Source organism: Nocardiopsis sp. NPDC055824 (genome assembly GCF_053616335.1).
Genome location: NZ_JBSHDN010000009.1, coordinates 1 through 56,909, shown reverse-complemented (window position 1 = coordinate 56,909; position 56,909 = coordinate 1). Strand labels below are relative to the sequence as shown.

Annotated in this window: 55 protein-coding genes (1 of these 55 running past the window's edge); 39 read left to right on the top strand and 16 right to left on the bottom strand. The window is 70.1% G+C overall.

From position 1 onward, the window contains the following. The 3 genes from ACWGL3_RS04365 to ACWGL3_RS04355 form a co-directional block, all read left to right on the top strand. Positions 1–1,378 carry the 3' portion of a hypothetical protein gene (locus ACWGL3_RS04365; RefSeq protein ID WP_452460863.1) on the top strand. It extends 623 nt beyond the left edge of the window, so 1,378 of the gene's 2,001 nt are visible here — the last part of the coding sequence; the start codon falls outside the window, past its left edge; its stop codon occupies positions 1,376–1,378. A 492-nt stretch (positions 1,379–1,870) separates the two neighbouring features. Next, positions 1,871–2,419 (top strand): hypothetical protein, encoded by a 549-nt coding sequence (locus ACWGL3_RS04360; protein ID WP_452460862.1) that lies wholly within the window; start codon positions 1,871–1,873, stop codon positions 2,417–2,419. Further along, on the top strand, positions 2,416–2,856 hold the full coding sequence (locus tag ACWGL3_RS04355; protein WP_452460861.1) for a hypothetical protein: 441 nt from the start codon (positions 2,416–2,418) through the stop codon (positions 2,854–2,856). Before ACWGL3_RS04360 ends, ACWGL3_RS04355 begins: the two co-directional genes overlap by 4 nt. Before the next feature lie 266 nt (positions 2,857–3,122). On the opposite strand, the gene ACWGL3_RS04350 is transcribed toward ACWGL3_RS04355, so the two are convergent. Beyond that, positions 3,123–4,352, bottom strand: coding sequence for a hypothetical protein (locus ACWGL3_RS04350; protein WP_452460860.1), 1,230 nt, complete (start codon positions 4,350–4,352; stop codon positions 3,123–3,125). A 186-nt stretch (positions 4,353–4,538) separates the two neighbouring features. Between ACWGL3_RS04350 and ACWGL3_RS04345 the strand changes: the two genes are divergently transcribed. From ACWGL3_RS04345 to ACWGL3_RS04285, 13 genes are all read left to right on the top strand, one after another. Beyond that, entirely contained in the window at positions 4,539–5,093 is a 555-nt protein-coding gene (locus tag ACWGL3_RS04345; RefSeq protein ID WP_452460859.1) for a hypothetical protein, read from the top strand. 11 nt (positions 5,094–5,104) lie between these two features. After that, on the top strand, positions 5,105–5,476 hold the full coding sequence (locus tag ACWGL3_RS04340; protein WP_452460858.1) for a hypothetical protein: 372 nt from the start codon (positions 5,105–5,107) through the stop codon (positions 5,474–5,476). Further along, positions 5,476–6,252 carry a hypothetical protein gene (locus tag ACWGL3_RS04335; RefSeq protein ID WP_452460857.1) on the top strand — a complete coding sequence of 259 codons (777 nt, stop codon included), beginning with the start codon at positions 5,476–5,478 and terminating at the stop codon, positions 6,250–6,252. Before ACWGL3_RS04340 ends, ACWGL3_RS04335 begins: the two co-directional genes overlap by 1 nt. After that, on the top strand, positions 6,249–8,348 hold the full coding sequence (locus ACWGL3_RS04330) for a hypothetical protein (RefSeq protein WP_452460856.1): 2,100 nt from the start codon (positions 6,249–6,251) through the stop codon (positions 8,346–8,348). Before ACWGL3_RS04335 ends, ACWGL3_RS04330 begins: the two co-directional genes overlap by 4 nt. Beyond that, positions 8,345–9,775 carry an SCO6880 family protein gene (locus ACWGL3_RS04325; RefSeq protein ID WP_452460855.1) on the top strand — a complete coding sequence of 477 codons (1,431 nt, stop codon included), beginning with the start codon at positions 8,345–8,347 and terminating at the stop codon, positions 9,773–9,775. The genes ACWGL3_RS04330 and ACWGL3_RS04325 overlap by 4 nt, the downstream gene beginning before the upstream one ends. Continuing rightward, positions 9,775–11,274, top strand: a complete 1,500-nt coding sequence (locus ACWGL3_RS04320) for an ATP-binding protein (RefSeq protein ID WP_452460854.1) — start codon at positions 9,775–9,777, stop codon at positions 11,272–11,274. Before ACWGL3_RS04325 ends, ACWGL3_RS04320 begins: the two co-directional genes overlap by 1 nt. A gap of 3 nt (positions 11,275–11,277) precedes the next feature. Continuing rightward, complete coding sequence (locus ACWGL3_RS04315) at positions 11,278–13,062, top strand: type IV secretory system conjugative DNA transfer family protein (protein WP_452460853.1); 1,785 nt, start codon at positions 11,278–11,280, stop codon at positions 13,060–13,062. After that, positions 13,059–13,505 carry a DUF4913 domain-containing protein gene (locus ACWGL3_RS04310; protein WP_452460852.1) on the top strand — a complete coding sequence of 149 codons (447 nt, stop codon included), beginning with the start codon at positions 13,059–13,061 and terminating at the stop codon, positions 13,503–13,505. Before ACWGL3_RS04315 ends, ACWGL3_RS04310 begins: the two co-directional genes overlap by 4 nt. A gap of 9 nt (positions 13,506–13,514) precedes the next feature. After that, the gene (locus ACWGL3_RS04305) at positions 13,515–18,074 is read left to right on the top strand and encodes a zeta toxin family protein (RefSeq protein WP_452460851.1); all 4,560 of its coding nucleotides are present in this window, start codon (positions 13,515–13,517) and stop codon (positions 18,072–18,074) included. Between the two features lie 519 nt (positions 18,075–18,593). Next, positions 18,594–18,845, top strand: a complete 252-nt coding sequence (locus ACWGL3_RS04300; protein ID WP_452460850.1) for a hypothetical protein — start codon at positions 18,594–18,596, stop codon at positions 18,843–18,845. An 85-nt stretch (positions 18,846–18,930) separates the two neighbouring features. Further along, positions 18,931–20,577, top strand: a complete 1,647-nt coding sequence (locus ACWGL3_RS04295; RefSeq protein ID WP_452460849.1) for a hypothetical protein — start codon at positions 18,931–18,933, stop codon at positions 20,575–20,577. 90 nt (positions 20,578–20,667) lie between these two features. Further along, positions 20,668–21,669, top strand: a complete 1,002-nt coding sequence (locus tag ACWGL3_RS04290; RefSeq protein ID WP_452460848.1) for a hypothetical protein — start codon at positions 20,668–20,670, stop codon at positions 21,667–21,669. Between the two features lie 80 nt (positions 21,670–21,749). Beyond that, on the top strand, positions 21,750–21,947 hold the full coding sequence (locus tag ACWGL3_RS04285; RefSeq protein WP_452460847.1) for a hypothetical protein: 198 nt from the start codon (positions 21,750–21,752) through the stop codon (positions 21,945–21,947). Positions 21,948–21,971: 24 nt separating this feature from the next. Here the strand turns inward: ACWGL3_RS04285 and ACWGL3_RS04280 are convergent, their stop codons facing one another. Next, positions 21,972–22,160 (bottom strand): hypothetical protein, encoded by a 189-nt coding sequence (locus ACWGL3_RS04280; protein ID WP_452460846.1) that lies wholly within the window; start codon positions 22,158–22,160, stop codon positions 21,972–21,974. A gap of 81 nt (positions 22,161–22,241) precedes the next feature. On the opposite strand from ACWGL3_RS04280, the gene ACWGL3_RS04275 reads away from it, so the two are divergent. The 6 genes from ACWGL3_RS04275 (at position 22,242) to ACWGL3_RS04250 (ending at position 25,042) form a co-directional block, all read left to right on the top strand. Next, complete coding sequence (locus ACWGL3_RS04275) at positions 22,242–22,574, top strand: hypothetical protein (RefSeq protein WP_452460845.1); 333 nt, start codon at positions 22,242–22,244, stop codon at positions 22,572–22,574. Positions 22,575–22,666: 92 nt separating this feature from the next. Beyond that, positions 22,667–23,500, top strand: coding sequence for a phosphoadenosine phosphosulfate reductase domain-containing protein (locus ACWGL3_RS04270; protein ID WP_452460844.1), 834 nt, complete (start codon positions 22,667–22,669; stop codon positions 23,498–23,500). Positions 23,501–23,643: 143 nt separating this feature from the next. Further along, the gene (locus tag ACWGL3_RS04265) at positions 23,644–24,270 is read left to right on the top strand and encodes a hypothetical protein (RefSeq protein ID WP_452460843.1); all 627 of its coding nucleotides are present in this window, start codon (positions 23,644–23,646) and stop codon (positions 24,268–24,270) included. A gap of 40 nt (positions 24,271–24,310) precedes the next feature. Continuing rightward, on the top strand, positions 24,311–24,610 hold the full coding sequence (locus ACWGL3_RS04260; protein ID WP_452460842.1) for a hypothetical protein: 300 nt from the start codon (positions 24,311–24,313) through the stop codon (positions 24,608–24,610). Positions 24,611–24,623: 13 nt separating this feature from the next. Continuing rightward, complete coding sequence (locus ACWGL3_RS04255; protein ID WP_452460841.1) at positions 24,624–24,797, top strand: hypothetical protein; 174 nt, start codon at positions 24,624–24,626, stop codon at positions 24,795–24,797. Further along, positions 24,794–25,042, top strand: coding sequence for a hypothetical protein (locus tag ACWGL3_RS04250; protein ID WP_452460840.1), 249 nt, complete (start codon positions 24,794–24,796; stop codon positions 25,040–25,042). Before ACWGL3_RS04255 ends, ACWGL3_RS04250 begins: the two co-directional genes overlap by 4 nt. Before the next feature lie 77 nt (positions 25,043–25,119). Here the strand turns inward: ACWGL3_RS04250 and ACWGL3_RS04245 are convergent, their stop codons facing one another. After that, positions 25,120–25,644 carry a hypothetical protein gene (locus tag ACWGL3_RS04245; RefSeq protein WP_452460839.1) on the bottom strand — a complete coding sequence of 175 codons (525 nt, stop codon included), beginning with the start codon at positions 25,642–25,644 and terminating at the stop codon, positions 25,120–25,122. A 287-nt stretch (positions 25,645–25,931) separates the two neighbouring features. Between ACWGL3_RS04245 and ACWGL3_RS04240 the strand changes: the two genes are divergently transcribed. Continuing rightward, positions 25,932–26,219 (top strand): hypothetical protein, encoded by a 288-nt coding sequence (locus ACWGL3_RS04240; protein ID WP_452460838.1) that lies wholly within the window; start codon positions 25,932–25,934, stop codon positions 26,217–26,219. 84 nt (positions 26,220–26,303) lie between these two features. Here ACWGL3_RS04240 and ACWGL3_RS04235 read toward each other — a convergent pair whose 3' ends face one another. The 3 genes from ACWGL3_RS04235 to ACWGL3_RS04225 form a co-directional block, all read right to left on the bottom strand. Further along, positions 26,304–27,278: a hypothetical protein gene (locus tag ACWGL3_RS04235; RefSeq protein ID WP_452460837.1), complete on the bottom strand. Its 975-nt coding sequence runs from the start codon at positions 27,276–27,278 to the stop codon at positions 26,304–26,306. Positions 27,279–27,440: 162 nt separating this feature from the next. Then, entirely contained in the window at positions 27,441–27,758 is a 318-nt protein-coding gene (locus ACWGL3_RS04230; RefSeq protein ID WP_452460836.1) for a hypothetical protein, read from the bottom strand. Between the two features lie 162 nt (positions 27,759–27,920). After that, positions 27,921–29,120 carry a DGQHR domain-containing protein gene (locus ACWGL3_RS04225; RefSeq protein ID WP_452460835.1) on the bottom strand — a complete coding sequence of 400 codons (1,200 nt, stop codon included), beginning with the start codon at positions 29,118–29,120 and terminating at the stop codon, positions 27,921–27,923. Between the two features lie 294 nt (positions 29,121–29,414). Here ACWGL3_RS04225 and ACWGL3_RS04220 point away from each other — a divergent pair, with 294 nt between their 5' ends. From ACWGL3_RS04220 to ACWGL3_RS04185, 8 genes are all read left to right on the top strand, one after another. Further along, positions 29,415–30,068 (top strand): recombinase family protein, encoded by a 654-nt coding sequence (locus tag ACWGL3_RS04220; protein WP_452460834.1) that lies wholly within the window; start codon positions 29,415–29,417, stop codon positions 30,066–30,068. Positions 30,069–30,427: 359 nt separating this feature from the next. Further along, on the top strand, positions 30,428–30,730 hold the full coding sequence (locus tag ACWGL3_RS04215) for a hypothetical protein (RefSeq protein WP_452460833.1): 303 nt from the start codon (positions 30,428–30,430) through the stop codon (positions 30,728–30,730). 257 nt (positions 30,731–30,987) lie between these two features. Further along, on the top strand, positions 30,988–31,317 hold the full coding sequence (locus ACWGL3_RS04210; RefSeq protein WP_452460832.1) for a hypothetical protein: 330 nt from the start codon (positions 30,988–30,990) through the stop codon (positions 31,315–31,317). A 642-nt stretch (positions 31,318–31,959) separates the two neighbouring features. Then, positions 31,960–32,262: a hypothetical protein gene (locus tag ACWGL3_RS04205; RefSeq protein ID WP_452460831.1), complete on the top strand. Its 303-nt coding sequence runs from the start codon at positions 31,960–31,962 to the stop codon at positions 32,260–32,262. Then, a complete protein-coding gene (locus ACWGL3_RS04200) occupies positions 32,259–32,990 on the top strand; it encodes a helix-turn-helix domain-containing protein (protein WP_452460830.1) in 732 nt (243 codons plus the stop codon). The genes ACWGL3_RS04205 and ACWGL3_RS04200 overlap by 4 nt, the downstream gene beginning before the upstream one ends. A 191-nt stretch (positions 32,991–33,181) precedes the next feature. After that, a complete protein-coding gene (locus tag ACWGL3_RS04195) occupies positions 33,182–36,646 on the top strand; it encodes an AAA family ATPase (RefSeq protein WP_452460829.1) in 3,465 nt (1,154 codons plus the stop codon). Between the two features lie 63 nt (positions 36,647–36,709). After that, complete coding sequence (locus ACWGL3_RS04190) at positions 36,710–37,477, top strand: hypothetical protein (protein WP_452460828.1); 768 nt, start codon at positions 36,710–36,712, stop codon at positions 37,475–37,477. A gap of 62 nt (positions 37,478–37,539) precedes the next feature. Beyond that, positions 37,540–37,923, top strand: coding sequence for a hypothetical protein (locus tag ACWGL3_RS04185; protein WP_452460827.1), 384 nt, complete (start codon positions 37,540–37,542; stop codon positions 37,921–37,923). 85 nt (positions 37,924–38,008) lie between these two features. On the opposite strand, the gene ACWGL3_RS04180 is transcribed toward ACWGL3_RS04185, so the two are convergent. The 6 genes from ACWGL3_RS04180 to ACWGL3_RS04155 form a co-directional block, all read right to left on the bottom strand. Further along, complete coding sequence (locus tag ACWGL3_RS04180; RefSeq protein ID WP_452460826.1) at positions 38,009–38,893, bottom strand: hypothetical protein; 885 nt, start codon at positions 38,891–38,893, stop codon at positions 38,009–38,011. A gap of 108 nt (positions 38,894–39,001) precedes the next feature. After that, the gene (locus ACWGL3_RS04175) at positions 39,002–40,150 is read right to left on the bottom strand and encodes a zeta toxin family protein (RefSeq protein ID WP_452460825.1); all 1,149 of its coding nucleotides are present in this window, start codon (positions 40,148–40,150) and stop codon (positions 39,002–39,004) included. After that, complete coding sequence (locus tag ACWGL3_RS04170) at positions 40,150–40,389, bottom strand: hypothetical protein (RefSeq protein ID WP_452460824.1); 240 nt, start codon at positions 40,387–40,389, stop codon at positions 40,150–40,152. Before ACWGL3_RS04170 ends, ACWGL3_RS04175 begins: the two co-directional genes overlap by 1 nt. Positions 40,390–40,429: 40 nt before the next feature. Next, the gene (locus ACWGL3_RS04165; RefSeq protein ID WP_452460823.1) at positions 40,430–41,350 is read right to left on the bottom strand and encodes a hypothetical protein; all 921 of its coding nucleotides are present in this window, start codon (positions 41,348–41,350) and stop codon (positions 40,430–40,432) included. Between the two features lie 207 nt (positions 41,351–41,557). Then, complete coding sequence (locus ACWGL3_RS04160) at positions 41,558–42,034, bottom strand: hypothetical protein (protein ID WP_452460822.1); 477 nt, start codon at positions 42,032–42,034, stop codon at positions 41,558–41,560. Between the two features lie 71 nt (positions 42,035–42,105). Then, positions 42,106–43,128, bottom strand: coding sequence for a tyrosine-type recombinase/integrase (locus ACWGL3_RS04155; protein WP_452460821.1), 1,023 nt, complete (start codon positions 43,126–43,128; stop codon positions 42,106–42,108). Positions 43,129–43,687: 559 nt separating this feature from the next. Here ACWGL3_RS04155 and ACWGL3_RS04150 point away from each other — a divergent pair. From ACWGL3_RS04150 to ACWGL3_RS04140, 3 genes are all read left to right on the top strand, one after another. Beyond that, the gene (locus ACWGL3_RS04150) at positions 43,688–44,599 is read left to right on the top strand and encodes a ParA family protein (protein WP_452460820.1); all 912 of its coding nucleotides are present in this window, start codon (positions 43,688–43,690) and stop codon (positions 44,597–44,599) included. Continuing rightward, a complete protein-coding gene (locus tag ACWGL3_RS04145) occupies positions 44,596–45,183 on the top strand; it encodes a hypothetical protein (protein ID WP_452460819.1) in 588 nt (195 codons plus the stop codon). The genes ACWGL3_RS04150 and ACWGL3_RS04145 overlap by 4 nt, the downstream gene beginning before the upstream one ends. A gap of 151 nt (positions 45,184–45,334) precedes the next feature. Beyond that, the gene (locus tag ACWGL3_RS04140) at positions 45,335–46,456 is read left to right on the top strand and encodes a tetratricopeptide repeat protein (protein ID WP_452460818.1); all 1,122 of its coding nucleotides are present in this window, start codon (positions 45,335–45,337) and stop codon (positions 46,454–46,456) included. A 62-nt stretch (positions 46,457–46,518) separates the two neighbouring features. Here the strand turns inward: ACWGL3_RS04140 and ACWGL3_RS04135 are convergent, their stop codons facing one another. Together ACWGL3_RS04135 and ACWGL3_RS04130 are read right to left on the bottom strand one after the other, a co-directional pair. Continuing rightward, on the bottom strand, positions 46,519–47,289 hold the full coding sequence (locus ACWGL3_RS04135; protein WP_452460817.1) for an SAM-dependent methyltransferase: 771 nt from the start codon (positions 47,287–47,289) through the stop codon (positions 46,519–46,521). After that, complete coding sequence (locus tag ACWGL3_RS04130) at positions 47,286–47,525, bottom strand: hypothetical protein (RefSeq protein ID WP_452460816.1); 240 nt, start codon at positions 47,523–47,525, stop codon at positions 47,286–47,288. The genes ACWGL3_RS04135 and ACWGL3_RS04130 overlap by 4 nt, the downstream gene beginning before the upstream one ends. Positions 47,526–47,698: 173 nt before the next feature. Between ACWGL3_RS04130 and ACWGL3_RS04125 the strand changes: the two genes are divergently transcribed. Both ACWGL3_RS04125 and ACWGL3_RS04120 read left to right on the top strand, forming a co-directional pair. Continuing rightward, positions 47,699–48,433 carry a helix-turn-helix domain-containing protein gene (locus ACWGL3_RS04125; protein WP_452460815.1) on the top strand — a complete coding sequence of 245 codons (735 nt, stop codon included), beginning with the start codon at positions 47,699–47,701 and terminating at the stop codon, positions 48,431–48,433. Then, complete coding sequence (locus ACWGL3_RS04120) at positions 48,430–48,924, top strand: NUDIX domain-containing protein (protein ID WP_452460814.1); 495 nt, start codon at positions 48,430–48,432, stop codon at positions 48,922–48,924. Before ACWGL3_RS04125 ends, ACWGL3_RS04120 begins: the two co-directional genes overlap by 4 nt. 164 nt (positions 48,925–49,088) lie before the next feature. On the opposite strand, the gene ACWGL3_RS04115 is transcribed toward ACWGL3_RS04120, so the two are convergent. Next, positions 49,089–51,524, bottom strand: coding sequence for a helix-turn-helix domain-containing protein (locus tag ACWGL3_RS04115; protein ID WP_452460813.1), 2,436 nt, complete (start codon positions 51,522–51,524; stop codon positions 49,089–49,091). A 496-nt stretch (positions 51,525–52,020) separates the two neighbouring features. On the opposite strand from ACWGL3_RS04115, the gene ACWGL3_RS04110 reads away from it, so the two are divergent. Then, positions 52,021–52,803 (top strand): hypothetical protein, encoded by a 783-nt coding sequence (locus ACWGL3_RS04110; protein WP_452460812.1) that lies wholly within the window; start codon positions 52,021–52,023, stop codon positions 52,801–52,803. 228 nt (positions 52,804–53,031) lie between these two features. Here the strand turns inward: ACWGL3_RS04110 and ACWGL3_RS04105 are convergent, their stop codons facing one another. Further along, complete coding sequence (locus tag ACWGL3_RS04105; protein WP_452460811.1) at positions 53,032–53,991, bottom strand: tyrosine-type recombinase/integrase; 960 nt, start codon at positions 53,989–53,991, stop codon at positions 53,032–53,034. Positions 53,992–54,316: 325 nt separating this feature from the next. On the opposite strand from ACWGL3_RS04105, the gene ACWGL3_RS04100 reads away from it, so the two are divergent. Together ACWGL3_RS04100 and ACWGL3_RS04095 are read left to right on the top strand one after the other, a co-directional pair. Next, entirely contained in the window at positions 54,317–54,682 is a 366-nt protein-coding gene (locus tag ACWGL3_RS04100; protein WP_452460810.1) for a hypothetical protein, read from the top strand. Beyond that, positions 54,679–56,909: tetratricopeptide repeat protein (locus ACWGL3_RS04095; protein ID WP_452460809.1), on the top strand; the 2,231-nt coding region annotated here is incomplete at its 3' end. The genes ACWGL3_RS04100 and ACWGL3_RS04095, both read left to right, overlap by 4 nt.

Below are 56,909 nucleotides of genomic sequence, written 5' to 3'. Positions count from 1 at the left end.
CACCATCGGCCTGATCGAGCTGGGCGTGTACGTCTTCCTTGCCGCCCACACCAGCCTGGCCGACGGAGCGATGTCCACCGGCGAGGACCTGTACCGCAACGCGATCGGACGCCGCTTTGGCTGGTCCGACAACCACGTCAGCAAGATCACCAAAACCCTGGAGGACCGCAAGCTCATCGCCAAGAACGGGCTCGTACAGGGGTCGGAGCACCGCTTCGGCCACACCAGCGAACCCACGTCCTACGTGGTCCGGGTGATGCCGCCCGCCGGCCTGATGCACCCCGGACCCCTCGGGGCCGGGGAGCAGCGCGACGCGGACCTCATCACCCAGCGCCAGGAAGCCGTGCGGTCCGTCCCCGAAGCAAGCCTCCGATTTCCTCGGGTGCCCTCTGACCTGCGAATTGTGGGTAACTCGGGTTTTCCACAGGAGGGCACCCGCGCAAATGAGGGGCTGTGGACGGGGAAATCGGAGGCTGTGGACGGGGAAATCGGAGACCTAAATACACACCCCACTACACACCCTCAGACACACCCCTCTCCGTCCGCGCAGCAGCCTCAGCCACAGGGCGGGGTGCCGCATCCGCGCGGTGCGGCCACGGATGGAGAAGAGTTCTCTCAGGGAGGGTCGAGGTCCGGCGCGGAGCCGCCTGCGGCGGCCCCGGCCGTTCCCGACCCGGTGCTGGTCCTGGTCGAGCGGTACGTGCCGTCGGGGATGTGCCTGAAGGGTCAGGACGACCAGCGGTCGCTCGTCCGGCGCCTGCGGACCCTGCTGGAGGCGGGTCACCTGTCCGAAGGCGAGCTCGGTGACGTCTTCGACGGGCTGGAACAGGTGGTCAAGCCGTTCCCCGTGGTGGCGAACCGGCTCAGCTCGGTCTCGCGGCTGACCGCGCACCTGGAGGTCGTGCGCCGGCGCCGGGCCGAGGAGGCGGCAGCGGTCGCCTCTTCCACCCGTGTGCCGGGTGAGGGGCACTGCCTCGAGCACAACCTCGCCTGCATGCCCGAGCTGTACCTGAAGTACAACGCCCCGATGTGCGTGGAGTGCGAGAAGGCCCTCCAGGGCAAGCCCCGGGCCGCAGTGGGCCAGGGTGGCACGGACGGAGAAAACCAGGGGTGGTCAGAGGAGGAGGTCGCGGAGAAGTTTCGCCAGAGCCTGGACAACGCCCGCACCGGTGCTCGTTCTCCGAGGCGTGAGCAGCAGCCAGCTGCCGCCCCAGGCCCCCTGGAGGCGTTCCTGAAGGCCATGGAACCCCAGCCGGAGCCCGCGTACTGCGGATCCTGCAACCAGGAGTTCCGCACCATCACCGTCCAGGTGAGCGCGACGCACGTGGAAAGGCGACGCTGTCCTCGATGCCATTGGAGCGTGGCCAAGGCGGGGTGAAGCAGACATGTCACCTTTACTTTGTATAGGTGGGGTACGGATGCACCAGCCTCAGATGACATCAGCCCACGTGACTGGTCCGGCCGGGGTTCTGGCGCGAGCCTCCGGTGGGTGCGCACATCGGATGCGCGCCAGGTTCCCGGTCGGCTCGGGGGGTCCCGGGGGCGCGAGCCCCCGGGTACCACCAGTCGTTCGCCAGGGACGCTTTGAGGGGTGTGTCCTGTGCCATGAGGCACCACACTCCTCCTTTGTAAGAGAGAACCCGGCACTCTGGTGCTGTGATCAGGCAAAACGTCGTAGTGAAGGTGTGCTGGAACACGCCTTCGCGACAGTGGAGGCGTGTTCGGGCCCCACACTCGCCAGGAGCGGTTCGACGAAGGCGTGTTCCAGCACAACAAAATGACGCAGTTAGATAGAGTTTCTGTACCCCCACCTCTGTTCGATGTGCCGGGGGTGCATCACACAGACCCACACGATCGACCGGGAGAGTACGTGGCGACACCAGCGAGGAAGCCGACGCTGCGCAGCCTGCCCGGGCTCAAACCACCGGAGCCGCCGCCGGTGGAGGAGGTGACCAAGAACCACACCATCAAACTGGCCCACGGCGACGAGCTGCACGTCACCCGCCAGGCCCGGACCCAGTACGACTTCGTCGGCGGTAGCTACTACCAGATGTCCCTGCCCCTGTCCTTCGAACTCGGGCGGCTCCGGCTCAGCGGCGCCGAGTTCTCCCTGCTGCACCTCCTCATGGGGTCGCAGGAACGGGGCGGCATCATCAAGCTCAAACAGACCGAGATGGCTGAGGAGATGCGTTCGGAGCGCGGTGAGGTCAACAAGCTGCTGAAGAGGCTGCGCTCTTGGGGGCTGGTCATCCCCGTGAGCCGCGGCGTGTACCGGGTCAACCCCCGGGTCGCCTTCTACGGCACCAGCAGCGAACAGGCCGAGGTCATCGCCCAGCTCCCCGACGGCGCCCCCGAGATCACGTTGCCCCAGCCCCGGGACGCCCGCGGCCGGACCACGAAGAAGGCGGACGGATCATGAACGAGGCTCGAGAGTCGGTGGGCGAGTACGGGTACTTCACCAGCAGTGAACTCACCCTGGTGATGCCCATGTACCGCCTCAGCTCGACCCAGCGTGACGTGTGGGACACCATCCTGGGCTGGATGGAGCCCGGCGGTCTTGTGCGCCGTGGCCGCCAGGACATCGCTGACCGGCTGGGCATCCACCCCAACACGGTCAGCAGCGCGTTGTCCCGGCTGATCGAGCTGCGGTTGCTCTGGCGCAAGGGTCAGCGTCTGTTCCAGGTCAACCCCCACGCGGCCTACAAGTCCAAGACCGGTGACCCGGAGGAGTGGCTGCGAGCCGTGGCGGACCTCTCCGGAGAGGCGCCCTCCCTGTTCGCTCCCACCTACACACGCCGGCCCCCACGGCGTCGGGACGACGGCCGAGCGAAGAACCGACACCTCAGGTCGGTCTAGGGGGCGAACCAAGTACGCCGGAAAGCGGCAATGGGCCATCGTTCCCGCAGGTCAGAAGGTAGACCAATCAGCATCGGTCCTTCCTGAGCTGGACTTCATCAGACGAAGGAATCCTTCATCAGATGAAGCGCGTTGCCCCTTCCGGCCGTACTTGGTTCGCTCCCCGTCTAGGGGTGGGGCCAGACCGGCCTCGAACCCGAAGGGGGCCGCAGCCGCCGGCTGCGGCCCCCTTCGGGCGTAAAGCGCATCTGATGCAATACGCACGCTTAGCGCACGTAGCTGATGTGGACGTGATCCTGGTGATTTTCCGTGAGGCTGCCCCTGTCTTCCATCCCGCACCACTTGCCGCCGGGCACGTCAGGGACGTCGTTGTACCAGTGCGGGGTGCGGTCCGAGCGTGTGCACGCGGTCCAGCCGGGGTTCCAGATGCTCTGCTTCCAGATCACGTACTTCACGCCCAGGCGCTCGAAGTTGCTGACGTACCAGAGCGCGAGCTGGTCGCCGGCCGCGTCTTCGGCGGCCGACCCGGCGGTGCCGATGCCGGTGGTCATCAGGTCGCAGGCCTGCCCCAGGCCGTGGTCGTCGGCGGTGGAACGCAGGCAGTACGCCGATCCCGGCCGCGTCCACTGGGCGTCCGGGAACGCGGCGATGGCGGCGTCGCGGCTCGCGCACGAGAGCGGGGTCGCCGACGTGGGGGTGGAGGTGTCCTCGCACGATCCGATCGGGCCTGAGCCGATGCCGGTCAGGTCGGGTGCGTCGCCGCCGCCGGCTGCGGCCCCCGGGCCGACGGGGATGGCGTTGTACTCCTCGGCCTTGGCGATCACCGTGTCCACGTACCGCTGGCTCTGGTTGTAGGCCCGGACGCGCGCCTCGAGCGTGGCGGGGTCGGTCAGGTCGGTCTCGCCGGGGCCGCACAGGTAGGCCACCGCGGCGCGGGCGGCGTGGAAGATGTTCTGGGGGTCGGGGTCGCTCACCCCGGGGTTGGCGTCGGGCGCCCAGGCCGTCCAGGTGCCGGGGATGAACTGCATCGGTCCCACCGCTCGGTCCCATGCGCTGTCGCGGTCGTAGCGGCCGCCGTCGGTGTCGGGGATCGCCTGGACCCGGTCCCCGCGGTCGTTGATGATGCCCCCGTTCAAGGCGACGCCGACGATCGGCGGGCTCACCGTTCCGTCCGCGCCGACGGTGCCGCCGTAGTACAGCCCGTGCTGAGATTCTTCGTGGCCGATACCGGCCAAAAGTCCCCAGGTCATACCGGTGCAATCCGGGGCGATCTCCTCGGCTGCGGCCGCGGCCTGCCCGTAGGCCTGCAGGACCACGTCGGGAATGCCGTCCACGTGGGCCGGAGTTCCATTTTCGCTGGTGGGGGAGCCGAAGCCCGAGCACGCGGTGGTCGAGACCAGGAGCAGCGCCAGGGCCGCGGCCTGCGTGCGGCGGGTGGGGTACCAGCAGCTCAAGGGGTTTTTCCACTTCTCGTGATTAATGGCTTGCACGTGCATGTCGTGGGGCGATGGTATAAATGCGCACGCTGAGCATAAAAGCACGATCAGGACATAAGGGGTGGAATGTCCGAAGAGGGACCAATGTCATTTCCCATGGTCACGCCACGTGCTATGGAATCGGCCGGTGGTACTCCCATCCACCCGGCCCCGCCGGGGCCGGTCGCTGCCCACGAGGTTCTCCTCGTGCCAGCGTCCCGAGAACACGAGCACGCCGCCCTCACCGCCGCGGCGCTGCTGACCGCCGTCGCCGACCCGGGCGAGGGCCTACTCGTGCGCGCCGTCCTGCCCCAGGACGACCTCGTGCCCGAGCGGCACCTGGTCGTGGTCGCGCCGTCCACCGCACGCGGCCTGGCCGACGCCACCGCGCTGATCTCGACCTGGCGGCCAGCCCTGGCCCAGCCCGGGCTGCTCGTCGTGCGCGACGTCCCGCTGCCCCCGCCTCGCATCGTGGTCCAGCGCACCCGAGCCCTGGCCGACCGGGTCGAGATCAGCGTGGAGATCCCCTACCTGCACCGGTTGCGCCTGGTCGACGAACCCGCCCACGCCCTCCAGGGCAAGGGCCGCGACGTGGCGCGTACCCGCCGCCGGCTGCGCGACATCCGTCGGCGCCTGTACACGGCGACCTTCCTGGCGGCCGGAGGAGGGCCGGGGGAGCCCGTGCCCTCCCTCACCCTGGACCCCGCCGCACCCCACCCCGTCGACCAGCGTGCCCACCTGCGTGTGAGCACCCGACTCTGAAACGAACCCCTATGGACATGCTCTCCCTGGTCGTCGAAGCCGCGTCGGCGGCGCCCCTCCTGGACTCCGCCCCCCACCTGAGCGCAGCCGCCCCGGTGCCCATGGAGCCCTCGCCCACGGGCTACCCCAACTGGGACGCCCCGCCAGCGGCTCCGCCGGGCTTGGCCACCTACGGCGAGATGTGGATCGGCTGGGGGTACTGGGTCGCGGGCCTGGTGGCTTTCTTCGGCCTGGTCGCCGCCGGGGTCATGATGATGATCGGAAAGCTGGGCTCCCGCTCGGCCGTCTCCGCCGACGGGCTGCGCCACGGTGTCGCCGTCATCTTCGGCGTGTGCCTGGTCATCATGGCCACGAGCATCCTGACCGGATTGTTCGCGACCTGATGTCCACGCCAGCGCAGATCGCGCGCAACGCCGCCCGCTCCCGCCGCCGCCTCTACGTGGCTCTGGGAGCCCTGCTGCTCGTGGCCGCGGTGGCCGCGACCTGGTTCGTGACCCGCACCAACAGCGGGCAGATCCCGCCGCCCGAGCCCACCGCCGCCCCGAGCGCCGCCCCGCCCTCCCCGGGCGAGGAGGACTTCGTGCCGGTCGCCGGCCAGGACATGGCCCACGACCGGTTCCCGGTGGGCTTCCCCCACAGCCCCGAGGGCGCCGCGTCCATGGCCGTCGTCTACCTGCAGGCCCTGTCCACGAACGACGCCGAAGCCCTGGCCTTCGCCTTCGACGCCTACGCCGACACCACCGACCCCGACGCCGACGTCGACGAGTGGCTCTTCCCCCTGCGCGCCGACGACATCGAGGACCACCTGCCGCCCGGCGGGAGCTTCGACCGCGAAGCCTTCCCCTCGCCCAGCTCCTACTACTACATCGCCCCCGTCGGCGTGACGTGGGACGAGGTCGACGCCGACACCATCGACGTGTGGGTGCTGGCGAACGAGGAGGTCAGCGACGGCAGCACCGCGGCCTTCACCCGGTCCTACATCCACGGGATGCGCCTGGAGTGGGATGCGTCGGTGCGCTCGGGGGACTGGGTGATCACCGACATCGAGGACCCCAGTAGGTCCGCGGCCTTCGACCTGGGCGAGGAGTACTACAGCCTGGAGCACGAGCTGTGGCAGCCCATCTTCTTCCCCGAGGGGGACGCGGGAGACGGGGAATGAAGCGCGCGTGGATGGTGGTGCTGTACGCCCTGTGCCTGGTGTTCCTGGTGCCCGCGGCGGCCTTCGCCGACGAGTACGACAAGGACTCCGCCGACGCGCTGGAGGCCGCCGGCTGGCAGGGCATGACCGGCACGGACATGGGCGACACCGGCCAGGGCATCGTGGGCGACACCGGCCGCGTCCTGCGCTGGTGCAAGACCGAGACCGACATCAACGACGACGACCGCGCCTCGGTGCCCTTCCTCGGCGACGCCGTCGTCGAGGACGCCCTGGAGGAGTTCAAAGCGTTCTACCGGGACGCCTACGAGGGCTCGGATGTGGCCTCGGACCCCGACACCGACTTCGTCATGGTGTGCCTGGCCCCGGACAGCGGTGACGAGCGCGACTTCTGCGTCACCAGGAACTTCACCATCCACTCGCGAGACAGCGGCTTCCGGGACGATGAGAAGGCGAATCAGTGCTGGGACTCCGAGGGCGAACCGTCCCGTAGCGGCGCCGAAGAGATCCGCGAGTTCATGGACGACCCCCTCGGGGCGATCGCCGACTCCACGCTGGCCCAGTTCGCGCAGTCGCTGGGCCACGGGGTTCGGTGGTTCTTCGCGATGCTGCTGTACTGGTGGATCACCATCCCCCACTCCGACGTGGAGAACGCCCCCGCGGGAGCCCTGTGGCCCTACATGATGGGCACCGGCATGCTGCTGGGCACCCTGCTGCTCATAGGGCAGGGCATCAAGATGATGATCTCCCGCCAGCCCGGGATCATCGTCTCCACCCTCAAGGGCCTGGCCGTGTTCGTCGCCACGTGTGCGTGCGGGGTGGCGGTGCTCGGCTCGGCCGGGCACGCCGCCGAGAGCATGACCATCGGCTTCCTTCAGCTCGGCAAGGACCTCAGTGCGCAGGGGTGCACCGAGTACCAGGCGTCCGTGCCCCAGGACGACGGCCTGGAGCTGGACTACCCGCCGCTGGAGGCCGCCGCCGACAGCGACGACGAGGACCGGGCGCTCACCGAGGAGGAGGCCGAGGCCGAGCGCGTGGGCGACCTTGGTAGGGCCTTCGGTAACTGCGCGGCGGCCGCCCTGTTTGCCCACGTCCCCTACCTGGGCTTCCTCGTCCTGCTCTACATCGCGGCGTTCCTCATGACGTTCGTGCAGGCGGTCCTGCTGGTGGTGCGCGAGGCGGCCCTGCCCCTCATGGCGCTGCTGCTGCCCATCGCCGCGGCCGGGCAGATCGGCGGCACCGCCAGCAAGCGGTGGCTGCCGGGACTGCTGGCGATGATGGCCACCCTGCTGCTCTACAAGCCCGCGATGGCCATCATCTTCGCGGTGGGATTCACCCAGGCCACCCTCTCCGACCAGGTGATCGACATCATCGGCGGCATGGTGATGCTCCTGTTCGGGGCCATCGCACCCGTGGTGATGATGAAAACGTTCAAGCCGCTGATGGCCAACGTGGTCGAGGGCGGGGTCTCAGCAGGGTCGGTACTGAACAACGCCTTCATGGCGGGGCAGATGGGCGGCTCGGTCTCCAACTTCGTGGAGAAGCACGCCCAGGTCCGCGCCGCGCAACGGCGCGCCGCCTCCGAGGCCGCCCACGCGGGCGGCGGGGTCGCGCTCACCGCGACCAAGCAGGCCGCCACCACCGGCGCTGCCGCCGCGGCAGGCCCGGCAGGGTGGGCCGCCAAGGCAGCGCAGACGGTGGGCCAGGCCTTCAAGACGATGGGCTCGCTCCTGCTCGGCAAGGGCGCCGGAGCTGAAGAGGGCGAGGCGCTGGGCCAGGCGGCGGGACGCTACACCCACACCCCGGGCGCCGAACAACCGCCTGGAGCTGACCGGCCTGGGGCTGCGGGGGGACTGCGGGTGCGCGAGCAGTCCGGAAACGAGCCGGTTCCCCCGTACACCCCCGCGGCCGCCGACCCCGGCATCGTCCCGGGCGGGGCCGCGCCGGCCCCCGAACCGGAGCCCCGCGCCTGGAGGAACGCTCCCCCAGTCGATGACCCCGGGGCGCCGGCGGACCCCGCTCCGCCAGCGGGAGCCAGCCGCCACCAGCAGGACCTGCCGCCGCTGCCGTCGGATGACCACGACCAGGAGGACCGATGAGTACACCGCTGTACGGAGGGTGGCGGCGGGTCCGCTCGCTCGGTGTCGCCGGGCTCGACGGCCGCCAGACCGGCCTGCTCGCCCTGGCCGTGGCCGCGCCCTTGCTGCTGGCACTGTTCCAGGGGCTGGTCACCGCCCTGTGGCTGGTGCCGGGCTCGGCTGTGCTCGCCGTGGCGGCTGCGCTGTCCATCCGCGGGGTGTGGGTGGTTGACCTGGCCTCGGCGTGGCTGCGGTTCAACGCGGCGCGGATGCGCGGCCAGACCGCCTACCGGGCCCAGATGTGGGCGCCCTACCCGCGCCGGTGGGACCTGCCCGGCGTGCTGGCCCCGACCCGGCTGCTCGATTTGAACGACCCCGGCCGCGGCGCCGTCGGGCTGGTCTGGAACCAACGCGGGGGATTGATGTCAGCGACCTACCTGCTCTCCCCCACCGGGGCGCTCCTCGCTGACCAGGGCACCGTCAACTACCAGGTGGGGGCGTGGGGACAGACCCTGGCCGCGCTCGCCGACGACACCGCCGTCTCCCACGCCGCCGTCACCATCGACCTGACCCCCGCCCTGGGCACCCACCTTCCCCAGCACGTGGCCGCGCGCACCGACCCCTCCTCCCCGGCGCTGGCCCGCCAGGTCATGGACGAGGTCGTGGCGGCCGCGCCGTCCACGACGACCCGGATCCGGGCCCGCCTGACGCTGTCGGTCGACCCCACGAAGACGTCTGCGCGCGACGTGGACTCCTCAGTGGCCGAGACGCTGCGTTCGCTCGGCGGGCTGTCGCTGTCAGCGGCCGGGGTGGACGTGTTGCGCCGCGCCAGCGCCGACGACCTCGCCCAGATCATGCGCACGGCGTTCGACCCCGACGCCGAGGAGGTCACCGACCCCGCCTTGTGGTCCCGGCTGGACTGGCCGGACGTGGGTCCGATCGCCGCCCAGGAGGAGTGGTCCTACTACGCCCACGACGGCGCCTACTCCGCGACCTGGTGCCTGGTCGAGGCCCCCCGGCAGTACGTCACGCACGACGTTCTGCTGCCGCTGCTGCTGCCCGGCCCCTACAGCCGACGGCTCACCCTGCTGTACCGCACGCTGTCCCGCGAGGAAGCCGGGAGCGTGCTCAAGAGGGAACAGGATGCGTCTACCGCGCGGCGGATCTACCACCACAAGACCGGTCGCGACCCTTCCGCGCGAGACGAGGCCGACGCCGCCCGGGCCGAGCGCGCCGCGGCCGAGGAGGCCCAAGGCGCTGGCCTGACAGAGTTCAGCCTGTTCGTGACCACCACCTGCTCCTCCTTCGAAGAACTGGAGGAAGCTCGACGCCACATCGCCCAGGCCGCCTCCCAGTCCCGGCTGCGCATGCGCCCCTGCTGGGGCGGCCAAGCCGCAGCTTTCGCCATCGGGCTCGGCGTGGCCGGCCTCTACCCCCCGGACCTGTGATGCGACGACACACCAAGCCGCCCCGTACCGTTACCGAGCGCGCCGAGGCCCCCCGGTTGCACGGGGACGTCATCGCCCCCAAGCGCGGGTGGCCCGACCCGGCCGCCGGCCGGGCCGGGCACGTGGAGACCGGCCACGCCTACCTGGGCACCACCCGCCAGCTCGCCGGCCTCTACCCCTGGATGCAGGCCAGCGGGTTGCCGGTCGAGGGCATCCCGCTGGGGCCGAACCTTTTCACCAGGCAAATGACGGCCATCGACCCGGCCGGATGGGTCGGCACCTTGACGACCAACCCGGGCGTTTGGGTGCAGGGCCAACCGGGCGTGGGCAAGAGCGCCATCGCCAAGCGCCTGTGCCTGGGGTATGCCGCCTACGGCTACCAGGTGCTGTGCCCGGGCGACGTCAAGGGCGAGTACTCCCAGCTCGTGGAACACCTGGGTGGACAAGTTGTGCGCATCGGCCGGGGCATGGACCGCATCAACCCGCTCGACAGCGGCCCGCTCGGGCGGAAGATGCACACCCTGCCCGACGCCGAACAGGAGCGACTCAAGTCCGAGATCAACGGCCGCAGGTCGGAGTTCCTCCACGGCCTGCTCTCCGGGGCGCACGGGCTGGGGCGGCGCACCACCGCCCCGGAGGCCTCCGCGCTCACCGAGGCCCTGCGCGTGACCACCGAACGCTCCACGCAGGACCCGACCATTCCCGAGCTGGTGGCGGTGCTGCGCTCCCCGCCCCAGGAGATCTACGACCGCCTCCTGGTCGCCGACCACGCCCAGTACGTGGAGCTGGTGCGCGAGGTCATCACCGCCCTGGGTAACTTGTGCGACGGGCCGTTGGCGGGCTTGTTCGACGGGCCCACGACAACCCCGCTGAACTTGGACGCCCCCGCGGTCAGCGTGGACCTGCGCTCGCTGCTCAGCGCCGGCGACCAGGTCGTGGCCGCCGGACTGCTCGCCACCTGGTCCTACAGCTACGCGGCCGTCGACACCGCGAGGGCGTTCGGTGCGGCCCACCGCCCGCTCATCCTGCCGCTGGACGAGATGTGGCGGGCCCTGCGCGCCGGCCCGGGCATGGTCGGCGCGCTCGACTCCATGACCAGGTTGAACAGGAGCAAGGGCGAGATCAGCTTGATGATCACGCACTCCTTGCGCGACCTGGAAGCGCTGCCCACCGAGGAGGACCGCGCCAAAGCGGCGGGCTTGATGGAACGCTGCGACACCATGGTGCTCGCCGCCATGCCCCCCTCCGAACTGGACCGCATCTCCGCCCAGCGCACCCTCACCGAGGAGGAGCGCCACCTCGTCTCCTCCTGGGCCTCCCCTTCCTCCACCGGAGCCGACGGCGCCCACGCCATCCACCCCGGGCGTGGCAAGTACCTGGTGCGCATCGGCTCGGGCGAACGCATCGGCGAGGCGGTGCAGCTCCAGCTCACCCCCACCGAGTTGAAGCTCTACGACACCGATGCGGCCATGCGCCGCAAGATCCGCGAGGAGGCCTGACCCGTGGCCCGTAACGATCGCCGCCAGGTGGGCTTCTTCGCGGGCGACCCCATGATGGCCACGGCCGCAGGCGGCCTGGTCCTGGTGTTCGCCCTGCTCGGCCTGGTGTGGCTCGGTGGCACCGCGGGCGCGTGGGCCTCCGGTGCCGGATGGCACCCGCCCCGCTTCGGGCCCGCCATGATCTTCGCCGCACTGCGCGGCCAGAGCCCGTGGCCCGGCGTGGACACACCCTGGATCGTCGGCGGGATCGCCGCCGTCGGCGGCGCGGTGGTTGCGGCAGCGACCACCGGGACAACCCTGTTCCTGGGGCGGTTCCGGGCGTCCGTGCCGGGACTGGCCACGGTGCGCGACGTCCGCGACTTCACCCACGGCCCCCGCCTCGAGCAGGCCCGGCGGCTGCGCACGGACCTGAAGGACAAGCCCCGCAAGGAGATCACCGGCGCCGACGTCGGCCTCATTCTCGGCTTCCTCGAAGGCACCCGCACCCTGTTGCGCGCCAGCTTCGAGGACGTCATCCTCATCCTGGCCGGACCGCGCTCGGGCAAGACCAGCCGGATCGTGGCCCAGCAGGTGTTGGAGGCCATCGGATTCTGCCTGGTCACCAGCGTGCGGGCCGACGCCTACGCCATCACTGCCCGCGCTCGGGGCAAGCTCGGCAAGGTGTTCCTGTTCGACCCCCAGGAGATCGCCCACCGCCCGCAGGAGACCTGGTGGGACATGCTCGGCTGGGCCGGACGCAAGCTCGACAACGCCCGCCGCGTCGCCAGGAACTTGTCCAAGACGGTGGAGGATCCCGACAAGCGCGGCGGGGACGCCTACTTCACCGCCGCCGGTCAGGCCACCCTCACCAACCTGCTCTACGCCGCCGGGCTCGGCGGCCGCCCCTTGTCGGACCTGCTCGCCTGGTCCACCGACCACCTGGACGCCGCCCCCGTCGACATCCTGCGCGAGCACGGCCTGGGCGCGCTGGCCGACAGCCTGCGGGAGACCGCCGAACTGCCCGATGAGACCCGCCGCGGCGTCTACGGCCACGTCCAGCAGGCCCTCATGCCCTTGTACGACCCCCAGATCGCCCGGTGGGTCACCCTCCAGGACGGCGCCACCGAGTTCGTCCCCGAGGACCACGTCGGCCGCACCGACACCCTCTACCTGCTCTCCAAGAAGGGCTCCGGCGGTGCCTCGGGGGTCATCGCCTCCCTCACCGACGCCTGTATCGACGCCGCCGTCACCCAGGCCGAAGCCACCCGCGGCGGACGCATCCAGCCCCCGCCCCGGCTGACCCTGGACGAGGCCGCGAACGTCTGCAAAATCGAGGACTTGCCCGACCTGTACTCCACCCTGGGCGGCATGGGCATCCAGGTCACCACCATCCTGCAGTCCTACGACCAGGGCGTGGACGCCTGGGGGCGCTCGGGGATGAAGAAGATGTGGGGCGCGGCCACCGTCAAGCTGATCGGTGCCGGTCTGGACGACTACTCCTTCGTCGACCAGGTCTCCCAGCTCGTCGGCATGCGCGCCATTGTGGAGGAATCGTTGTCCACCTCCCGCCAGGGCGCCTCCACCACCCGCTCGAGGCGTCGCGAGCGCATCATCGACGCCGCTGAGGTGCGCGAGTTGGAGAGGTCCACCGCGTTGATGTTCGCCACATCCACCAGGCCCGCACTGATTCGCATGCCCGCGTGGTTCGAGGGCCCCGACGCCGACCGGCTGGCCAAGGACAAGGAGGCCATGGACCTGGAGACCGAGCGCCTGGCCGCCGAGAAGACGACGAGGAGGAGCCCCGCGTGAGCGATGCAGAACCGGCGTCCACCGGCCAGGAGAAGAAGAAACCCGAGTACCGGGCCGACCTGCAGCACCTGGACTCGCCCTACTTTCCCCACCACATCCCGGGTGCCGAGCAGGCCGAGGTCGACAAGCTCGTGCAGTGGGTCGAGGAGTGGGTGGTGCCGACCTTCGTCTACGCGGTTCGCCAGGACCAGCCTTGGTGCCCGCAGTGGATCGAGCACGACGACGCCGTCACCTTCCTGCACGCTGCGTTCCGCGCCTTCCAGGACCAGGTCAACACCGAGGGCAAGAGCGGGCTGACCGGGCCCTCCACGTGGCTGCACCACCACCTGCTGCCCACGCTCAAGTACCTGCGCGACCCCCAGGGGCCCTTCAAGCGGTGTGCCCGCAGCACCTCCAAGGTCGAGCACCATCTCCCCGAACAGGCACCGGCGGCCGCCGGATAAGGAGGCCCTGTGGACCAGCCCGAACTGGACTTCGACCAGGCCCCCGAACCGGCCCCGGAACAGTCAGCCGCACGCCAGCGCCGAGGAAGCCGGCCGCGGCCGGTTGCGGTTCCCCAGCCGCCGCCGGTACACCCCGGCCTTTCCTTCGAGGACCAGGAGCACCTGCGCACCGGAGCAGGGACCTTCGAAGTCCCCTACATCTTCCGGTCCCCGGACGAGTACTGGATGGTGGTCGCCTCCGATGCGCGCACCGGCCGCCACGCCGCCGCCCGCTTCATGACCGACGCCGGCGACGACACCGCCCACGGCCACCGTCAGCGCGTCCAAGAGCTCAAGGACATGATGGGCGTGAGCGGCTACACCGGCCGGGAACGGGCCGTAGCCCTGGCCAAGAGCTGGCAGAGGATCCACCGGGAAGTCAACGGACCCGCGCGCCCGGCCCGCCGCCGCACACCGCGGCGGCAGTGGCCCTACGAACCCGCGGAGAACGCCGTCGGGGCCACGGTCACCTTCGAGGTCGACGGCGAGCAACTCACCGGACAGATCTGGGGCACCTCCCCCCGGGCCCGCGCCCGGTACGCACTGACCGATGACCAGCGCCTCTTCCACGTCGACATCGACACCCTGACCGGACGTCGGGTCAACCCCGACACCAACCTGAACATCCCCTACCGCGAGAAGATCCCTGCCCACGCCGCCCCCACGGCCGACTACAGCGAATACAACCCCGACTGGGCCGCCAAATTCGAGGTCGACGACCTGCTGCGCGCCGGCGACTTCGAGGGAGCCAAGGACCGGGCCCGCCGCGCGCAGGCCGACCCCGCCGCCGCAGGCCGGTCCATGCAGTTGTTCCTGGAGGAGATGGAGGCCGCCGGAAGCCGGGACGTGCTCGTCGAACAGCGAATCGCCGAGGCCGAACGCACCTACAACAAATACCCACCTCCCCGGGTCAGGCCCACGTCGGCCGCGGCGGGCATCCTCAGAGAGGTGTCGAGTTGGCTGCCCGCCGACCACCCCAGGCGCGCCGAGGTCCGCCGACGCGAGGCACAGATGCGCTCCGCGCACTTCGTCTTCGCTGAGCTGCTGGAACCGCTGCAGGAGGTGTCCGAGGCGCGGCCCGAGGAGGCCGCCGAGCTGCGCACCCGAGTCCTGCGGGACCTGCAGGACCTGCGCGAGAGCGGGAACCCGATAGTGGGCGGGCAGGTACCGGAGGACGTGTTCGCCGCCGTCATCGACCGCGCTGACGCCCTGGACCCCCACGGCGCCGCCGAGCGCGCCCCGCTGCGCCCCCACGCCCCCGGCGAGGAGCCGGAAAGGGCGGCCACGGATCCCTTCGCCGGTGAACTGCGCCCGGGCTCCAACTACGAGGCGGCTCGGCGGGTGGAGGACCTGCTGCGCCAGGACGAGTTCGACCTGGCCCGCGCCTACGCCCGCCGCGAGGCCAACGACCCCATCCTGGGCCCGGACATGGACAAGATCCAGCGCCTGCACCGCCGACTGGACCCCGTGGAGTCCCTGCAGGCCCTGGTCGACCGGGAAGCGGCCGAGGTCTACACCCTGGCCCGCCGCGGAGGTGCCCGCACCGACGATCAGGTCCGCGCCCGCCGCCGCCAAGCCCACGAGGAGCACGTGAGCTGGCTGCTGGACGTGCTGCCGCCCGGGAGCGTCCACCACGCTCGGGCCCGACGACTGGAGGCCGAGTTGCGCGCCGAGGAACACACCCACATCAACGATCAGATCCGCACCCTGGCGCAGACCGCAGAGGCCGAGCGGGGGCCGATCCGCGCCGAGCTGCTCGACGACCTCTACGCCCTGAGCCGTACCGCCCCCGCCGAGGACGTCGCCGCGCTGCTGGCCCGCGCCAACCTCAACGACCCTGTCGAGGCGGGGGTGCGCGAGTCCCTGCGCGCCCAGCTCACCCTGCCCGCGGTCGACGACCCCGCCTTCGCCGACGTCATGGTCATCGACCACGAGACCCGCACCTGGCACCTGTCCCCCACCACCCCCGACAGCGTCCGCGACGTCCTGGCCGAGCACGGCTTCTCCGGTACCTACAGCCGCACCGACCCCTGGGTCGTCCTCACCGAGGACCTGGGCTTCGAGGCCCTGCGCAAGCGCATGGGCAGCCTCTACACCGCCCTGGACCAGCTCCCCGAGGCCCCGCCCCGGGCCAGCGCCACCCTGTGGCGGGCGCGCGTCAGCGCCACCCTGGACGAACACGAGAGCGTGCGCCGCGCCCGCATGGGCCAGGCCCAGGACCGGGCCCGCGCCCGCATCGGCCAGCTCATGGGCGAGGGGGAGATGCGCGCCGCCTTCGCGGTAGTGCACGAGCACATCGCCGAGCTGCGCGCCCACGCCTTCCTCCCAGGGGTGATCGAACGCAACCCCGAGTTCGAGGACCTGTACCTGGAGGTGTTCACCGAGGCCGACCGCCGCCGGGAGCTGCTCGACGTCGACCTGGCCACCCTGCCCGACGACGAGGCGACCCTGGAGCGCATGGCCGCCGAGTACCGGCGCCAGTGCCCCCACCTGGACGAGCAGACGATTCTGGAGACCGTCGGCCTGGCCCCGCCCGGCATCAGCCTGACCGGGAGCCTGAACGCCGACCTGGTCGCGCACCAGGAGGAGCCGGCGCCGGAACGGGCGGAGAGCACCGAGCCTCCGCGCACGCTGACCCGCGAGGAACTCACCGAGCTACGCCCCTACCTGCGGCGGGCCATGACCGGCGACTCCATCGCCCGCACCGACCACGGGCACCGCGTCTCCCTGGAGAGGGTCTCCAACCGCACCAAGAAGGAGCTGCGCGAACGCGAATGGATGCGCACCGGCCCCGACGAGCACCTCTACCTGACCGCCAAGGGCGAGCGTGTGCGCGAGGCACTACAGGAGATCGACCGCCCCGCCGCCTCGCTGGCCCCGCCCCGCGCCCCTGAGACGTCCACCGTTCCCTCCCAGCGAGGAGATGCCGCCGTGGCCGACGAGCCCACCCTGTTCCCCGACCTGAACGCATCCGCCGAACCGGCACAGAACCCCGCCCCCGCCCCGGCGGCCGCCGACGAGAACCCCGCCCAGCCGGACACCGCGCCCACCCCCGAACCTGAGCCCGAGGCCCCGCAGGCCGCCACCGCCGGCGAGCCCGCCCCGGCGCCGGAGCCCCCTGCCCCCGAAGGGCCCGAGCCCGAGGAGGAGGCCCTGGCCGAGCAGGAGCGCCTAGCCGAATGGGAGAGCATCGCCAACGCCCAGGTCGTGGATGAGGCACCCGCGGCCGGCGCACCTGCACCTCCCGAGCCCGCCCCGGACCTCGCAGCTCATCAGCCCTCGAAGTCCGCGGCCGCCGACGCCGACCTGGACATCGAACGCGAACGCCTGGCAGCCAACCTGGGCAACGCACCCGGCCGCCGCGCCACCATCGGGCTGACCGACGACGACACCGGACCCGACCCCGACCGCCTGGCGACGGCCGCCAACGGCCGCCGCGCCACCATCTTCGTCCCCGGCGACGCCGACACCGGGCCCGCACCCGACCCGGTCCGGGCCCGGGAGACCGAGCGGGACGAACCCGTGGTCGCCGAGCGCATCGACGGCCGCCAGCTCCGCGCCGCCCACTCCGACTGGGCCGACCTGTACCGCCGCCGCGGCTGGAAGGCCGCGACCGACCGGGTCGACCCGGACGTGTACGACAAGATGCGCCGCGACTTCGAAAAGCTGCTCAAGCGCGGTACCGACGTCCAGCTCGTGATGCCCACCAACGACCCCGAGCGGGTGGTGGAGTTCGCCGCCATGGCCCGCGAGTACGGCTACGAGATCACCCTGGCCGCCCGCATCACCCCCGACGCCCAGCGCAAGCTCGGCCAGCTCGAGGCCCTGGACCAGCACCTGCACGCGGGCACCATCCACCAGGCCGTCCCTCTGGACCACCACCAGCGCGAAGCCCAGAACCTGGAGAAGATCCTGGCCCAGGTCCACGAGCAGAAGCTGGTCAACAGGGTCGCGCTCTACCCACGCGAGGGCTCCCAGCCCGCCTGGGGCACCCACCTCATCCACGACCCCGCCGCCGAGACCCCCGACCGGGAGCGGGTGTGGAGCAGCAGCGAATCCGTGCTGGCCGGGCTGCACCGCCTCCAGGGCGCCGAACTCTCCGACGGGGAGAAGTCGCTCCTGCGCGAGAGCGTGGAGCAGATCACCCGACGGCTGCCCGAGGCCGACCGGGTCACCGGTGAGTACGCCCTGGCCCGCACGCACCTGGCCGACGGGCTCAACGACCTGCGCAGTGAGCTGAGGATGCCGCCGGCCGACGAGGACCGGGCCCGCCGCGTCACTGTCGAGACCAACGAGCGGGAAGCTCGAGCCGAGAGCGCCCCGGCCCCCAGCCGTGTACGGGGACCCCGAACTGGGGTGGAGGGTGAGAGCGCCCCGGCTCCGAGTCGGGTACGGGGCCCCCGAGCCGGGGTGAGCGGCGCGGCCATCGACGGGCCCGTCCCTGAGGGCTCTCCCCGTTCCGACGGGCACTCCCAGGCCCCGCCCGCGCACACCGAGCAGCAGCACCGGACCATGGCGCGCACTCCGTAACCACAGGTGCACGGGTCTGCCGGATCGTCGCCGCCCCCTCCCCCGGGGGCGGCGACGAGTGCCTCCGGCGGGGACTTAGGGCTCGCGGATGGGAGGGGCAGCGCAGTCGGGTGCACCTCTGCTGTGGTGGGCCTGCCCCATCCCCTCACCCGGCATCCGGGCACACCCCAGCACACCGGGCAGCGGCCGCCAACCCCGCCACGGGAACGGGCGCTGCGGCCTCCGCGCGCCGCCGCTCGTCCCTCACGGCGACCCGCTCCACCCGGTCACCCGCCCCCGCTCTGGGGTCAAGCCGCGCAAGCGCGGTGGCAACCACCACCCGGCGCGCTCGCCCTGCGGGCGGATGCCGGGTGAGGGGATGGGGCGGGCCCGAGGTAGGAGAAACCCCCCTCAAATAAGGTCACAGAACGACAACGGTCCAGCTCAGAGGCTCCTTCGTGCCTTGAAATGCGGTAAAGTGTACCTAGAAAGCAAGGAAGAGGGGCCCGCCGCCCCGGCCCCGCCCGACGAGGAGAGCCCGTGAGCACCAAGGCCGAACGCTCCGCCATGACCGCCCTGGCCCTGCAGGCCTGGGACGACGTCGTGACCATCCTCACCGAGCGCGGTGAGGTCTGGCCCAACACCAACTGCCTGCGGTGGGGCCCCGGCCTCAACGGCGCCATGGAGCGCGCCCGCACCCTCACCCAGGCCTGCGCCCTCATCGGTGCCGACGAGGCACGCGACATCGACCACCTGGACGAACTCCACCAGCGCACCCGCGCCCAGCACTGACCCCCACCCCTCCTCCGCTGCGGCCCCGGGCCCACCACCCGGGCCGCAGCGCCTCCCAAAACACCTCCACCCGAAAGGACGGCCCATGAGCCTGACCTACCTGTCCGAGTTCGCCGGAGTCGGCGGCGACAGCGAAGGCGCCCACCACGTCGAGGGCCTGACCCCGATCTTCGCCGCCAACCACAACCCCGACGCCATCGAGTCGCACGCCGCGAACTTCCCCGACGTCGAGCACTGGTGCGGCGACGTCCAAAACGCCGGGGGCACCCCCACCTTCCCGCACGCCAACGTCGCCTGGCACTCCCCCGCCTGTCCCGACTGGACCACCGCCAAGGGCGTGGTGCGCACCTTCGACTCCGAGAACCAGATGAGCCTGTGGGAGGCCGAGAAGTCCCCCGAGGCACTGGCCGAGGAGGCAGCCGCCAAGCGCTCCCGCGCCCTGATGGAGGAGGTGATCATCTACCTGCGGACCTGGCACCGTCGTGGCAGGATCGTCCAGGCCGGTGTGGTTGAGAACGTGGTCGAGTGCCGCAACTGGGCCGAATGGGGGCGCTGGGTCGGCGAGTTCGAGTCCATGGGCTACATCTTCAAGCTCATCGCGCTGAACTCCATGCACGCGCTGGCCCCCGGCAACCGCCGCTGCTCCCAGTCCCGCAACCGCCTCTTCGGCGCCTACATCCACAAGAGCGTCGGCCGCACCCCCCACTGGGACCGCTGGCTGCGCCCCGTCGCCTACTGCGACGTCTGCCAGAAGAACGTGCGCGCCATGCAGGTCTTCAAGGACCCCAGCCGGGACATGGGCAAGTACGGCAGCCAGTACCTCTACCGCTGCCCCAACACCACCTGCCGCAACCAGGTCCTCGAGCCCGAGATCCTGCCCGCCGGAGCCATCATCGACTTCTCCGACCCCGGTACCCCCATCGGCGAGCGCAAGGCCACCAAGGGCAAGCAGGGCGGCCTCAGCCCCAAGACGATCGCCCGGATCGAAGCGGGCATGCGCCAGTACTGGGCGCCGCTGCTCACCCCCACCGGAGGGAGCTGGCGCGAGAACGCCATCCCGCTCACCCACCCCATGCCCACCCGCCTGACCCGCGAGAGCGACGGCATCGCCGTCCCGCCCCTGATCGTTCCGCTGGAGGGGCGGGAGAAGCCTGCCAAGCCCGCCACCGACCCTCTGCGCACCCAGACCTGCAGGCGCGAGAGCGGCATCGCCCTGCCCCCGTTCATCACCCCCTTGCGCGGCGGCGGTGATCTCAACCGCGCCTACGCCACCAGCCAGCACCTGCACACCGTCACCGCCGGGGGATTCCACCACGGACTGGCCCAGGCTCCCGCCGAGCCCGAGCGCCTGCTGGTGCAGTACTTCAGCAACGGCCGCTCCTGGCCCGTCAGCGACACCGTGGGCACCCTGACCACCAAGGACCGCTACGGCCTGGCCACCGCGCCCACAGCCGCCGCCCCCCAGGACCAGGTGCCCTTCGACATCAACAGCGTGCTCTTCAGGATGCTCAACATCCCCGAGATCCAGGCCGCCATGGCCTTCCCCGACAGCTACCTGCTCACCCCGCCCTCCAAGCGGATCAAAGCGCGCCTTCTCGGCAACGCCGTCACCCCGAACTGCGCCGAGGTGATCCTGTCCGCGCTGGTCGAGGCCATCACCGGCGAGTACCGCCCCTCCGGCTGGGACCTGTACGAGGACTCCGGCTGGAACTACTGGAACCTCGCCGCCTGAGACACCCCCTGAACACGGCGGGGGACCGGGCCCACCACCCGGCCCCCGCCGCCTCCCAAAACACCTCCACCCGAAAGGCCCACCATGCAGATGCACACCAAACCCGAGGCCCGAGGCCTCTACCCCGACCTCGACCTCACCCCCGCCCAACGGGAGAAGGCCGCCCGCCGCCGGGTACGCGCCGACTTCCCGCGCGGGGCGCGCGTCGCGGGCCAGGACGAGCGCAGCGCCTTCGTCGGCCGCGTCGTCAGCTACCACGAGCGCCGCATCGACCACAGCGCGAGGCCCCAGGACGCCCTGGCCCGTCCCACCCTCGTCGTCGGACCCGTGGTCCGTGGCGAGGACGGCGCCGAGCGCGAAGTGCAATCCGAGCACACCTTCCGCGTGCCGAACCTGACCCGCCGCCAGGAATGGCTGCTCGTGGCCGCCCACCACCACGGCGGCCAGCTCACGGACCGCCGCCCCTGCCACCACCGGATCAGTGAGGAACTGGTCACCAACGTCGACGGGCGATGGGATCTGCGCCTGACCCGCCGGGGCGCGATCCTGGCCCGCGCGCTGGCCCCCCTGGTCCCGCTCCCCCGGCTCGGGTACCGCCAGCTCCGCTCCCTCGCCATCATGCGGGCCGAGGGCGGCACCGTGACCTACCACGCCTGCATCCTCACCGAGCTGGGCATCCACGACAACATCGGCTTGCAGCGCCTCGGCCTCATCGACGAGGCCGAGTACACCCGACACCTCGTCCTGAGTCCCCTGGGCGAGCGCGCCCTGGCCGAGGCCCCCCGCGTCAGCGACCTGCTCCAGGCAGCCCTGGCCGAGCACGGCCTCACCGGCCGGGTGGCTGACATCAGCGGTGGAGCCGAAGCGCTCGTCCTCGACTCCCCCGACGGCCAGCTCCTGGTCATGGGCCGCACCAGCAGCCGGATCAGGTACCGGACCTGGGCCCACGAGGGGCTCGACGTCTACCTCGCCCCCCACGAGGAAGGCTCCTGGCTCCCCGTCCACACCTCCCGCGAGACCAACGCCGAGGCCGACGTACGCGAGGCCGCCGCTGCCATCGCCGCCCACACCCAGCGCGCCGCCCGCGCCTGACCCACCCCGGCTGGTGGGGCGGGCCCACCATCTCGCCCCACCAGCCCTCCCGAAACACCCCGACCGAAGAAAGGCCTCTCGTGCACGACCCCTACGGCGACCTCGACCCCAACATGGAGCCGCTGTGGCTCCTGGACCCAGCCCTGGACGCCCTACTCCTGGACAACCCCGCCCTGAAGACCCCGCCCTCCCTGCAGAGCCTGCGCCGTGCCGCCGCCCGCGTCATCGACATGGCCGCCACCCTCACCCCCCAGGGTGGCCGCGCCCACGCCCACTAGGACCTGTGGCCCAGCGCGCTGGACCTAGCCGACGCCGCCTACGCCCAGGTTCGCGAGGAGGGAACCGGCGCCGACCTGGCCGACCTGCGCGACCGCGTCCTGGCCCACCTCGCCCGCACCGACACCGAGCAGCGCGAACACGACATCCGCACCCTGCTCCGGACCCTGGCCGACCCCACGCCGCAGGCGCGGCCCTTCGCCCGCGCCCACCACGTCCGCTTCCTCGCCGGGATCGCCGTCTGGCTGCCCCTCATCGGCCGAACCCTGGACACCCTGTACACCGAGGGGCCCACCGTGGGAACCCTGCTGCGGGACCACCTGGACGACCTCGGCGTCACCGGCGTCGACTGCGGGCCCCTCGACGGCCACGGCCCCGAGGGACTGGAGATCGCCGCGCCCGACGGGCGCATCCTCATCTCCACCTCCACCGAGGTCATCACCGTGCCCCTGGGGACCACCATCGGCCTGCTCGCCGCCCACTACCCCGCCGACCCCGACCGCGACACCACGCTGCTGCACACCACCCCCGAGACCCCGGTGGCCGCCGAGGACCTCGCGGCCACCGCCGCCAAGGTCGCCGCCGCCATCACCGCCCTGGAACACGGCAACCCCGTCCCCGCCGCCTAACCCCCGCCGGGGCGGGACGACCCCGCCCCGGCGGCCCCTGCGGGCCCACCACCCGCACCCATCCCGAAACACCTCCGACCGAAAGGGAACCCGTGTCCACCACTCTCACCTCCGGGCCTGCGCCGGACCTGACCCGCTACCGGAAGATCCTTGCCAACCTGTCGGGCGGCAAGGACTCCATCGCCGCCCTGGTCCTGACGATGCGCGAAGCCCGCCGCGTCGGCGTCGTCGACCGCGTTATCGCCGTCCACGCCGACCTGGGCAAGTCCGAATGGCCCAATACCCACGAGCTGGTCCAAGAGCACGCCGCCCACTACGGCATCCCGCTGGAGACCGTCGCGGCCACCGATGAGGAAGGGGTGGTGCAGACCGTTCTGGACACCGCCCGCCAGCGCGGCTCCTGGCCTTCGGCGAAGGTGCGGCTGTGCACCTCGCGCCATAAGCGGGATCCCATCCGCAAGCTCATGACCCGCGTGGCCGCCGCCGAGCGCGAGGCCGGCCACCAGGGCCCGGTCCCCATCCTCAACGTCATGGGCCTACGCGCCCAGGAGTCCACAGCCCGCCGCCTGAAGTCCCCGTACCGCTTCGACAGGGCCGCCAGCAACAGCCGCCGCCACGTCGACGAATGGCTGCCCGTGCACCACCTGCTCACCGACGAGGTCTTCGCGCTGGCCAACGAGGAGGGACTGCGCCAGCACGAGGCCTACGCGCTGGGCATGGACCGTCTCTCCTGCTGCTTCTGCATCCTGGGCTCCCGCAAAGGCCTGATCATCGCCGCCCGCGCCAACAAGGAGCTGGCCGCCGAGTACGCGGCCGTCGAAGCCGAGATCGGCCACCGCTTCCGCCAGGACCTGTCCATGGCCCAGGTGATCGAGCTGGCGAAGAAGCCGCCTCGCCCCGAGTCGGTCCAGGTCAAGCTGTGGTAGACGAGACCTGAACACAGCGACGGCCCGGGGAAGCCCTGCGCGAGCAGGGCCCACCATCCCCGGGCCGTCTCCCAAAACACCCCTCCAAGCCGAAAGGACTTGGAGTGGGTTTTCGTGCTCCACCCTACAGAACACAGGACCCCATGACCGACCAGCCGGACCGCGCCGCCCTGCTCGCCTGGGCCGCCGACGCAGGCCTGGACGACTCCGTCCTTGAGGACGAGCGCCTGCCCGCCCACCCCGACCGCCCCCTGACCATGACCCAGCTCGCCGACGAACTCTGCGACACCGAAGGCCTCACCGACCCCGAGGAGCGCGCCAAGCGCCGCGCCACCGTGCAGCGGTGGCGTTCCCGAATCAAGGGGTTTCCCGCGCCGGCGATCCCCGACCCGCCGACGCGCGTCGGCTCCGGCCGCGCCTCGGCAGTGTTCTCGGCCGCGAAGGTATACGCGGCGATCCCCCGCGGACGCCAGACCGACGAGGCCCTGCTCGACCGCCTGGCCACCCAGGGCGAGCCGATGCCGCTGTCCGCCATCGCCACCGCCCTGGGCCTGCACCACGACACCGTCAACACCGCCCGAGACGACAGCCTCGAGCGACTCGCCCAGGGCGCCGACCCCGAGAAGGAGATCCCGGCCCCCGTGGCCGGCGAGCACCACGGCTACGGCGCCCTGTACGACCCGGCCGCCTTCGCGCATTTCTGGCGCAACCGCCCCGGGCAAGGACGCAAGACCGGCCGGGCGAAGAAGACCACGAAGGAGACCCCGTGATCCACCGGCCACAGACGGGACTATTTGATACGGTCGTTCCATGAGCGCACGTCAGCGATCCGAGCGCCACGAACAGATCAGCGACACGACCCTGCTCCTGCTGCGCCGGTGCGGGGAGACCATCACCGATTTGGCGGCCTCCCTCGACCAGGACCGCACCAACGTCAGCGCCAAGGTCCACGGCGGCAGGCTGTGGACCGTGGACGACCTCGACCGCATCGCCGGCCACTTCCAGATCTCACTGCTGGAGCTACTCTCGGGCACCCAGGTCGCCCTGGACGCCCTGCCCCACCGGCGCCGCGCTTCCGCCGGGCGCCAGACCGCCCTGCCTGCCGCCTGACAAGGAGACCGCCGTGTCCCACGAACCGCACAGTGACGCCGCCCTGGTGGAGCGCGCCATCGAGCGCGCCCGCACGGACCTGCCCCCCGAGGGAGTCACCATCGAAGCAGGCCCCCTCGAGCAGATGCGCGAAGAGCTTTTCGCCGTCCTGTTGGACGACGCTGAGCACCCCGAGCGCGCCGCGTGAAGCGCTCGCTCACCCTCTCGGACGCCGTTCGCAGCCAACTGCGCTCCCTGCCGCCTCGGGTGAGGATCCGCGCTGGTAACGCCCTACTGGACTTGGCGGCCGCCGACGACCCCACCGTCCTCACTGGCCCGCACCCCGACCACCCCGAGGACCCGTTCGTGCGCCAGATGCGCGGCATCGGGTACGTCGCGGTCGTTCTGGTCTACGGGCACAGGGTCGTCGCACTCTCCATCCGCCCCGACTGACCGCGTTCTGCACAACGGCCCCTCTCCGGAGGGGCCGTTTCTGTTGCAGTGCCCGGGCCCGGAATCACCGTTCCGGGTCAGGGGCAGAAGTTGAGCGAATCCTCCGCCCTGCTGATCGCGATCAGCGTGGTCATCCCCGGGAAGTGCGTGCCGCAGCACGCACACGTCCTCATCACCAGTTCGTCGGCGGCCAGCGACGCGGCCGCCACGGCGAAGTCCTCGGCGGCGACCTCACCGTAGGGCTCCAGGGTCAGCGCAACGCGCTTGCGCTCGCGCAACCAGGTCCGCCCGTGGTCGAACATGCCCCCCGTGGCGCGGCTGCCGCCGAAGTCGTAGCAAAGACCGGGGCGGCCGCGCTCCTTCTCGCGGCGTCGGTGTAGATGCCCGCGCGAGTCACGCAGGTAACACGGGCAGCGCCACTCGAGCGAGACCGTGACGCCGTGTCCGGCGAGCCGCTCGAGTCGCCGTTGGGCCATGGCGGCGGCCACCACCCGCTCCAAGGAGTCGGCGTCGCCGATCTCCTCCAGTGCCCGCAGGGGAGCCAGGAGTTCTGGGCGCTGTCGGGGGTCGAAGCAGCGGCGGATCACGTTGAGATCTGTCATGCGCCCATCGTGCAGCTCCTCTCCCGCCCGCGGGGTCGAAACCGAAGAGTTGCCCCGCGCGGGCGGCGCTCTCAAGCCCCCGACTCCAGAGCTGTTCCCGAGCACTTCCTGCTGCGGCTCAGGGTCGGGGCGTAGAGCAGGCGTTGACGTTCGCTCGAAGGCAGCCACGGTAGCGCCGGAGATTGTTGACGGCCGCGAAGATGACAGCGGGTGCGGCCACGAGGATGACAGTGGATGTCGTGTAGAGGTTCAGGACAGAGCCCGGGAAACAGGCGTAGCGTCAGTGCATGGACCAATCAAACGCTGGAGCGCAGGACGCGACCCGTCGGGCCATCGAGCTTCTGATGCTTTGGCTGGAAGACGACCGTGAAGATGCTGTGAACCGCATCGTCGCCATGCTGGAGGAACCACAACAGCCAGGTGGCCATCAGCCAGGCATGGTGGAAATCACCGGCCTACTCAATCTCGGCCGGTTCTTGGGGCAGCGCGCTGCCATCGCAGAAGGCGCACGCCAGGAAGAGGTTCGTGACCGAATCCGCCGCATTCTCCAGGAGATCTCTACCAGCCTCCCGTAGGCAGCACACCCAATGATTGCGTGCGGCGGACTCTGATCCGGACCGACGGGCTCGTTCGGATGCTGGTGGTCACCGGTTCCTTCGTTACGACGCCATACGCCCCGAAGCACGCAGGACGAACGCCATCACGGACAGCATCCGGGTGAACAGGTAGTCGACGAACTCGCTGCTGGGCAGCTCGTGCGTGTCGTGCTCTTGGTGGCGGATCCGGAACTGGTTGCCGATATCGGTCAGTGCCTTGAACTCCTGCTTCAGCAGTTGAAAAAGCTTCTCGGAGCCGCCTGTGGCCTCTTTGAGTAGCTTGTCCGCAGAGACGTTCTTTTTCTCGGGGTGGTGGAGCGTCTTGGTCCGCTCGAAGGCCTTCCAGAGCACATCCAAGGCCCGGTTTCGCTCCTGAGGGTCCGGTGACAGGAAGCGGGTCGTCGCCTCGACGAACAGGCCGTCCAGGATCGGGTCGCCGGTCTGCGGGCGAAAGTCCGAGAGCGCGGGGCGGGCTTCGGGCGGCCCAAGTCGCCGCACCTTCATGCCTTCGTCCAGGGTGAACGCGAGTCCCTGACGTCGGAAGATCATCTCGATGGCCTCGCGGAAGTCCTCCTGCCCGGGAGGCCGCCGGGGGTGGTCATCGAACATCAAGTCGTCGGGATCCAGTGGCCTGAACTTGGCGAAGTTGTAGTGGACGTCCTCCCCGTTCCAGGTGCACCCGCTTTGCCTGTCGGGGCGGTGGATACGGGGGCCGATGAACTCGATCAGGTCGAGTGCGTCGGAGGTGGCAGGCACGTGGTTCGGGTCGAAGCGAGATGTCATCCGTGTCAGCGACAGTCGGGGGATGTGCGCCCGCACCGCGCTGAACAGCATCTTGCGATTCACGCCGGTGATGGGGCCGTCTCCGGCCCCATGGTGGTTGTGGCAGTCGCGGACGGGGAAGGCGTGAGCCAAGGATCCGTCGTTCAATGCCCTGTCCACCACGGAGACGACACCGGTCCAGGCCTCGGGTGTGATCGACTCCCTGTCCTGGGCGATCGGGGGGCCGTTGCGGTCGGAGTAGTAGAAGTCGGACACGCTCTCATCCTTCCAGCCCGCGGCCCGGTGCGCAGGGCCCTCAATGACCTCTTGAAGGTGGTCCTCACCATGACACAGTGAGGACCACCAGTCGCAGCGCTCTAGACCTATCGTGAGTTCACTCCGTACTCAGAGATAGGTCTCAGCGGGCACTTGATGAGGCTACTTGTATCGGCTCCGGTGCAAGCGGACGCCGCCGCGGATGACGAGAACACTCAGAAAACAGAGGGCCACCGCGGCTCCCCAGGGGCCTCCCAAGACCATCAGAGGAACAACGGTCAGAGGGATGACAGAGTCCATCATCGTGTTATCGACGCTGAAGATAGACGAGGCGTAGGCGAGTCCAGTAGCGAGCGCCATGGAGGACAGCCACACCTTGGTCGTCAACCAGGACGCCACAACGCTCTTAGCCTTCTTAAAGATGCGCTTCCTTGAAATCTTTCCGTGACCCTCCGTGACTGCGGGATGTTTTTCTTCCATTTATAGATCTCCTTGTATCTGTTTGGGTTTTTTGTCTGAATTTCGAACAGCAAGGACATAAGTCCCCTCTTTGCTGGTGGGTTGTTCTCCGGTTGGTGTCGGGCGCGCTCACTGACTAACGGGCCCGACACCCCCACCGAAGACGACGAGCATCTCTGAGGTTCAGAGCTGAATGTTCTCTGCAGGTGAGGGCAGGCGGCTCTGGACCAGCAGGCTCAAGCGCCTCCTGCCTGCGTCGCCGCTGAACCCCGACGCCACCGACCCGACCCGCCAGAAGTCGGCGCCCGAACGCGTGGAAAGCTGGCCCTCGTTGTTGACGGACTCGCCTTCCAGAGTCGGAAGGTCCTTCATGACCTTTGCGTACTCATCGGGCTGGCCAAGCCGCCCACCGTTGCTCCGGACGACTTCGACCACCTGCGGCAGCACGCGGTGTAGCGCGACAGCACCGTTTCCCTTCTGGAGCACGAAGTCCTGCGCGTCATCGAAGGGCTCGGGCATGACCTGTTTGATCCCGGACCAGTAGGCGTTGAGAACGGCAGCGATGGTCTCGGCTCCCGCACGCTTGAACGAAGGCATGTCGAGCACCGGCTTGAGAGAGCGGGCGAACTGCGGCTTGGGGATGGTCACCCCGTCACCCCTGCTCTTGCGTCGGTTGGCCTCCTGGAATCGGCCCTGCCACGGGCCCTCAAGCTTTTCGAGCTCGTCCACGACGGCGTAGGCCCGGGTGATCCAGTCCTTGTCCTCGGCCGCGAGCATCTCCCGTAGCTCCGGGTCGTCTTCGGCCATCTTGGTCAGCAACTGCCAGGCCAGATCGGTCTTGACGCTGGCGGCATTGGTGTTGACCTCGTAGAACTCCCGCATCTCCTCGCCCGGGTCCAGGCCCAGGGTGAGGCTGATGGGAACCGGGAAATCCTCGAAATCAGCCTGATCGTTGCTGAGCAACTGGTTGAGACCGCTGGCCCGGTGCTGTCCGTCATAGATCCACAGCGCCAGGTCCTCGGTGAACTCGATTCGCCCAGTGCCGATCCAGTTTCCACGTTCGAGGACCGCGTTCTCGTATCCGGTCTGGTCATCGTCCACGACGACAACTACGCGCTCTTCATCCATGTCGCTCTTGCGGACGTTGATGAGCAGCGGGTTCGGCATCCGCCCCTTCTTCTCGTCGTAGTACCGGGCGGCCTTGCGTACACGAGCCGTCACCGGAGCACGCTGGTAGCCCTCTCCGGTATCGGGATCGAAGATGTCGACCTCTTGGTGATCCGACACGGTGATGGCGTCCGCGAACGCTTGGAGCATGCGCGTACCCCTCTGTACGCACAGCGCGCCGGCGATCCGCACGGTCGCCACATTCTGGTTGTTCATTTTCTTCTCGCTCCTTCCATTAAGGCGACACCCGAGTGGGGGCGCCTAGATCTCTATTGTCGATCTACTCCTCGGATCTGTCAAGTGGCTTCTAATATTCAGATCTTACTACTAGATCTGACAAAGGATGATGGGGTGTTCGGATCTCCTGTCCTAAAAACGAACGTTTGTTGGACGGGCAGCCGAAATGACCTCGGGGGGTGCCGGACTGGGTTCCGGGGTGTCGGAAAAACGTGTTGAGAAATCATCCTGTTCAACAACGCGAGCAGGGCCCTTTTTCATACACTGGTCGGCATGGACACCGTCCCCGCTCTCCTCCTGCCCGACGACCCGCTCGCCCCCGCACCCGCCGGCGGCGGGGCACTGGTTGGCTACGCCCGGGTCTCCACCCGCGACCAGAAGCTCGACCGCCAGCTCCGCGCTCTCCAAGCCGCGGGGTGCGTCAAGGTCTTCGCGGACAAGAAGTCCGGGAAGAACGCCCAGCGTCCCGAGCTCAAAGCGTGCCTGGCCTACCTGCGCCCCGGCGACACCCTCGTCGTCCCGGCCCTGGACCGGCTCGCCCGCTCGCTCCAGGACCTCATCACCCTGGTCGGGGACCTGCGCAGGGCCGGGATCGGCTTCCGCTCCCTGCACGAGGCCCTGGACACCACCACCCCGGGCGGGCGACTGGTCTTCCACGTCTTCGCCGCCCTGGCCGAGTTCATCCGCGAACTCATCGTTGAGGGCACCCACGAAGGGCTCGACGCCGCCCGCGCCGCGGGCAAACGCCTGGGACGGCCCCCGGCGATGACCGCCGAGCAGGTCCGCCACGCCCGTGACCTGCTGAGCCGCCCCGACAACTCGGTGGCCTCGATCGCCCGACTGCTCGGGGTGTCGAGGTCGACCCTGTACAAGCACGTGCCGGAGCTGTCAGGAGGCCGCCACAGCGAACTCCAGGAGCGCCCGTGACCCTCCTGGGGCTAGTTGGCACCTGGTGACACGCTCCTTGCTGACAACCCCTACTGCCGGGCCTCGACCACGGACCCGAAAAGGTCCCAGACACGAAAGAAACCCCGAATCCCCTATGGCATAAGGAGTTTCGAGGCGACAGGTCAGGAATTTGACAATTCCAGGGTGGGCATGCTACTCTTGAGAAGGACTCGTGACTTTTTTGAGTGAGATTCCTTCATGCTATTTACTAACTATCTCTAAGGTAACTCACTGCCGGTCAAGAGTCAACTCTGGCCACGTTCCAACAGGAAGGTTGAGACGGTGTTCGCGCTGCTCATAGGCCATACATCAAGCAAGACTATTAGGAAGGTATCCACATGCACGAAAGCAACAACGGGCCCGAGGAGGGCCCACGTAAGTCAGGCATCAAGAGGATCAAGAAGACGGTGGAGACCCGGGTGAGATCCGGGATGTGGACGGTCTTCATGGCCGTGTCCACACTAAGTGTCTTCGGCATCTCGCTGCTGAGTCTCAATAATCAGATGCTCGACTTCGTAGTCGCAGAGTTGGGAGTCGCCCTGGTATTCCTGGGAGCTCCCTGGGCTGTGGCGATCGGACTGGCCCTGGCCGCAGTCCCTGTAGTCCGCAACGGCATCCGTATCCACGGGAGGGGCCGCTGACCAACGCTCTCGGCACCGCGGTGCCGAGAGACCTCCCGGGGCATCCAGCCCCGGGAGGAATCCCTCACATCAAACCCCGGCATCACACGGGCACGGACCTACTGCATTCCTGTATGCCGTGCCGTCGTGCTCCCCAAGATGCTGCTTTCGTGCGGAACCCGGGTACGAGGAACGCCGGAGGAGACGCCCGCGCTTAAACCCTCTCCAGAGGTTTTCGACTCGCCGTAGCTTCGGGGACCACCCCCTTGGAGGCGTCGATGTCCCTGATCATGGTGTGGCTCAACCGCACCCCCGACCAACCCGCCTACCCACGTTGCTCGGCCTGTCACCACGTTGCCGACCCGCACGGGCCCGAGCCGGGTCTCATGCGCCTGCACCTGTCGATGACCCGCACCCACGGCACCGAGGCCACCCCGCACGAATGGACCTGCCCGGTGTGCGAGCACACCGCGCCGCTGTCCACCGAGGACTACGCCCCCGCGACCATGCCGCGCCGGTGCCGACGCTGGTACTGCCGCCTCACCTGGAACGCCCCCGCCGCGGTGACGGCCCCGGCCTGCCCACGCTGCTACACCCGCACTCGGTGAGGCGACAGACCTCCGCGTAGCTACTCACCGGTTACTTTGCGGCTCGCCGTAGCTTCGGGAGAACAGGGCCGTTCCGCGCCGCCTGCCGGGACCGGCTCGGGCGCGCCGCCTTCGCCCGCGTCGACGAGATCTACCAGGCCACCCTGGCCCGGACCCTAGACTGGGAGCAGGGCGCCCGCGGTGCCGGCGACTTCACGGTGCTGCTCACCGCCTACCTGCGCGACGACCTCATCGGGGCACTGGTCGACCCCCACCTGGCCCTGCTCCGGGTGCGGGCCGCCCAGACCGCGCTGCTGCGCACCGGGTGGCTGCTGCGCTGGAACACCACCCGCCTGGGCCCCGACCCCGCCGCCGCGCTGCGCGGGCACCTGGACCTGACCCGCACCCACCGGCTGTACCGGCACTACCGGACCGACCATGTCGCCGCCACCGTCCTGGCCCTGCACCTGGACCAGGACCCGCGGTTCTTCGACACCATCACCTGCCAGGACGTGACCCCCGCCGGACAGCTCCAGTGGCAACAACCCCCCACGATCCCCGTCTACCCCACCCGCTACTCCATCCGCCGACACCGCCACCCCCCCGCTTCCCGAGCCCAGGCGCGACCGCTACGGCACCGAGTACGAGGAACTCACCGGCACGGTGCGCCTGCCCACGCACATCCGCCTGTTCATGGCCGCCCACCTGGCTCACCGCCACCACCAGGGCGCCCTGGACACCGACCCGTTCTTCGTCCACCCCGAGCACCTCACCTTCCCCCGCGCCCGCAGCACCGTCCCAGGGCTACTCACCGGAGTCCGCGCGCTCTGCCGCGACCTGTTCGTGGACCGCCCCTGGACGCACTCCACCCGCTGCCAGGACGGCGACGGCAGAACACCCCGCCTGGGCGGGTGGATGCGCCTGCGCGGACTGTCCCTGTCCCGCCTCCCCGGAGCCCGGGGATGAAGGGGTGGGCGCTCCACGAGCGCATGGCCCAGTGCGGGGTGACCGTCCGCGAGGTCGCCGACCTACTGGGCGTGCACCCCCACCAGTTGGATCACGACTCCCTACGGGGCCTGCCCGAGCTGCCCGTGCGGGTGCTCATCGACCTGGCCCGCCGGTTGGACCTGCACCCCGCCGACCTGCTGCCCGACCTGGAGCCGGTGCTGGCCCACCACCGCCAGGACGCCGAGCACGAACCACAGGCCCCTGCGGTCACGGCCGACCCGCGGGTGGTGCTGGCCGCGCTCGCGCACGCAGGCACCCCCATGCACACCTACACGCTGTGCCAGGCACTCGACTGGCCGCACCCCCGGCTCAAGGCCGCGCTCGACCACCTCCGAGCGCACCCGGACGCGGCCGGGGCTTGGGCGTTGCGCCGCACCGGCGCGCACACCTATGTCCTGGGGGCCCGGATGGACCTGCTCACCGAGCAACAGCGGGCCGCGCTGGAGAAAGCCGCCGGGCGGGTGATCCCGATCGGAGCCGAGGAAGCCGGGGTCCTGGCCGCGCTACTGGGGTTCGGCCCCCCGCCGCGCGGCGCGGACTGGGACGCCGGCGCCCGGGGTCTGGCCGAGGCCGGTCTGGCAGCGGAGGCCGCCGAGGGCGGGTTCGCCATCGACCCGGACATCCGGTTCAGCCTCTTCCCCGGACACTCACCGTCAGTGGGAGAGGAAGCAGAGGTCGAGCACTGACATCCCCGTGGCCGATGAGCACTGACAAGTTGGTGGCCGATCCACTGACATCTTCGCGGCCATCAACATACGTCCCGATGGATTGGGGTTGTCCGGAGGTATCTACCTCTGAGATTATTCCGGTGAGCCTTGGTATCTCTACGAGATACGGCAGCACGGCCGCCGAAAAACCGACCCGGGAGGAGGGTGAGATGTCCGCGATCATCGACATCCACCACGACACCCGGGGCGGGATCGACAACGAGCAGATCAACTACCGGCTGGCCGAGGCGTGCGGGGAGCAGCACGTCCACGACGCCGCTCTGGACTACCGGCTGGACCGCCCCCGCGGCCAGTACGGGGTGGAGCGGATCGGCCGCGGCTGGGCGGAGTTCGGGCACCAGGCGGGCACCACCCTGGACAGCCGGGAGGAGGTCGACGAGGTCCGCGCGATCATGGCCGGGGTCGACCCGACCACCGGCCAGGTGCTCCTCAAGCCCAAGCTCGCCGTGGCGCCCGCCGCCAAGCTCGCCGCCCGCGAGTTCACCGAGGCCCTCCACGCGGTCGCCGAGCGCGGCGGCGCCACCGTCGAGCAGATGCTCGCCCATGACAAGAAGTCCGCCGAGCGGTTCGCGCGCCTGGAGCGGATGCTGGCCCGCCGCGGCCAGACCCACCGCGCCCCCGTCACCGACCTGGAGGAAGTCGCGGCCGCAGCCGGGATGGTCATGGAGGACGTCTACGACGCCGCCGAACTGGCCAAGGCCCGCGCCCACGCCGACGAGCGGGTCGCGGTCGGCTGCTGCGCTCGCGACTTCGTCCTGACCCGCCCCCGCAGCCCCGAAGGGCTGGCCGCCCTCCTGTCGGAAGAGGCGGCGCTGCAGCAGGACCAGATGTGGATGCGCAGCGTCCGCCGGGCGGTGAACCTGATGGAGGACTGGTGCGCCTACGGCATGGCCGGCCACCACGGCGACGGCCAGCGCGCCCGCCGCGTGGACACCACCGGCTGGGCGGCCACCATCACCTGGCACCGCACCACCCGCTCCATCAACGATGACATCGGCGACCCGCACCTGCACGCCCACGTGCTCATCCCCAACCTCGTCTACTGCCCCGGCCAGGGCGACGAGCGCGGCAAATGGAGAGCGGTGGCCAACGGCGGCCGCGACCTGTACCGGCACGCCCAGGCCATCAGCGAGCTGGCCCTGGCCCTGTACCGGCACGAGACGAGCGCCGCCTACGGCATCGGCTGGGAGTGGCGTGAGAACACCCGCCAGTGGGAGATCGCGCGCTTCCCTGAGGAGCTGCGGCGCCTGTACTGCCGCCGCTCGGCCCAGATCGAGGCCGAGGTCGGCGCCGAGGCTACCCCGGGGCAGCGCCGCGCCGCCGGGAAGCGCACCGCCGGGGAGAAGGTGCACTCCACCCGCGCCGAGGAGAGGGAATTCTGGCGGCAGATGGCCGAGCAGGCCGGGTTCGACGTCGACCAGGTCGTGCGCGACGTGCTCGGCTACGAGCCGCCCGAGGACGGGCTGGGTCCCGCGGGCACGCCGCCGCCGGACGAGCCCGACCTGGACGCGGTGTGCGCGCGGGTGTGGGACCCCGAGACCGGTGCCACCTCCTCGGAGAAAACCGCTTCGGAGGCGCAGCTCCTGGCCAGGGTGGCCCGGGCCTGTCCCACCGGGCTGCCCGACGCCCAGGCGCTGCGCACCCTCACCGACCAGGTGCTGGCCTCCGACCACGCGGTGGCCCTGCCCCGCGCTGGCGACGGGCCGCTGCGGCACACCCGCAAGTTCACCTCCTCGGCCATCGTCAAGGCCGAGCGCACCATCGTGGCCTCGGCCACCGACCGCCTGGTCGAGGGCGTGGCCACGGTGCCCGCTGGCCAGGTCGAGGCGGCCATCGAAGCGTTCGCGGCCGACCGTGGTCACGGCCTGGACACCGAGCAGGACGCGGTGGTGCGCCGCCTGGCCGGGGCCGGTCACGGTGTGGAGGCCGTCGTCGGCATCGCCGGGAGCGGCAAGACCACGGTCATGGACGCCGTCCACCGCGCCTGGTCGGCGGCCGGCCTCAATGTCCAGGGCGCGGCCACCGCCGCGGTGGCGGCCGCGAAGCTGCGCGCCGAGTCCGGGATGGCCGCTTCCACCGTGGCTGCCCAGGAGGAGCGCATCGCCCACGGCTCCGGCCTGGAGGGCGTGGACGTCCTGGTCGTGGACGAGGCGGCCATGCTCAACGACCTGGCCCTGGCCGACCTGGTCCTCGAGGCCGGGCGCACCGGCACCAAGCTCGTCATGGTGGGCGACCCCACCCAGTTCCGCGCAATCGGTCCCGGCGGGGCGTTCAAGCGCGTCCACGAGCTGGTGGGCGGCCTCACCCTCACCCAGAACCGCCGCCAGAAGGATCCCGTGGAGCGGGCCGCTCTACGGATCTGGCGCGAGGGCGAGCGCGCCACCACCCTGGCCATGTGGGCCGAGACTGGCCGCGTGGTGGCCACCGAGCGCCTGGCCGAGACCTACGCGGCCATGGTCGCCGCCTGGTGGACCGACCGGGCCGCCTACGCCGATGTCCACGACGCCCTGGACGGCGTGCTCATGCTCGCGGCCACCAACGAGCAGGTGGACGCCCTCAACGCGAGGGCCAGGGTCGTGGCCAGGCACGATGGCCACCTCCAGGGCGACGACGTGGAGTTCTGGTTGTCGCGGAGGGACCGGGTGCACCTGGCCGTCGGCGACCTGGTCAGGGTCCGCAAGAACGACTACCGCCAGGGCGAGGAGGACGTCCTCAACGGCTACCGCGGCCGCGTCCTCGAGGTCGACGCCCGTCGCGGCGCGCTCGTGGAATGGCGCCAGGGCACCAAGACCACGCCGTCGTGGATCCGCCCGGAGAAGATCGCCGACGGTGGCCTGACCCACGCCTACGCGCTGACCATCGCTGCCGCCCAGGGCCTGACCGTGGACTCCTGCCACACCCTGGGCCTGGGCGCCGACGCCCACGCCGCCTACCCGGCGATGAGCCGGGTGAAGAAGCGCAGCACCCTGTACCTGCCCGCGGCCGACCTGGAGTCCGAGGAGGTGCGCCGCCAGCTCGGCGAGGCCCGCACCGACGCCGAGCGCCTGGACCGGGTGATCACCGCCTACCACGCCACTCTGGTGGACGAGGACCAGGGCATGGTCACCGACCAGCTCGACGGGCGCTCCCCCAGGACCGCCGACCCCGCGCCGGTGGTGCGTCTGTCCCTGGAACAGGCCCACGCCGGCCAGGGTCCCACCATGGCCGAAGCCCAGCCCCGCCTGGAGGAACTGCGCCGGGAGCTGGCCGCCGCCCAGGAGCGGGTGGACGCCGCGCACACCAACCTGGTCCAGGCCGCCGCACAGACACCGCGGCGGTGGGGGCGTCGGACGGCCGAGCAGCGGGTGGACGACCTCCAGGAGGTCCTGGACCGGGCGCGCGCCCACCACCAGGACCTGGCCCGCCAGCTCCAGCAGGTCAAGACCGAGGCGCTCGCCGCTGACGTGGCCATCGCCCGCCGCTCGGCCGCCGTACCCCGGCGGCCGGTGGTCCGGCCGCGCAGTGGAGCTCCACTGGATCCCGCCGTGCAGGGGGTGCCCGGGCAGCACCCGGCGCAGGCCGCCCCGCCGGTTCCGGTGGAGCGGCCAGCGCGGCGGCCGCGGCACGGCGGCTGATTCCTCGGGGTGGCTGCGGTGTGTCGCCAACGCATCGTATGAGGCGGGGGTAGCGTCTCGGCCATGACCGGAGACGAAGGCTCCCATCTGCTGGACGTATGGCTGAAGGTGAACGAGTTCGCCAACTTCCCCGCACTCCCCCACGTCGCCCCAGAGGGCAGCGATCTCTTCCAGGACGACGCGCTGGCCGCACCTTTCTCCGTCTCGGGGGGCGCCCACAACGCCCTGGTGGTCGCCCAGGATCACTGGCAGGTGCTGAGGAGTTCCCTCCATGGGGGGTCGTCCAACGGCCAACAGGTAGTCAACCTGTATCTGCAAGGGCAGTTCTCGCTGGTACGCGGTGCACTTGAGAACGCCGCGCGGGCCGTCTGGATCCTGGGACCTGACGAGCGCACAACCAGGGTGTCCCGGCGTCTGGCCTTGAAGCGCAAGGAGTACTCGAATCTCAAGACGTTGCGGAGCGAGGAGGGGCAACCCGACCCTGATGACGACAAGCGACGCCTCGCCAAGGTGTCGCAGGCGGACCAGCGCGTTGGTGTCTCCTCTGAGGCCGACTACCCCTCTTACAGGAAAATCATGAAGGAGGCAGGCAGGCTGATCCCCGGCTTCGGTGAGATGGCGGCATTCAGCGCGTGGAGCAGGTGCAGCGGCCTGGCCCACGGCGATGAGACGGCTCTGGTCAACCTGGAGACCACAGCCCCGCCTTCATGGGAGGGGGTGGGGGAAGTCCAAGTCGACCCATCGGTCCGCACCCTGTCCCTCGTGGTGTGGGCCGCTGGGGTCATGTTCGAGCGCGGAACGGACCTGTGCCTCCTGCGAAGCCGCGTTTGAGCTGCGCGGGAACTTCCCGCATCACCCCGCGCGGCGGCCCTCGGCAGGGGTAGCGTCGCCTCATGCATCCCACGGACCTTCTGCAGCACGCCCTGGTCGTCGACCTGCGTGCTGTACTCAGCGGCGCGGGCCTTCCCGAAACTGAGTACGGGCGCACCCCGCAACGCCCCGGCTTTGCCCTCAAACCGACGGCCGGGGGCCATACCGTCGAGGTGTGCTGGTTCCCCTCGACCTCGCAGAACGCCGAGTGCCTCCGGCGGAATCGCGAGACCATGCTGACGGCGATGGGAATGATCCTGCGAGGAGAGCAGTACTTCTTCTCCTGGTCCCAGGATCTCTACGAGCGAGACTGCCTTGATGTGTCGGGCGGCCCCGACCGCGTGCATGATTATTTCCAGCTCCTGATCGACCTTCAGCGGACACACGCCTCCTCCGCGCGGGTGTGAAGCGCCCTTGAACGCGAAAAGGGTTGGGTCCCGAGAGGCAACCCCGGAGCCCAACCCTTTTGCGATCGCCCTTCATGTCTCGTCGTCAGAACGTGGGCCGAGGACGGCCCACCCGGCGCGGCCGCGGGGTGGTGATCGGCTCCTCGACCACCGTGAACCGGCGCAGGCATAGCCCGCACAGGATGGGGCCCGCGTCGAGCTGGGCGGGGGTGACCGAGAGCCTGCGCGGCTCGGCGCAGGAGCACTGGGTGCTGAGGCGTGCGCCGGAGCGGGCCGGGGTCGGCACGGGTTCGGGGTCCTCGCCCGGGCCGGGAGGGTCCAACTCCGCGCCGGTCGTCTCCCCCGGGTCCGCGCCGGGCACGATCTCGGGCAGGTCCGGTAGCTCCGGCAGGTCGGGGAGTTCCCATCCCTCCAGGGGTTTGGCCAGGTAGGGCAGGCCCGTCTTGTCGAGGTCCTCGATCAGGTCCCGGTAGCGGTGCTCCGTGGCTTCGGTGATGGTGCAGGCGCTGAACCCGCGCTTCTTGTCCCGCTTTTTCGGGCGCTGCAGGCCCAGCTCCTGGGCCAGTTTTAGGAACTCGCCGTTGTGGTACCGGTTGCCCTCGTCGCAGGTGTCCACGATCCCCCGCACCTTGGCCAGGGCGTGGGCGGCTTCGTGGAGCATCGTTTGTAGCAGGCGAGATCCGCCGTCGTTGAGGAGTTCGCCTGCGACGAACAACTCGGCCCTCGGCCGCCCGTAGGCGTCGTGACGCCAGCGGCCCGCCCAGTGGTGCCCCCAGGTGATGGTGCCGGGCTCGGCGGCCAGGTAGCCCGAGCCGGTCACGACCGTCACCTCGGGCACCTCGGGGTGGTCGGCGCGGATCCGCGCCCAGGCCCGCTCCAGGACGGTGATGATGCCGCTCCCGGTCAGCGCCGGCGCGGGCGGAGAACCGGTGTCCTGCTCGGCAGGGGCGATGTCGGTGGATGCGCTCATGGTCCCTTCCCTCGGAATGGAGTTCCCATGTACATGGGAACAGGCTGGTGGTGAAAAGAGCGGCCCGCTGGGGTGGCGAGCCGCTGGCGATCGGGGCTTACCTGCAGGTCAGGGGCGAGGACCGTGGCCGGGGCGGCGCTGGGGGTTGTGCTGTGGCGGAGCTTCCGTCGCGTGCGGCGTGTCCGACCGGGTGGGGGCCGGGGGGTTCTCCAGCCGTGCGGCGGCCAGTCCCGCGCGGCTCCGCCGCCGGGAACCGGTGACCGCCTCGGGGGCGGCCTCGGGCAGGGGGATGTCGGGGAGGACGGTGGGAGCGCCGTGCGGGACCGCACCCAGACGCACGGCGTGCTCGCTGATGGCCTGGCGTGCCTCGGGTGCATGGGGGAAGGCGACGTCCGACGCCGTCCGGGCCAGGGTGCTCAGGCGTTCGACGGTGGGCCAGGTGGTGGCGGTGATGTGGCCGCGCGCGGCCAGCTCCCGGGTGGTGGCGGTGTAGGCCTCCAGCCAGTCGCGGGCCTCCTGCGGGGAGGGCGTCTTGTCGCGCTCGCGTTTGGCGCTGGCGGCCGCGGCCCCCGGGGTCGGGTCGGCCCACTCCCCCGAAGCAGTGCGGGTGTTGGTGAATAGTGCGTCTCCGGCCCGGTTGGTGACCTCCAGGCGCTGAACATGGGGGCTGTCTTCCATGGCCTGCAGGGTGGCCGGGACCATCCGGTAGGAGATGTCGTGCGCCTCGGCCGGAGTCCAGCGGGCCGCGGTCTCTGGGGCCTGCAGGTACCGGTCGACGGTCGAGAGCAGGCTGGTCCGCTCGGGTACGGCCAGCCCGACGACCTCCACCTGGTACCCCTCCTGGTGGAACCGCTGTGCGGTCTGTACGACCATCAGGGGGTTGCGGAAGGTGCCCTCCAGGAGAACGCTGTAGCGCTCGGCCGCAGCATGGTCCAAGGACCTGCGCAGCCACTCCCCCGAGGCCTGGGCGGTCGCATCCGGCATGGCCAGGATGTTGGTGCGCATCACGTCGCGGTACTTGGGGTGAAAAGCTCGTAGGTCGTCGCCGATGATCGGGACGATCCCCGTGTGGCGCGTCATGATGTCCGCCACGGCCCGACTCTTGCCTGCTCCGGTCTGGCCCCCGACGAGCACCAGAACAGGACGCTCGGGGGTGGGGGTGTGGCCGCCGAAGACGAAGCGGCGCACCCCCCGCCGGGGCCGCTCGAAGATGTGGTCGAGCTGCTCCGGCGGGAGCTGGTATTCCTCGAATGCCATCAGCGCTCCAGCTCGGCGAGTTCGGCGGCCCACCGGCGGGTGTGCTCCACGATGGCGTCGCGGTCATCGGAGGGCACCCGCCGGCGCTCCTCGCGCAGCGCCATGACCTTGGCGTCCCAGACTTCCTCCTCTTCAGGGGTGGCGGCGTTCTCGCCCAGCTCCAGGTAGCGGCCGGTGAGGGCAGTGGCGGTGTCGGACATGGCGTCGTACAGCACGGAGAGGTCTTGTCGGGCGGTCATTTGTTCCTCCTGGATGATCGGAGCAGGGCGGGCAGTCTCGTTAGAACGGGGGGTCGTGGGGGGCGGGGATGTCGTCGGCCGAGACGGCGGCGGGAGCACTCCGCGGGGTGAGGGTGGCCAGCGCACCGGAAACGGTGGCCCCTTCCCCGGCGGCGATGTGGGTGTCGTTGACGTCGTAGGCCCGGGCCATGGCGAAGTAGACCGGGCCCTCCTCGGGGGCGCGGTCGGCGTCCTCCAGCACCAGCTCGATCCGGCCGCCCTCGGCCAGGACCCGGTTGAGGTCCACAGTGATGGTGCCCTCGCGGGAGGTGCGGGCGGCCTGGCGGTAAGTCAGGCTCACGGCGTCCTCCAGGGCCTCGCCCGCGTTGGCCAGGTCATGGTGTGCCATCCAGGCGTCCTCGGGGGTGCGGGCCAGGGCCTCGACCAGGAATTCGCCTGCGTTGACGATCCCGTAGAGGGCCTGGATCTCGGGGCGGACGTCGTCGTGGACGTCGACCACCGCGGCGAGGTGGGCCAGGGCGCCGCGCAGGCGGGCCAGGTCGGCCGCCGGACCGTCCTTGACTATCGCGACCAACTCGGCCTCGATGTGGCGCCAGCGCTTGTGGGCGCTCTGTCGGGTGATGCCGATGGCGGTGGCGATGCGCTCCCAGCTCACGCCCTGGCTGCGCAGCAGGCGCACCTCGGCGGTGAGGGGGCCGCGGTCGTCGGATTCAGCGGCGATCTCGTACAGGCGCAGCTCGGGGACTTCCCTGTGCAGGTGCTCGTCCCACATGTGCACGAGGGCCTTCTCGGGCGGGTGGTAGTGGTCGCCGCTGGTCCACCTCCCGCAGGTGCAGGTGGCGGTCCAGATGAAGCCGCTCGTCCCCATGTCGGGGGTCCAGGGAACAGGGTTGCCTTCGCGCGGGTGGGCGAAGACGGTGGCGGTGTGCCCGGCTGCGGGGCCGGCGCCCTTCCACTCCATGAGCATCCTCCATATCGACGTCAGCTTTTTGCTGACACAAGACTGTCAGCAAAAAGCTGACAGTGCAAGCCGTTTTCGAGGATGCTGAGGTAGTCCGCCACGCCCCGTGTGGCTGATCTGCGGAAACGTCGCCGGGTGGACGAGTTCAAGGAAAGCCCCCTGAACTCGTCCACCCGGATGCCGCTACAGCCCCGCCTGGGGCGCCGGTTACTTCTCCTGTTCGCCCACGGTGTCGTCGATGATCACCTCGGGTGCGGGTTCGTCCTCGCCCGTGCGTGGGGTGATCTGGTCCACGACCTCGGAGATCGCGGTGTAGACCCGTGCGGCCGCCGCCTGGTCTTCGGCGGGTATCGCGTAGAAGGCCGATGCATGCGCGTCATGGTCGAGGTAGTCCAGGTACTCCGAGAGCTGGGTACCGGTGAGGTTCACCCGGACCAGGCCGCGCTCCCCCTGCTCTCCGCCCATCGGGGCCGGTTCCAGGGTGCGCAGTTCGCTCCCGCTGTAGGTGGGTTGGGTCTGCTCCCACAGGCCCAGCGGCATGACGATGGTGATCGAGGCGGTGCCCGCCGACCGGGCCAGGCGATCACCGTGTTCGGCGGGGGTGTTCACGCAGCCGGTCAGGGCCAGCGCGAGGGCGAGCGTCGCAGCCGCGCCGAGGCGGCGGATTTCGAGGGTGTTCAGCACGAGGCGATGGTAGGGAGGCCGGTGCCTGCCGTGGACGCGAATCCCGAAACTGGGAGGGAATGCCCCGTTTGCTACAGCCCCACCTGGCGCATCGGGTTGTCGCGCCAGTCCTCGGCCGGGCGGATGTAGGCGTCCACCGCGGTGGAGGTCGGCTCCCACCGCCCCTGGCGGGCGATCTGGGCGCGGGGAACGCCCGCCATCGCCGAGGCGGTGGCCGACCCGGCCCGCAGCGAGTGCGCGGTCACGCCCTCCAGGCCGGCGGCCGCGGCCAGGCGCTGGACGACGAGGTTGATGCCCGCCCCGCTCATGCGCCCGGTGCCGCGCAGGGTCGCCCCCGGTGTTCCGGCCAGGCGCCCGTACCGGTCGACGCCGCGCAGCAGCGGCCCCGCGGTGAGGCCGTGCTCGGCCAGGGTCCCGATCCAGTCGGCGGTGGTGCGCACCGCGCAGGTCTGGGCGAGGGTGCCGTAGGGGATGCGTACGGTGGCGCCGGCCGAGTCCTTGTCGGTCTTGGAGGTGGCGACGAAGACCTCCAGGCCGTCGGGGACCAGGCGCACGTCCCCGATGTCGAGGCGGGCCAGCTCCGAGCGGCGGGCCATCATGGTGAACCCCAGCAGGACCAGGGTGCGGTCGCGCAGGCCGGGCAGCCCCTCGTCGGCGGCGTCGAGCATCGCGCGGAGCTGGTCGACGTCCACGGCGGCGGCCCGGCGGACCCGCCCGCCGGCCGCCGTCCACTCGCGGCGGTAGGAGCGCAGCGCCATCCGGGCCGGGCGGCCGTTCACCGCCAGGTCGACGGCCCGGTGGTAGGTCTGCACGATCCCGATCGCCCGCTCGACGGTGGCCGGCGCCGGCCGGTCCTCGAGCAGGTGGGTGACGTAGTTCGCCAGCGTCGCCCCGGTCGCAGGGAGCGGGGTCCGGCCGTGGGCGGCGCACCAGGCGGTGAAGCGGGTCCAGTCGCGCGCGACGGCCCGCTGGGTGTTGGCGGCCCAGCCGTCGGCGACCCGGGCGGCCGCGGCCGGGGTGAGCGCGTCCTGGTCCACCGGCCCCGGCACGGCGGGCGGAGTGGGGGAGGAGGGGACGATCTCGCCATCGGGCACGGGGGCAACCTCGGGGTCGGACTGGTTTGTGACAACTGACGTTATCGAAAACCAAGGCGCCGCCGGAAGCGCGCCGGACTGGGGGTTCTGCCGCTAAATCCTGGAGGAAACCTCCTCACCCCCGGGGCGGCCCGCGTCCCGGTGCAGGTCAGACCACCCCCGAAAAATCGAGGCTCTCAGATCCACACAGAGCGCCAAACGCGAAGTCCCTGGATGGGCGGGGAGCAAGAGGGGGGTTGTGGCTCGAGGGGACACCTCAAAGGCAAACAGCCTCTCCGTCCCCCTGAGGAGGGCGAAAAGTTGGCCCTCGATAGCCCCAGCGGCTCTCCGTTGAACCGTGGGAACAAAACTAGAACTCGTTGCAGCCTGCTTAAGTGATCGATAGACCAATAGCTCAATGGAGGATTGAACCAGGCAACGATTGCACGGCCTCCTGACGGGCAGGTCTCCATCCCCGCAGGAGGAGGACGTAGCTGAGATGCATGACCTTGGGCTGGACTCATGAGATGATCGGCAGCACAGGTGTTCAAGGATGGACAGGACAAAGGAGGTAAGAGCAATGTCAGAAGAGGACCCAATGGGGCGCGTCATCCTACTTGCAAACGACAAGGGTGGGGTTGGAAAAACCTCTACCACAAGTAACTGCGCGGGTCAGTTCGCACTCAACGGTTACAAGGTTTTGGTAGTAGACCTTAACAACCAGGGAAACGCAGTTATTGACTTCGGTTGCGCAGAAGACCCCATCAACGATGAGGGAGAAGCGCTTTTCGAGGCAATCACGATGGGGCGCCCGATCGTACCTCAGCTTGTTCCGGAAAGGGATAACCTGTGGCTTGCCTCAGGCGGTGAACAACTAGAGGACATACCTCAGCTTGTAGCTAGCCGCAGGATAAAGCATGGAGCCAATGCGAACCTCGCTCTCAGGAAGTCGCTTGAGCCTGTCGCGGGGAAGTTCGACATTATCCTTGTGGACACCCCGCCCGAGAACCTGATCATGCTGGACCTTGGGCTGGCAGCAGCAAGGTGGCTTCTGATCCCCACTAAGACCGATACAGCCAGCATTCGCGGAATGAGGCGTGTGGCGAGTCACTTCGTCCCCGCACGTGAGATCAACCCTGAGATCATGCTCATGGGAGCCGTCCTCTTCGCCACCGGGCGCACATCCACCAAGATCCACTCCGAGACCTACGCGGAGATCGAGGAAGCCTTCGGCGGGAACTCGCCCCTCTTCAAGTCCTTCGTTGGCCACTCTGAAGCTCTCGCAAGAGCGATGCGATCCCAAGGAAAGCTAGCTCACGAGCTGGAAAAGGAAGCAGCAGACCAACCCGCCTGGTGGCAAGCATTGCGCTCCGGTGGAAAGGATGCCACCAAGCAAATCCCCGGAACTGCGACCAATATATCCTCTGATTACAGCCAGATCTGCGTGGAGATGGTGGAGATCATCATGAGCTACGAGGAGGCTGCGGCATGAGCGATCTTTCCCAGCAGTTCGGTCCTGCGGCCGCCGGTGGAATCGGAAAGCTAGCCAAGAGGACAGGGCCGACTGCACCACCAAAAGAACCCTCATACACTGAGCCCGAAGTCGAAAACGACACCTACGATGACGACATCGATCTCACGGAAGCGGATGGCTCATGGGAGGACTCTGCGCCGCCATCAGAGCGTGATGACGCCTTTCCTGTAGCTGTGTACCTGCTTCCCGATGTGGCACGAAAGCTGACCAAGCTTCGACGTTCCACACACAAGACCAACGCAGATCTTGGTTTGGATGCCATCGACCACTGGCACCGACGAGGTCAACTCGGCAAGCTCATCGCCCAGCGGCAAGTCGGCCCCCGTAAGCGTCCCAAGGACTCCCTGTTCCCCGAGCGTCGTGGCGGAGGTCGCGCCACAACCGGGCAACACAGGAAGCTCTGGACCCTCCAAGCAACGCTGCCTGAACTCGAGATCATCGACGGCCTTGTGGAGAAGTTCGAGGCCAACTCACGCAGTGAACTCGTTTCAGTTGCACTGGAAGCTCGGTACGGCACGAAGGCCCGCAAGAGCGCTTCATGAGCCCTACGGGGGGCATGAGCGTGCCTCGTGCCCCCCACGGCGTCAACGTAGCGAACCTCCTCGCACGAAAACCGGCTCCGCCCTCGGGCAGGGGAGGGAAGTCTTCGGAATCGCCCCTCGCGTGTCGGCCTCGGGTGGCAGGCTCAAAGGCATGAGCGAGCACACCACACCCCCCACCACCGTCGAGCGCGACTACGTCTCGGTCCGCTTGGTCGGCGGTCCCGCCTGCCTCGCGGGCACGACGCTGGACGGCATCTACACCACCGAGGACTTGGCGCAGCCCGTGGAGGAGCTGGGCACGATGCTGACCGTGCCCGACGGCCGGGACCTGCCCCGGCGCGACGAAGAGACCGAGGACGTCAACCCCCGCGCCTGCTACAGCCCCGTCCCCGACGACCGGGCGGTGTGGCACTTCCGCGGCTTCGTCCCGGCCGAGCGCCACGACCCGTCGCCGGCCTGGTACCTGCGCGAGGCGCTGGCCCGCACCGCGGCCTCGGCCGAGAGCGTGCTCAACGGTCGTCCCGCGCCCGCGTTCGCCTCTGCGGCGGCCGCGGAAGCGTGGCTGGACGAACACCACACCGAGATCGTGGCCGCCATCAGCGCCGCCTACCGTGACAATGACCCCGCCCAGTCTCTGCGCCTGGCCCAGACCCTGGACACGCGCACCCCGCGCGGCCCGCACGCGGAGCAGGAGGAGGAGATCGCCGTCCTGGGACTGACCGCCGCCCGCGCCCTGGGCGACGAGCGCGCGGAGTACGACCGGCTGCTGGTGCTCTCGACCGCACACCGCCGCCGCGGCGAGCACGAGCGGGCCGTCGAACACGGCCAGGAGGCCGTCAGGGTCGCCACTCGGGTGGGGCCCAAGCACGCCGCCCGCGCCGCCCACCACCTAGGGGCGGCGCTCGCATGGAACGGGGACCATGAGGCGGCGCTGCGCCAGTACGGAGTGGTGCTGGCCTACCACGATGGCACCGGCAGCGCCCTGGAGGCCGCGGCGACCAACGGCCGCGCGTGGAGCCTGGCCGAGTCCGGCCGTGCGGAGGAGGCGCTGTCGCCGGCGGAACGCGCGGTGGCGCTGGCCGAGCGACTGGACGACCCCAACACGGTGGCGGCGGCCTTCGACACCCTGGGCGAGGTGCACGCCGCGCGCGGGGAGTGGGAGGAGGCTCTGGCCGCCTACCGGCGGGCGCTGGAGGTCTACGAGGAGATGGGGTACCGGCTGCGGGTGGACCAGGTCCAGGCCAGCATCCGAGAGGTGGAGGAACGCGGGTGATGGCACCTCTCACGGCGGTGCCCCGTCCGGCGCGCAGCCGGGCGGGGCACCGCTGTCTTCGCCTACTTGAGGGCGGCCCATCCGGTCACCAGGCCCGCCGACGCGGCCCGGGCCGCCCGGCACAAGGTCAGCGGCTCGGTGAGCTGCCATCCGACCAGAAGGTGTTCCACCAGGTCGGGGGAACGGGCGCACGGGCGGCCGCGGCCGCCGTGGTCGGCCAGGGCGTGGGTGCACACCTCGGCGGAGCGTCCCGCGTCCGGGCCGGTGGGGTGGGCCAGCGCCATCCGGCTGCCCGCCGGGAGGTAGTCGGCCAGGCCAGAGCACAACGCTTCGAGCTGGCCGTCGTCCAGGTGTTCCAGGGCGTGGCAGGCGAGTACGCCGACCGGCTCGTGCGGGTCCAGCCCGGCGGCCAGGCGCGGGTCGGCGAGGAAGCGGCCGGGGTGGGTCAGGTTGGCGTCCAGGACGGTGACGCCGCTGATGGCCTGCCAGTACGCGCGGGCGTGCACGAGGGCCTGGAGGTCGTCGTCGAGGTAGATCGCCCGGGCCGGCCCGTCGACGGCGGCGGCGAGCCGGTCATGGAGCTGGGGGCGGGTGAGCTCGGGCAGGCCGCACTTGAGCACGAGCATCTGGGCGATGCCCTGGGCGGCGAACGCGGTCACGGCCTGGGTGGCGAAGGCGCCGATGTCGGCGACGCGGTCGAGCAGGTACGGGTCGACGTCGAGCATCCGGTGCGCCACCGCCACGTCCTCGCGGAAGTGGTCCTTGCCCCCGGCCAGGTAGTTGATGATCCGGTCCAGGCTGACGGCGGGGAGCGGGGGCGGGAACGGGATCATCCTCCCGACTCCTTAACGCCTTGGCCGTAGGCGCGGTCGCCCCAGGTGCCGGGGTTTTGGAGCTTGGCCTCCAGGTCGGCGGCGGAGTCCTCCATCAGGGTGGGGGCGGTGTTGTCGTGAATGCGGCGGGTCGCCATCCAGTACGTGCCCAGGCGGCTGCGCCAGATGCGCCACTGCTCCCCGTAGGTCTCCCGCAGGCGCTCCAGTTCCGGGCCCGTTCTGATCATCTCGCTCATGCTGTCCGTGTCCCCCCGTTACGGTGAGATCGGGCCCGCTCGGGCCGTCGGCTGCTCCGTGATCCACAGTCTCAGCGCAGCTCGGACAGCACATCGACACGGTGAGACATCTTCCGACATCTTCATGTCCGGTTCGTGTCCATGTGTGTCGTCCGTGGTCCTACGATGGCCGCATGGCCAACGAACGACTGCGCCGAGCGATGCACCGCGCCGGACTGGAACCCGCCTCCCTGGCGGCCGCCGTCGAGGTGTCCGCCAAGAGCGTCGAACGCTGGATCGGCGGGTCGACCCCCTACGCGCGCACCCGCCACCGGGTGGCTGCGGTCCTGCAGGAGGACGACTCCTACCTGTGGCCCGAGTCCGTGGACCAGGCCTCCCTGCGGGGAGCGGAGCTGGTGGGCACGTGGCCGCGGCGGGCGGAGGTGCCCCGACACCTGTGGATGGAGCTGGTCCGGGGCGCCGAACGCGACATTTGCCTGCTGGCCTACGCCGGGCTGTTCCTGACCGAGGAGCACCCCGAGTGGCTGCCCACCCTGGTCGCCAAGGCCGAAGCGGGTGTGCGGGTGCGGCTGCTGCTGGGCGACCCCGACGGCGTGCAGCTCCCCGCCCGCGACCAGGAGCACCAGATCAGCGGCGGCGTCACCGGCCGGGTGACCTCGGTGATGTCCTACTACCGCCAGCACATGCCCCCGCAGGTGGAGATCCGCCTCCACGACACGCCGCTGTACAACAGCATCTACCGGTTCGACGACGACATGATCCTCAACGTGCACGCCTACGGGCTGCTCGCCGCCTTCACGCCGGTGATGCACCTGCGGCGCATGGACGGCGCGTACTTCCACACGTATGTGGAGTCCTACGAGCGGGTATGGGCTTCGGCGCGACCGATGCCCCGGGAGGAACCGTGAGCCGCGCCACCCGCCGTGTGGACCACTGGCGCGACCCCGACGCGCCCGCGCCAACGAGCCGGAAGACGTCCGCCAGCGTGTTCGTCCAGGACGAGGGCGGGCGGGTGCTAGTGCTCCAGCGCACCGACAACCACCTGTGGACGATCCCCACGGGCGCGGTGAAGAAGGGCGAGTCCGTGGGGCAAGCCGCGGTGCGCGAGTGCCGGGAGGAGACCGGACTCGAGGTCGAGATCGTCGGCCTGGTCGGGGTCTTCTCGACGCCGGACCACGTGATCGCCTACTGGCACGGCGACCGGCTGGACGAGGCGCGTCAGCCCATCAATATCTGCTGCCGCGGCCGCGTGGTCGGCGGCGACCTGGCGCCGGCGCCCGACGAGGCGATCCAGGTGCGGTGGGTGGCGCCGGAGGAACTGGCGGAGCTGCCGATGGCGCCGGCGCTGCGGCAGCGGGTGGAGCACGGCCTGTCGGGCGGGGCGCCCTACATCGCCTGAGAAACACGAAAGGCCGCCCGCCCCTCCTTGGGGGGCGGTTCTGGTGAGGCCGGTGATCGAGTGGTCGGTATTCGCCTCTTTCCGCCCCGTGTAGCCACTTTTGGTCTTTATGGGTGATATGCGACGCCAGGTAAGAACACACGTGCCCTTCGTATCAGTGCTGGTCAGTGGACGATGGCGTCGTCCGAGTTCCCCCACATCGGCCCGGGCTGGGCCAGGAGCCGCTCCAGCGCCGCGGCGCGGGTGGGGGCGGCGGGCGCGACCGGGAGCGGGTCGGGCACGGCCCCTGCCGGGGTGGGCGCGCACCGGCGCCATCCCCGCCCGGCCTGCCACAGGAACCCCAGCACCGCCCCGTCGGGGCCCTGGACCCGGTACAGGCGGGCCCCCTTCTCCGAGGACGGGTCCTCGGTCACGGACACGCGCGCCAACTCGGCCTCGGTGTAGGGGCACAGCGGCCGGGTGGTGGCCCGGCCGCGCAGGCGGCGCCGGGCCCGGGCCTGCTCCCCCAGGGCCGGCGGCGGGAGCGGCGACCACAGATGCGCCCACAGCGCGGCGACGGCGTCCTCGCGGGTGGGCGAGAGCGAGTCCGGCACGGGCCCGGCGGTGGTGTGGGCGGTGAAGCCGCCGTCCTCGGTGCGCTGGAGCCACCCCCAGCAGGTCGCGCGCACGCACACGTCCTCCCTGCCCGGCACCCGGCCGCGGCGCAGCTCCCAGCGCTCCATGTCGCGCTCCCGGATGCCCAGGTCGGTGCGCTCCCCGGTCAGGGAGGCGATGTCCAGCGGGCGCCCGTGGTGGGCGGCGAGCAGCTCGGGCACCGCGTCGGCCAGGTTCGGCTGGGCCGAGAGCGCGTCGGGGGCGGCCTGCTCGGCCGGGGACAGCCGTCCCAGGTCGGCGGCGTCGAGGCGGGCCCGGAACGCCCACCCGGTGTGGAGGTCCCACTCGGCGCGGTCGAGGACGTCGCCCACGTGCTCGCCGTCCACGCGCACACGGTAGTGCACGTACTCGCGGCCGTCGACGACGATCGCGGACCGGGAGAGCACGACCTCCACCGGCTCGGCGGGCACGGCCTCGGGGGCGGGACCGCGGATGTAGGCGGCGTTCGGGTCGAGCAGGTGCGTCACCGCGCCCCGGCGGGTGCGCTCCCCGCGCGGGGCCAGGACCGCGACCGCGCCGAGGGAGCCGTCGGCGGCCGCTTCTGCCGCGCACCACAGGTGCGGATCGATGTCGCCCCGCCACACGAACCCGACCAGGCGGTCGTCCTGGTACACCCGGTACATGCGGGCCGTGCCCAAGTCGTAGGCGTCCGCCTGCGCTGGGGTGAGCAGCTCCAGGCGCACCCCCTCCTCTCGGGCGGGAGCGGGCGGCTCCTCGTGCTCGGGGACGTCGCCGTCGAAGGGCAGCTCGACCGCGCCGCCGGCGGGCGGCTGGGGGCGGGCGCCGGGCAGGTTCGGGGCCGCCTCCGGCATGGACCGCCACGGCGAGGTCCACTCGGTGACCTCGACGACCTCGTCCACCCGGGGCGCCCGGACGCCGCCGCTGGCGTCGTCGCGCCCCCAGCGCACCGCGGGGGCGTACCCCTCGACCCCGTGGGCGGCGGCGTCGATGATCCCGCCGGAGAGCACTCGCACCCGGGCGCGGATGGTCCAGTGCTGGGAGGCGGGACGGGCGCTTCCCCAGACCTGGCGGGCGGTGTAGGCGTCGGGGTCCTCGACGCGCAGCAGGGTGTCGGCGCCCATCTCCCGCACCGCACGCGGTTGGCGGACCTGCGGGTACAGGGTCGCGTAGTCGCCGCGGTGGGCGAGGATGTGTGCGCGCCCGGTCTCGGTGAGCCAGTACCGGCCGTGCGTGTCGTCGTCGACGTAGCCGCGCCCGGTCGTGCCCCGGGCTCGTTCCCGGGTGGCCAGGTGTTCCTGCCAGCGGGCGCCGCCGGTCCACTCGTCGTCGGCCCCGCCCGGTCCGGCGGCCGCGACCTGGACCAGGCGCTCCCACAGCCACGCCGACAGCGGCTTCCACTTCCCACCGGCGCCGACCCGCGCCGGGGTGGGGGGTGCGGTTTCGGCAAGCCCCTCGCCGGGGGTGCCGTTTATGGAACCGGCCCCCTCCGGGGCCTGGTCGGCGGCCGCCGCGCCGAAGCTCTGTGCCCAGGCGGCCGCGACCTCCTCGACCTGGGCGCCGTAGGCCACGCCGAGCGCGTTGCGGACCGCCCCGGCCGCCGGGGGCGGCACCCACGTCGGCGGGAGCACGCCCCTCTCGGCGTCCGCGAGGACGGGCCGCGAACACGCGATCCCGGACCCGGCCGGGATGTGGGCGCGCACCGCCGTGGCGGCCGCGGCGAGGGTGAGGCCGGCGCCCACCCGCAGCCCCGCCAGACCCTCCGGCAGGGAGCCCTCCTCGACCAGGTCGGCCACGGTCGCGCCGACTGCGGCCGCGAGCGCGGCCAGGCGCCCGACTTCGGGGCGTTCCTTGCCGCCCTCGTAGCGGAGGACCTTCTGTCGGGGGGTGCCGACCGCCTCGGCGACCTGGCGCTGGCTGAGCCCGGCGGCCTCGCGTGCGGCTCGGAGCTTCGTCCCGTCGAGTGGGACACCCTGTCCTCGTGCCATGGGTCCATCCTAAACGATGCGCATCGTTTAGGATGTTGCTTTCACGGTTCCGTGCGTGCTGTTTAGGAAAAGACCCAACCGCTGAAGGGGAGTCCGGTTTCGGCCAACGACCCCTACGGGCGAGTGACGCTGGATACCTTTACTCCACGTGTGCCGTCGCGCACGTGGTGGCATGCGAGGAAGGGGCCTGGCGCTCATGGGAAAGCGTGGACAAAAGAAGCGCCCTGCTGGTCAAAAGGCTGGCTCCACTCCCCCTTCTCGACGATCGCCGAAGAGGCGGCGGAGGCAACCGCCGGCCCACGCGCAACCGCGGACCGGCCAGCTGTCGGTCTTCGCCGTCCTCCAAGAGCGCTACTTCCCCGAAGGCAGGGGCGCTTCGCGGCGCATTCGCATGCGGGCGTGGTCGATCTATGTCGCACTGACCCTCCTCGCTGCTCTGGGCGGCTACGCGGGAAACTATGCCTACGATCGGTGGTCTGCAGAGTCTCGACTTCGCGTGCAACGGGCAGCAGAGAGGGACATTAATCAGGAAATTGCTCCGTTCACCGGATTTATCGACTACGACACCACGTTCTTCGAGTCATTCAATATCATCCTGAACCGGCCCCTGACAGCCGAAGAAGGCGAAGAACTCCAGGTCACACCCTTCGAAGAACTCTGGGACTACTTCCGCCCCAAAGGGGGGAGACTGATCCCCTATAGCAGCGGGTCAACACCTGAAAATCCCTTGGGGGGGACCTGGGAGAAAGGGTCGGGCACATGGGGAACGGCTGTGTTCAACATGACCCTCCGTTCTGAGAGCACCTCAATGCTGACCATCCTGGATATGACCCCCGTACCCGTCTCCTGCGAAGATCCGACGGCCGTAACCGTCATCAATCTCCCCCCTCAGGGTACTGAGTACTATTCAGGCGTGGTTGTAAATCTCAACCACAACGATCCGGTTTTTTACAGCACCGACGAGGGGCCCAACAAAGGGAAGCCATTCTTCGAAAATGCGCACATCAACGTTGGAGGCGGAGCGACATCAGGCGGACTCCGAGTGGAGGCCCAGGTGGATGGCCAATCCTGCAAGTGGGAGATCCGGGCAGAGTATGTCGACGCCCAGAACCAACCGGGCGAAGTCATCCTGCGCGACGGTGACAAGCCCTTTTTCGTCGAGGTTGCGCCTAGCCAACCCGAGCAGTATTGGGTGGCGATCCCTCGCGTACCCGATTTTGGGCTGAATTTCATGCCGTGCCACGAAAGGGAACATTCCTATTGTCCGCCCAGACAGTAGGGCCCGTGAGTGATGCGTGCACCCGCTGGCCATGGCCAGCGGACCGGACTTCATTTCCTTAACGACACCCCTCCCTGGGCCACCTCCGCATGGGAGTGACTTTTAGGGAAATCGGACGCCCGAGCGAGCTCCGGGGCTTGAGCAGCAACCGAACGGCCAGTGGCGTTAGCTCGCCGTTGAAGGGGTGCCGTTAACGAACGTGTCACCAGCCGCAAACGCAGCTGAACCTCACCGGTCGGTGGTGAGCACCTCCAGGGCACGGGTCTTGTCCGCCTCCGTGGGCAGGGCGTAGCGGCGGGTGGTGTTGAGGTCGGCGTGGCCCATCAGCTCGGCCACCAGCACAACGTCGACCGGTGCGGTGGCGACCTCGCCGCGGCCGCGCACGAGGTCGGTGCCGAAGGTGTGGCGCAGCACGTGCGGCCCGAACGCCTCGCCGTCGTCGGCCGGCCCGATCCCCGCGGCGGCCCCCAGGGTGGTCACCACGGTGTTGGCGGCGCGGGTGGAGAGCGCGCGGCCGTCGCGGTTACGCACCAGCGGCCCCGCGGCGGGGCGGCCGAGCCCGTCCAGCAGCACCTCCAGGGTGGTGCGCACCTGGGCGTGCAGGGGGACGGTGCGGTCCTTGCCGCCCAGCCGGCCCTTGCCCCGCACCCGCACGCTCCCCTTGCGCGCCGAGAGGCGGAGGTCGGCCACGTCCAGGGCGACGATCTCCGCCACCCGGAGCCCGGCGTAGTAGGCCAGGTGGCAAATGGCCCGGTCGCGGGGCGAAGCGTCGCGGGCCACGGTCCGCAGGAACCGCAACAGCGTGCGCTGGTCCAGGGCGCGGGGCGCGCTCGGGCGGGCCAGGTGTTCACGCACCACCGCCGGGCGGCCTGAGCCGCGCAGGGCGAAGAACGCGTCCACGGCTGCGAGCCGGTTGTTGATGGTGGCCGCGCCCAGGTGGGTGCCCCGCGCGGTGCGGGTGTTCTTCAGGTGCCGGCGCCAGTCGCGCACCGCCCAGTCCCGCGCGGCCGCGTCGGTGAGAGGGTCGCCGTCCAGGGCGCCGGCCTGCCGGGCCTGGGCCAGCCAGAGAAGGAACGCGGCGGCGCTGCGCCGGTACTTGTCCCGGGTGGCCGCGCCCAGGTCGGTGGCAGAAGCCAGGCGGTCGGTGAAGGCGGCGAGCTCGCCCGCCAGATCGTCGGGCAGGTCCACGGGTCGACGGGGCCGCCCGGTCCGCGTGTTTCCAGAAGTGGTTTCGGTGGGCTGCTTCGGGCCGGGGGTCGTGTTTCCAGAAGTCACCCCGGCAGTCTACTTCCGGAAATGCTCGTTTCCAGAAGTGAAGCACTCTCCGCGAAGCGCTGCTGAGGTGGTGCGAGCGCCCGACCGAAGACACCCCGCGCCCCGGGTATTCGCCGTCTTGGGCTCACCTGTCCTCGACACGCCCCCAGTCAGCACCGACAGCAGGGGACGGTTCTCTAGGGTGGCCCTTTTCTGCCACACCTGGCCGTAACCCCTACGCACGCGGAACAATCGCCCTATGGGACATAAGAAGGCCTGGGTGTTGGCCCTGGGCGTGATCGCGTTAGTGCTGGCCGCGTTCTGGCTGGCTCCCAGGGTGCTCCCTGGTCTGGGGTGGGGATTGAACGAGCTCAACCAGGTCGCCGGTATCGCGTCGTTGGCGGTGGCCGTGGCGACCCTGATGGTGGCTTTGTGGCCAGCCCCTCACGAGACCGGTGACGGTGACGTCATCGAACTGGACCGCGTCCGGACCAAGGGAGCGGTCAAAGGCCGAGTCGGCCCCTCCCCCGTCACGGGCGGGAGTCGGATTCGGCTGCGGCGCATCCGTGCCGGGGGCGACGTGATCGGCCAACAGGTCCACCCGCCCACAGAGCCGCCCCAGTGACCCGCCCCGAGAAGGACGCAAACCTCCCCGCCTCCTACATCGATCAGCGGTGGATCAAAGCCGGCGGCGACGTCATCGGCCAGCAGGTCCTTCACCTGCCCCGGCCCGTGGCCGCCGCACTGCACACCCTGCCCCCGCCCCCCACCACACTGGCCGGCCGGGCGCAGGACCTACAGGAGCTACTAGCCGAGCTTGCCCCCACTCCCGCGGAGACCAGGTCCTTTAAAGGCGCTGGGGAGGCCGACCAGGAACAGCAAGAAGTGAACGTCTCAGGTGGGGTGGTGGTCTCCGCTCTGGCCGGGATGGGCGGGGTCGGCAAGACCGCTCTGGCCCTGGCCGCCGGCGCGATCGCCCACCACGAGCAGTGGTTCTGCGCCGAACTGTTCGTGGACCTGCGCGGCTACGCCTCCGGCGCCCAACCCCTAACCGCGGAAGCGGCCCTGGACGTGCTGCTGCGCCAGACGGGGGCGGACCCGAAAGACATCCCGGCGGGGGTGCAGGAGCGGACCTCCTTCTACCGGTCGGCGCTGGCCGCTCTCACCGAGGCCGACGAACGACATCGTCCGGTGCTGGTGGTCGCCGACAATGCCAACTCCACCTCCCAGGTGCGCCCCCTGCTGCCCGGCACCGGCGGGCACCGCCTGGTGGCGACCAGCCGCGGCGGCCTGCACTCCCTGACCGGAGCCCGCCACCTGGACCTGGACATCCTCGGTCTCGAAGCGGCCATCGCACTCCTGACCTCGGATCTAAGCGCCCACACCCCCAAGGACCCGCGCGCCCACGACGATGCGGGACTGGCCCGGTTGGCCCACTTGTGTGGGATGTTGCCGTTGGCGTTGGAGATCGCCGCCGCCTACCTCAAACGCAACCCCCACCTGGCCCCGGACCGGTTGGCCGACCGGCTACAGAACGCCGCCTCCCGAGTGGACAAACTCACCGATCCCGACCGTGACGCCGGGCAGGCGCGGGTACTGCGAGCAGTCTTCGACACCTCCCTGGCCCACCTGCCCCCCGACCAGGCCCGGGTGTTCCTGCTCGTGGCCTCCGCACCGGGACCCACTCTGGGCACCTCAGCGGCCGCGGCCCTGACCGACCTCCCCTTCGATGAGGTCGAGGAGGCGTTGGAGGATTTGGCGGCCGCGCATCTACTCACCCAACCAGCACCCGGCCGGTGGGGAGCCCATGACCTGCTCGCTGACTATGCCCGCACCCACCCCCACCCATCCATCGAACGCGACCAGGCGCTGGCCAGGCTGCTGGACCACTACACCACCACCACCAAAGCGGCCGACACCCACCTGGAGGCCCTGGTCGGACAACCTGTCCCCGATCTCTTTCCCGATCGGGACACGGCCCTGGGATGGTTGGACGCCGAGCGCGCCACTCTGGTGACTGCGGCCCTAGCCGCCCCCACCCTCGGACACACTGCTACCGCCATCGCCCTGGCCCTGCATCTGAGCGGGTACCTAAGCCTCAAGCGACGCTTCGAGGATTGCGAGCAACTCTCGCGCTCCGCTCAGATCGCTGCGCACATCATTGGAGATCAATCAGGAGAGGCATCAGCTTGGGGTGGACTCGGCGTTGCCTTGCTGGAAATGCGCCGGTTTGAGGAGGCGATCGACGCCCACACCCACGCACGCGACATTTATCGTCAGGTGGGAGATTCTCATAATGAGGCAAGAGCTTGGGGCAACCTCGGGCTGGTGTTGGCCGAGATGCGCCGGTTCGAGGAGGCCATCGACGCACTCACGCGTACACGTGACGCCTTTCACCGGTCGGAGAACGGCCGCAACGAGGCGACAGCGTGGAACAACCTCGGGCTGGCACTGACCGGAGCGCGCCGGTTCAAGGAGGCGATCGACGCCCACACCCACGCACGCGACCTCCACCACCACGTGGGAGACCCCGACAGTGAGGCGCTGGCGTGGAACAACCTCGGCGTGGCGCTGCAAAAGGTGGGTAGGTTCGAGGAAGCCATGGACGCCCACACCCACGCACGCGACCTCCACCATCTTATGGAGAACGCTCACGGCGAAGCGGGAGCGTGGAACAACCTCGGCCTGGCGTTCCAAGAGCTGGGTCGGTTCGAGGAGGCGATCGACGCCCACACCCACGCACACGAGGCCTACCACTGGATGGGGGACGCCCACAACGAAGCAACGGCGTGGACCAGCCTCGGCTCGGCGCTACAAGAGGTGGGTCGGTTCGAGGAAGCCATGGACGCCCA

Bases quoted from the DNA above. Each gene is read 5' to 3' on its own strand.
- ACWGL3_RS04185 (WP_452460827.1), top strand. From the start codon at position 37,540: ATGCATCCCACGGACCTTCTGCAGCACGCCCTGGTCGTCGACCTGCGT.
- ACWGL3_RS04115 (WP_452460813.1), bottom strand. From the start codon at position 51,524: ATGGCACGAGGACAGGGTGTCCCACTCGACGGGACGAAGCTCCGAGCC.
- ACWGL3_RS04265 (WP_452460843.1), top strand. From the start codon at position 23,644: ATGACCGACCAGCCGGACCGCGCCGCCCTGCTCGCCTGGGCCGCCGAC.
- ACWGL3_RS04145 (WP_452460819.1), top strand. From the start codon at position 44,596: ATGAGCGATCTTTCCCAGCAGTTCGGTCCTGCGGCCGCCGGTGGAATC.
- ACWGL3_RS04170 (WP_452460824.1), bottom strand. From the start codon at position 40,389: ATGACCGCCCGACAAGACCTCTCCGTGCTGTACGACGCCATGTCCGAC.
- ACWGL3_RS04190 (WP_452460828.1), top strand. From the start codon at position 36,710: ATGACCGGAGACGAAGGCTCCCATCTGCTGGACGTATGGCTGAAGGTG.
- ACWGL3_RS04260 (WP_452460842.1), top strand. From the start codon at position 24,311: ATGAGCGCACGTCAGCGATCCGAGCGCCACGAACAGATCAGCGACACG.
- ACWGL3_RS04210 (WP_452460832.1), top strand. From the start codon at position 30,988: ATGTCCCTGATCATGGTGTGGCTCAACCGCACCCCCGACCAACCCGCC.
- ACWGL3_RS04180 (WP_452460826.1), bottom strand. From the start codon at position 38,893: ATGAGCGCATCCACCGACATCGCCCCTGCCGAGCAGGACACCGGTTCT.
- ACWGL3_RS04220 (WP_452460834.1), top strand. From the start codon at position 29,415: ATGGACACCGTCCCCGCTCTCCTCCTGCCCGACGACCCGCTCGCCCCC.
- ACWGL3_RS04350 (WP_452460860.1), bottom strand. From the start codon at position 4,352: ATGCACGTGCAAGCCATTAATCACGAGAAGTGGAAAAACCCCTTGAGC.
- ACWGL3_RS04100 (WP_452460810.1), top strand. From the start codon at position 54,317: ATGGGACATAAGAAGGCCTGGGTGTTGGCCCTGGGCGTGATCGCGTTA.
- ACWGL3_RS04200 (WP_452460830.1), top strand. From the start codon at position 32,259: ATGAAGGGGTGGGCGCTCCACGAGCGCATGGCCCAGTGCGGGGTGACC.
- ACWGL3_RS04355 (WP_452460861.1), top strand. From the start codon at position 2,416: ATGAACGAGGCTCGAGAGTCGGTGGGCGAGTACGGGTACTTCACCAGC.
- ACWGL3_RS04240 (WP_452460838.1), top strand. From the start codon at position 25,932: ATGGACCAATCAAACGCTGGAGCGCAGGACGCGACCCGTCGGGCCATC.
- ACWGL3_RS04245 (WP_452460839.1), bottom strand. From the start codon at position 25,644: ATGACAGATCTCAACGTGATCCGCCGCTGCTTCGACCCCCGACAGCGC.
- ACWGL3_RS04165 (WP_452460823.1), bottom strand. From the start codon at position 41,350: ATGGAGTGGAAGGGCGCCGGCCCCGCAGCCGGGCACACCGCCACCGTC.
- ACWGL3_RS04330 (WP_452460856.1), top strand. From the start codon at position 6,249: ATGAAGCGCGCGTGGATGGTGGTGCTGTACGCCCTGTGCCTGGTGTTC.
- ACWGL3_RS04335 (WP_452460857.1), top strand. From the start codon at position 5,476: ATGTCCACGCCAGCGCAGATCGCGCGCAACGCCGCCCGCTCCCGCCGC.
- ACWGL3_RS04225 (WP_452460835.1), bottom strand. From the start codon at position 29,120: ATGAACAACCAGAATGTGGCGACCGTGCGGATCGCCGGCGCGCTGTGC.
- ACWGL3_RS04295 (WP_452460849.1), top strand. From the start codon at position 18,931: ATGAGCCTGACCTACCTGTCCGAGTTCGCCGGAGTCGGCGGCGACAGC.
- ACWGL3_RS04125 (WP_452460815.1), top strand. From the start codon at position 47,699: ATGGCCAACGAACGACTGCGCCGAGCGATGCACCGCGCCGGACTGGAA.
- ACWGL3_RS04135 (WP_452460817.1), bottom strand. From the start codon at position 47,289: ATGATCCCGTTCCCGCCCCCGCTCCCCGCCGTCAGCCTGGACCGGATC.
- ACWGL3_RS04340 (WP_452460858.1), top strand. From the start codon at position 5,105: ATGGACATGCTCTCCCTGGTCGTCGAAGCCGCGTCGGCGGCGCCCCTC.
- ACWGL3_RS04175 (WP_452460825.1), bottom strand. From the start codon at position 40,150: ATGGCATTCGAGGAATACCAGCTCCCGCCGGAGCAGCTCGACCACATC.
- ACWGL3_RS04230 (WP_452460836.1), bottom strand. From the start codon at position 27,758: ATGGAAGAAAAACATCCCGCAGTCACGGAGGGTCACGGAAAGATTTCA.
- ACWGL3_RS04325 (WP_452460855.1), top strand. From the start codon at position 8,345: ATGAGTACACCGCTGTACGGAGGGTGGCGGCGGGTCCGCTCGCTCGGT.
- ACWGL3_RS04130 (WP_452460816.1), bottom strand. From the start codon at position 47,525: ATGAGCGAGATGATCAGAACGGGCCCGGAACTGGAGCGCCTGCGGGAG.
- ACWGL3_RS04195 (WP_452460829.1), top strand. From the start codon at position 33,182: ATGTCCGCGATCATCGACATCCACCACGACACCCGGGGCGGGATCGAC.
- ACWGL3_RS04140 (WP_452460818.1), top strand. From the start codon at position 45,335: ATGAGCGAGCACACCACACCCCCCACCACCGTCGAGCGCGACTACGTC.
- ACWGL3_RS04290 (WP_452460848.1), top strand. From the start codon at position 20,668: ATGCACACCAAACCCGAGGCCCGAGGCCTCTACCCCGACCTCGACCTC.
- ACWGL3_RS04215 (WP_452460833.1), top strand. From the start codon at position 30,428: ATGCACGAAAGCAACAACGGGCCCGAGGAGGGCCCACGTAAGTCAGGC.
- ACWGL3_RS04320 (WP_452460854.1), top strand. From the start codon at position 9,775: ATGCGACGACACACCAAGCCGCCCCGTACCGTTACCGAGCGCGCCGAG.
- ACWGL3_RS04150 (WP_452460820.1), top strand. From the start codon at position 43,688: ATGTCAGAAGAGGACCCAATGGGGCGCGTCATCCTACTTGCAAACGAC.